General features: G+C 68.4%; 40 protein-coding genes. 19 read left to right on the forward strand and 21 right to left on the reverse strand.

The genetic code is table 11. The annotated features are described in order from the left end of the window. The 4 genes from ACFE64_RS06725 to ACFE64_RS06740 form a co-directional block, all read right to left on the reverse strand. Window positions 1-209: alpha-amylase family glycosyl hydrolase (locus ACFE64_RS06725; protein ID WP_375391690.1), on the reverse strand; the 209-nt coding region annotated here is incomplete at its 3' end. Beyond that, window positions 206-2,860, reverse strand: coding sequence for a PAS domain S-box protein (locus tag ACFE64_RS06730; protein WP_375391691.1), 2,655 nt, complete (start codon window positions 2,858-2,860; stop codon window positions 206-208). The genes ACFE64_RS06725 and ACFE64_RS06730, both read right to left, overlap by 4 nt. A gap of 84 nt (window positions 2,861-2,944) precedes the next feature. After that, window positions 2,945-3,682, reverse strand: coding sequence for a metallophosphoesterase family protein (locus ACFE64_RS06735; protein WP_375391692.1), 738 nt, complete (start codon window positions 3,680-3,682; stop codon window positions 2,945-2,947). 96 nt (window positions 3,683-3,778) lie between these two features. Beyond that, window positions 3,779-5,143 (reverse strand): O-antigen ligase family protein, encoded by a 1,365-nt coding sequence (locus ACFE64_RS06740; RefSeq protein WP_375391693.1) that lies wholly within the window; start codon window positions 5,141-5,143, stop codon window positions 3,779-3,781. A gap of 255 nt (window positions 5,144-5,398) precedes the next feature. Between ACFE64_RS06740 and ACFE64_RS06745 the strand changes: the two genes are divergently transcribed. After that, window positions 5,399-7,537: a WD40/YVTN/BNR-like repeat-containing protein gene (locus tag ACFE64_RS06745; protein WP_375391694.1), complete on the forward strand. Its 2,139-nt coding sequence runs from the start codon at window positions 5,399-5,401 to the stop codon at window positions 7,535-7,537. Between the two features lie 15 nt (window positions 7,538-7,552). On the opposite strand, the gene ACFE64_RS06750 is transcribed toward ACFE64_RS06745, so the two are convergent. Then, window positions 7,553-8,599, reverse strand: coding sequence for a glycosyltransferase (locus tag ACFE64_RS06750; protein ID WP_375391695.1), 1,047 nt, complete (start codon window positions 8,597-8,599; stop codon window positions 7,553-7,555). Between the two features lie 183 nt (window positions 8,600-8,782). Beyond that, the gene (locus tag ACFE64_RS06755; protein WP_375391696.1) at window positions 8,783-9,913 is read right to left on the reverse strand and encodes a glycosyltransferase; all 1,131 of its coding nucleotides are present in this window, start codon (window positions 9,911-9,913) and stop codon (window positions 8,783-8,785) included. 130 nt (window positions 9,914-10,043) lie between these two features. On the opposite strand from ACFE64_RS06755, the gene ACFE64_RS06760 reads away from it, so the two are divergent. Beyond that, on the forward strand, window positions 10,044-10,862 hold the full coding sequence (locus ACFE64_RS06760; RefSeq protein WP_375391697.1) for a glycosyltransferase family 32 protein: 819 nt from the start codon (window positions 10,044-10,046) through the stop codon (window positions 10,860-10,862). A gap of 25 nt (window positions 10,863-10,887) precedes the next feature. Here the strand turns inward: ACFE64_RS06760 and ACFE64_RS06765 are convergent, their stop codons facing one another. Then, on the reverse strand, window positions 10,888-11,895 hold the full coding sequence (locus ACFE64_RS06765; RefSeq protein WP_375391698.1) for a glycosyltransferase family 2 protein: 1,008 nt from the start codon (window positions 11,893-11,895) through the stop codon (window positions 10,888-10,890). Window positions 11,896-11,993: 98 nt separating this feature from the next. On the opposite strand from ACFE64_RS06765, the gene ACFE64_RS06770 reads away from it, so the two are divergent. After that, window positions 11,994-12,674, forward strand: a complete 681-nt coding sequence (locus ACFE64_RS06770) for a class I SAM-dependent methyltransferase (protein ID WP_375391699.1) — start codon at window positions 11,994-11,996, stop codon at window positions 12,672-12,674. A gap of 2 nt (window positions 12,675-12,676) precedes the next feature. Here the strand turns inward: ACFE64_RS06770 and ACFE64_RS06775 are convergent, their stop codons facing one another. Continuing rightward, entirely contained in the window at window positions 12,677-13,894 is a 1,218-nt protein-coding gene (locus ACFE64_RS06775) for a glycosyltransferase family 4 protein (RefSeq protein ID WP_375391700.1), read from the reverse strand. Between the two features lie 119 nt (window positions 13,895-14,013). On the opposite strand from ACFE64_RS06775, the gene ACFE64_RS06780 reads away from it, so the two are divergent. Then, on the forward strand, window positions 14,014-14,664 hold the full coding sequence (locus ACFE64_RS06780) for a hypothetical protein (RefSeq protein ID WP_375391701.1): 651 nt from the start codon (window positions 14,014-14,016) through the stop codon (window positions 14,662-14,664). Here the strand turns inward: ACFE64_RS06780 and ACFE64_RS06785 are convergent. The 4 genes from ACFE64_RS06785 to ACFE64_RS06800 are packed head-to-tail and all read right to left on the reverse strand — an operon-like array spanning window position 14,661 to window position 18,849. Beyond that, window positions 14,661-15,473: a CpsD/CapB family tyrosine-protein kinase gene (locus tag ACFE64_RS06785; protein ID WP_375391702.1), complete on the reverse strand. Its 813-nt coding sequence runs from the start codon at window positions 15,471-15,473 to the stop codon at window positions 14,661-14,663. The two genes, ACFE64_RS06780 and ACFE64_RS06785, sit on opposite strands and share 4 nt — an antisense overlap. 9 nt (window positions 15,474-15,482) lie before the next feature. After that, window positions 15,483-16,934, reverse strand: a complete 1,452-nt coding sequence (locus ACFE64_RS06790) for a GumC family protein (RefSeq protein WP_375391703.1) — start codon at window positions 16,932-16,934, stop codon at window positions 15,483-15,485. Then, window positions 16,931-18,241: a hypothetical protein gene (locus ACFE64_RS06795; protein WP_375391704.1), complete on the reverse strand. Its 1,311-nt coding sequence runs from the start codon at window positions 18,239-18,241 to the stop codon at window positions 16,931-16,933. Before ACFE64_RS06795 ends, ACFE64_RS06790 begins: the two co-directional genes overlap by 4 nt. After that, on the reverse strand, window positions 18,241-18,849 hold the full coding sequence (locus ACFE64_RS06800) for a polysaccharide biosynthesis/export family protein (protein ID WP_375391705.1): 609 nt from the start codon (window positions 18,847-18,849) through the stop codon (window positions 18,241-18,243). The genes ACFE64_RS06795 and ACFE64_RS06800 overlap by 1 nt, the downstream gene beginning before the upstream one ends. 180 nt (window positions 18,850-19,029) lie before the next feature. On the opposite strand from ACFE64_RS06800, the gene ACFE64_RS06805 reads away from it, so the two are divergent. Together ACFE64_RS06805 and ACFE64_RS06810 are read left to right on the forward strand one after the other, a co-directional pair. After that, the gene (locus ACFE64_RS06805) at window positions 19,030-20,595 is read left to right on the forward strand and encodes a tetratricopeptide repeat protein (RefSeq protein ID WP_375391706.1); all 1,566 of its coding nucleotides are present in this window, start codon (window positions 19,030-19,032) and stop codon (window positions 20,593-20,595) included. Next, window positions 20,592-21,341 (forward strand): WecB/TagA/CpsF family glycosyltransferase, encoded by a 750-nt coding sequence (locus tag ACFE64_RS06810; RefSeq protein ID WP_375391707.1) that lies wholly within the window; start codon window positions 20,592-20,594, stop codon window positions 21,339-21,341. Before ACFE64_RS06805 ends, ACFE64_RS06810 begins: the two co-directional genes overlap by 4 nt. Here ACFE64_RS06810 and ACFE64_RS06815 read toward each other — a convergent pair. From ACFE64_RS06815 to ACFE64_RS06825, 3 genes are read right to left on the reverse strand one after another with little or no spacing between them, the layout of a single operon-like run. Further along, complete coding sequence (locus tag ACFE64_RS06815) at window positions 21,338-22,534, reverse strand: glycosyltransferase family 2 protein (protein ID WP_375391708.1); 1,197 nt, start codon at window positions 22,532-22,534, stop codon at window positions 21,338-21,340. The genes ACFE64_RS06810 and ACFE64_RS06815 overlap by 4 nt on opposite strands. Next, a complete protein-coding gene (locus ACFE64_RS06820) occupies window positions 22,531-23,613 on the reverse strand; it encodes a glycosyltransferase family 4 protein (RefSeq protein ID WP_375391709.1) in 1,083 nt (360 codons plus the stop codon). Before ACFE64_RS06820 ends, ACFE64_RS06815 begins: the two co-directional genes overlap by 4 nt. 24 nt (window positions 23,614-23,637) lie before the next feature. Continuing rightward, entirely contained in the window at window positions 23,638-24,489 is an 852-nt protein-coding gene (locus ACFE64_RS06825) for an EpsD family peptidyl-prolyl cis-trans isomerase (RefSeq protein WP_375391710.1), read from the reverse strand. A 73-nt stretch (window positions 24,490-24,562) separates the two neighbouring features. On the opposite strand from ACFE64_RS06825, the gene ACFE64_RS06830 reads away from it, so the two are divergent. Continuing rightward, a complete protein-coding gene (locus ACFE64_RS06830) occupies window positions 24,563-24,811 on the forward strand; it encodes an XrtV sorting system accessory protein (RefSeq protein ID WP_375391711.1) in 249 nt (82 codons plus the stop codon). Between the two features lie 4 nt (window positions 24,812-24,815). On the opposite strand, the gene epsI is transcribed toward ACFE64_RS06830, so the two are convergent. Next, complete coding sequence (gene epsI / locus ACFE64_RS06835; protein ID WP_375391712.1) at window positions 24,816-25,511, reverse strand: exosortase-associated protein EpsI, V-type; 696 nt, start codon at window positions 25,509-25,511, stop codon at window positions 24,816-24,818. Next, the gene (xrtV, locus tag ACFE64_RS06840; RefSeq protein WP_375391713.1) at window positions 25,498-26,382 is read right to left on the reverse strand and encodes an exosortase V; all 885 of its coding nucleotides are present in this window, start codon (window positions 26,380-26,382) and stop codon (window positions 25,498-25,500) included. Before xrtV ends, epsI begins: the two co-directional genes overlap by 14 nt. 248 nt (window positions 26,383-26,630) lie before the next feature. Between xrtV and ACFE64_RS06845 the strand changes: the two genes are divergently transcribed. Next, window positions 26,631-27,584, forward strand: a complete 954-nt coding sequence (locus tag ACFE64_RS06845; protein ID WP_375391714.1) for a UDP-glucuronic acid decarboxylase family protein — start codon at window positions 26,631-26,633, stop codon at window positions 27,582-27,584. 12 nt (window positions 27,585-27,596) lie between these two features. Here ACFE64_RS06845 and ACFE64_RS06850 read toward each other — a convergent pair whose 3' ends face one another. Further along, on the reverse strand, window positions 27,597-27,863 hold the full coding sequence (locus ACFE64_RS06850) for a hypothetical protein (protein ID WP_375391715.1): 267 nt from the start codon (window positions 27,861-27,863) through the stop codon (window positions 27,597-27,599). 146 nt (window positions 27,864-28,009) lie between these two features. On the opposite strand from ACFE64_RS06850, the gene ACFE64_RS06855 reads away from it, so the two are divergent. The 6 genes from ACFE64_RS06855 to ACFE64_RS06880 all read left to right on the forward strand — a co-directional run bounded on the left by ACFE64_RS06855 (window position 28,010) and on the right by ACFE64_RS06880 (window position 32,797). Continuing rightward, entirely contained in the window at window positions 28,010-28,276 is a 267-nt protein-coding gene (locus ACFE64_RS06855) for a hypothetical protein (RefSeq protein ID WP_375391716.1), read from the forward strand. Then, window positions 28,276-29,484 (forward strand): GDSL-type esterase/lipase family protein, encoded by a 1,209-nt coding sequence (locus ACFE64_RS06860; protein WP_375391717.1) that lies wholly within the window; start codon window positions 28,276-28,278, stop codon window positions 29,482-29,484. Before ACFE64_RS06855 ends, ACFE64_RS06860 begins: the two co-directional genes overlap by 1 nt. Before the next feature lie 99 nt (window positions 29,485-29,583). Continuing rightward, complete coding sequence (locus tag ACFE64_RS06865; RefSeq protein ID WP_375391718.1) at window positions 29,584-29,796, forward strand: hypothetical protein; 213 nt, start codon at window positions 29,584-29,586, stop codon at window positions 29,794-29,796. Between the two features lie 274 nt (window positions 29,797-30,070). Further along, window positions 30,071-30,355 (forward strand): helix-turn-helix domain-containing protein, encoded by a 285-nt coding sequence (locus ACFE64_RS06870; protein ID WP_375391719.1) that lies wholly within the window; start codon window positions 30,071-30,073, stop codon window positions 30,353-30,355. A 110-nt stretch (window positions 30,356-30,465) separates the two neighbouring features. After that, entirely contained in the window at window positions 30,466-31,260 is a 795-nt protein-coding gene (locus tag ACFE64_RS06875) for an FkbM family methyltransferase (protein ID WP_375391720.1), read from the forward strand. 151 nt (window positions 31,261-31,411) lie between these two features. After that, window positions 31,412-32,797, forward strand: a complete 1,386-nt coding sequence (locus ACFE64_RS06880) for an exopolysaccharide biosynthesis polyprenyl glycosylphosphotransferase (protein WP_375391721.1) — start codon at window positions 31,412-31,414, stop codon at window positions 32,795-32,797. An 8-nt stretch (window positions 32,798-32,805) separates the two neighbouring features. On the opposite strand, the gene ACFE64_RS06885 is transcribed toward ACFE64_RS06880, so the two are convergent. Continuing rightward, entirely contained in the window at window positions 32,806-33,750 is a 945-nt protein-coding gene (locus ACFE64_RS06885; RefSeq protein ID WP_375391722.1) for a rhamnan synthesis F family protein, read from the reverse strand. 168 nt (window positions 33,751-33,918) lie between these two features. Here ACFE64_RS06885 and ACFE64_RS06890 point away from each other — a divergent pair, with 168 nt between their 5' ends. The 4 genes from ACFE64_RS06890 to ACFE64_RS06905 all read left to right on the forward strand — a co-directional run bounded on the left by ACFE64_RS06890 (window position 33,919) and on the right by ACFE64_RS06905 (window position 39,670). Beyond that, on the forward strand, window positions 33,919-35,391 hold the full coding sequence (locus ACFE64_RS06890; RefSeq protein ID WP_375391723.1) for an oligosaccharide flippase family protein: 1,473 nt from the start codon (window positions 33,919-33,921) through the stop codon (window positions 35,389-35,391). Window positions 35,392-35,456: 65 nt separating this feature from the next. Continuing rightward, window positions 35,457-36,302, forward strand: a complete 846-nt coding sequence (locus ACFE64_RS06895) for a rhamnan synthesis F family protein (RefSeq protein ID WP_375391724.1) — start codon at window positions 35,457-35,459, stop codon at window positions 36,300-36,302. A gap of 28 nt (window positions 36,303-36,330) precedes the next feature. Continuing rightward, window positions 36,331-38,655, forward strand: coding sequence for a GH92 family glycosyl hydrolase (locus ACFE64_RS06900; RefSeq protein ID WP_375391725.1), 2,325 nt, complete (start codon window positions 36,331-36,333; stop codon window positions 38,653-38,655). 70 nt (window positions 38,656-38,725) lie between these two features. Next, a complete protein-coding gene (locus ACFE64_RS06905) occupies window positions 38,726-39,670 on the forward strand; it encodes a hypothetical protein (RefSeq protein WP_375391726.1) in 945 nt (314 codons plus the stop codon). A 28-nt stretch (window positions 39,671-39,698) separates the two neighbouring features. Here ACFE64_RS06905 and glk read toward each other — a convergent pair whose 3' ends face one another. Together glk and ACFE64_RS06915 are read right to left on the reverse strand one after the other, a co-directional pair. Further along, on the reverse strand, window positions 39,699-40,670 hold the full coding sequence (gene glk, locus ACFE64_RS06910; RefSeq protein ID WP_375391727.1) for a glucokinase: 972 nt from the start codon (window positions 40,668-40,670) through the stop codon (window positions 39,699-39,701). Window positions 40,671-40,833: 163 nt separating this feature from the next. Beyond that, window positions 40,834-42,063: an MFS transporter gene (locus tag ACFE64_RS06915; protein ID WP_375391728.1), complete on the reverse strand. Its 1,230-nt coding sequence runs from the start codon at window positions 42,061-42,063 to the stop codon at window positions 40,834-40,836. Between the two features lie 252 nt (window positions 42,064-42,315). Here ACFE64_RS06915 and ACFE64_RS06920 point away from each other — a divergent pair. Further along, on the forward strand, window positions 42,316-42,845 hold a 530-nt coding region (locus ACFE64_RS06920; protein WP_375391729.1), incomplete at its 3' end, for a 3-keto-5-aminohexanoate cleavage protein.

The raw sequence follows: 42,845 nt of genomic DNA on the forward strand, positions 1-42,845 counted from the left end.
GCCACGTCATAGCCGAAATCGGCCATCGGCGACGGGAAGATCGGCGACAGCCACAGCGCATCCACCCCGAGCCGGACGAGATGATCCAGTCGGCGCTCGATGCCGGGCAGGTCCCCCACCCCGTCGCCGTCGGTATCCTGGAACGAGCGCGGATAGACCTGGTAGACGACGCCCCGCTCCCACCATGGCCGCGGCGCGCCGCCGGTCACAGCCGGGCCAGGCTCTGCGCGAGATCGGCCAGGCGGAACGGCTTCGACAGGCGCGGCAGGTCGGGCGGGATCTGATCGAGCCCCGCATAGCCGGAGATGACGAGGATCTTGAGGTCCGGCCGCCTGGCGCGCGCCGCGACCGCGAGATCGGCGCCGGTCATGCCGGGCATCAGATGATCGGTGACCAGCACGTCCGGGCGTGCCGCCAGTTTCCCCAGTGCCTCAGCCCCCGAGCCCGCGGTCGCCACCGTGAAGCCGAGGCTCTCCAGCATGTCCGCGGTCGCGGCGCGCACGTCGGGCTCGTCGTCGACCAGGAGCACGCGCCCCGCCTGGTCGGCAGGAGCGGCGATCTCGGGGACGCTTGGCGCCGCGGGCGCGTCGGCGACCGGCAGCAGCAGCGCGACGCGCGTGCCCTGGCCGGGCCGGCTGTCCAGCCGCATCGCGCCGCCCAGCTGCGACGCCAGGCCATGCACCATCGACAGCCCGAGCCCCGTGCCCTTCCCCACGCCCTTGGTCGAGAAGAAGGGCTCGGCCGCGCGCGCCATCGTCTCGGCGTCCATGCCGTGCCCGCTGTCCGCGACGCTCAGTGCGACATAGCCGCCCGGCGGCAGATCGGGCGGGTTGGCGACAGGGAACGCGGCGAGCGTCAGCGTGCCGCCCTCGGGCATGGCGTCGCGCGCATTCACCGCGAGATTGAGGAGCGCCAGCTCCAGCTGATTTGCGTCCGCCATGGCCGGCGACATATCGGCCGCGACGTTCACCACCACCCGCACCTGCGGCCCCACCGTGCTCGCGATCAACGGGTGTAAGCCATCGAACAGCGCCCCGATGGCCACCGCCCCGGGCTGGAGCGGCTGGCGGCGGGCGAAGGCGAGCAGGCGCTGCACCAGGAGGCGTGCGCGTTCCGCCGATTCGAGCGCGCCGCGCACGAGTCGCTGCTGCCGTTCGGATGAGCCATCCTGCCGCTGGAGCAGATCCAGATTACCAATGATCGGGGTCAACAGATTGTTGAAGTCGTGCGCGACTCCGCCCGTCAACTGGCCGAGCGACTCCATCTTCTGCGCCTGCCGGAGCGCCTCCTGCGCCTGCGCCAGCTCGTTGCGGCGCAGCGTCTCGGCGGTGACATCGCGCCCGATCACATAGGCTTCGCCTTCGCCCGGCGCCGCAGTCCAGGCGATACAGCGCCACTCGCCGTCCCTGGCGCGCAGCCGCGCGTGAAACTCGCCGATCGGATGGTAGGCGGCCGCGCGAACGGCGGCGCTGGTCGCCGCCCAATCGTCCGGGTGGATGAAGCCGGCAAGCGGCCGGCCGATCACCTCTTCGGGCGCGTAGCCGAGGCTGTGGATGGCGGGGTTCACTGACAGCACGCGGCGGTGGCGGCCGATCACGAGCAGCAGGTCGCGACTCATCCGCCACATGCGGTCGCGCTCGGCGGTGCGCTCGGCGACCTGCTGCTCCAGCGTGCGGTTGAGAGCGCCGAGCTGCTCCTGCGCCTCGCGGCGCTCCGTCACGTCACGCAGCGTGCCGATCGCACGCGTGGGCGCGCCGCCGGCGTCGCGCATGATCATGCCGTGCGAGGCGATCCAGCGCACTGCGCCGTCCGGCCGGACGATCCGGTATTCGCTGTGGAACTCCGTGCCGGACTCGGCGAGCCGCGCCGTCCCGTCCCGCACACGGGCACGATCGTCAGGATGGATCATCGCGTCGCGCTGCCGGGCAGATAGCGGTGTACCCGGCGGCACGCCCATGATGTCGGCCGTCCGGTCGGACCAGCTACCCTTGCCGTTGGTGAGGTCCAGCTCCCAGGTGCCGATTCGCGCGCCCTCGATCGCCAACCGGAGTTTCTGCTCGCTGTCGCGCAGCGCGGCCTCGCTCCGGCGCGCCGCCGCGTCGGCCGCATGCCGGTCGGTGATGTCGATCGCGACGACGAGCAGGCCGTAGGGCTGACCATCGGACCGACGCAGCACCGATACCGAATCGTGGACCCACATCGGCGCGCCGTCGGGTCCGAGATAGCGCTTGTCATGGGTGTAGCCGGTGTCGCTCGCCAGCGCCGCCTCGACCAACGTCCGATCGGCCGCGATGTCGTCGGGATGCGTGATATCCCACAGCGTGAGACGCATCAGCTCGTCGCGCGGGCGGCCCACGATCGCGCAGAACCGCTTGTTCACCCGCGTGATCCGCCCGGCCAGATCGACCTGCACCAGGCCTGCCGCCGTCTGGTCGAAGACGGCCGTGAGCTGCTGCTCGCGCTCACGCATCGCCAGCTCGGCCGACTTCGCCTCCGTCACGTCGTGCGCGACCGCGATGAAGCCGATGTGCCTCCCGGTGGCGTCGAAATGCGGCTGCGAGACCGAACGGAGCCAGCGCCATTCGCCGTCAGCTCGGCGATAGCGCCCTTCCATCTCGAACGCGGCCCGCGACGCCTCGCCCGCGAGCGAGTCCTGCAGCAGCCTCGCCGCATCATCGGGGTGGATCACGCTGTGCCAGTCGAACTCCAGCGCCGCCGCATATGGCACGCCCGCGAATGCGGCATAGGCGCGGTTCACATAGACGCGCCGACCATCAAGGCCCGCGACCCACATCGGCGCGGGCGCGGCGTCAGCGATGCTGGCGAACTCGTCGGGGAACGAAGCGGCCCGATCCGGCAAGCGTCTACTCCCTCACGCAACGACGCAAGCCCCAACCGCATTGGCAAAGGCCCGTGGCGCTGTCCAGCCTAGTGGGCGGGGCGCTCAGGCCGCCACGGCCGCGTCGAGCGCGAAGGCGGGTGCCTGGGCGGTGTCGCGGGTCGCCTGTACCAGCCACTGCCGGTCCTCTTCCAGACCCAGCGCGGTCAGCTGACCCAGCGCTGCGGCGCCGGTGTCGATGCCGATCCGCACGCCGCCGAGCGCCGGCACGCCAGGCTCAATGGTGTGGCCGTGGACGATGACCTTTTCCTGCCGGCGCCGGTTCGACAGGAAGGGTTCGCGGATCCAAAGCAGATCGGCCTCCACCTGCCGGTCCAGCGGCACGCCCGGGCGCACGCCCGCGTGCGTGAAGAAATAGTCTCCCGCCGTCCAGGCGGTCGGGAGCGCGTCCAGCCGATCGATGAGGGCCTCCGGCACAGCGTGACGGAGCTTCTGGCCGACAACGGCGAGGTCGTCGCCCTCCGCGATCGTCACACCGAAGCCCCCCAGGGTCTCACGGCCACCGAACTCGATCCAGAACGCCAGCGCCTCATCCTCACCACGCCAGGCATCGACCAGCGCCGCCTCGTGATTGCCCTTCAGGAGGATCACGCGATCGCCTGCCGCAGGCGCGAGCGCGACGATCAGCTCGGCGCCATGGGGGCCGCGATCAATGATGTCGCCGACGAACAGCAGAACCGTGTCCGCCGGCCCCCGCAGGCGCGCGTCGTCGGCCAGCCGCTGCAACAGGCTACTCAGCAGCGCCGCTTCGCCATGCACGTCGCCGATCGCATAGACGCGCATGCCGGGCGGCAGGCGGGCCGGCTCGGACCGGAGGCGCTTCAGGAAAGGCATGGCGGGGGAAACGACCGGACGATGGTTTCGACGCACTCGGAGCCGTCAGGCCGGAACCGGCTGCGCCAAGGCCGGCCGCACTTCCTCGCTCGCTTCCCGCGGCAATGCCTGGCGCCTGCGTCGCCGTTCCCGGTCCTCTCGCGCTCGCCGTTTCGACAAGGCGGAAATCAGCCCGAGCGTGATCGCGAAGAGGTATTGCGGCGTCCCGGTCACGAACACCCATTCGTAGAAGCAATGCAGCCCCACTACGACGAGCGCCACGCCCGCCCCGAGCGCCATCTCGCCATCGAAGTCCCGCGGCTTGGCCCAGGCGAGCCGAAAGGCGCTCCCGATCGCGGACAGGAGCAGGATCAGGAATGTGCCCAGACCGAGATAACCGGTTTCCGCCCCGATCAAGAGATAGGTGTTGTGCACATTGGCGCCGCGCGACGTGGACACCCACGATACACCCGCCCGGTCATAATAGCCGTCCGCATTCGCCCGGACCACGAATTGGTTTGCCCCGACCCCCATCGGATGATCGCTCCACATCGCGCGGGCGGCGCGCTCGAAGGCGGCGCGCTCGTCATCCGAGGTCAGGATAGGGCCGCCATTGAAGCGATGCTCGAGCGTCAGATATCCGACGGGCGCCGCGATGAGCATAGCCCCCAGTCCCACCGCCACGATGCGCATCTTGGCGGCGGTGGGCCGCCGCACCACAGAGAGCAAGAGGAGCATCAGCACGCCCGAGCCCGCCAGCGCCGTTGTTGCCCGCGACCCCGTGAGCGCGACCGCCACCAGCGCGCCGGCGATCCCGGCCTTGATTAAGGGTCGCCGGTCTCCCGCCAGGAGCGCCGCGAGCGACAGGAACAGCGCGAAGTGCATGCAGAGGCCCAGCAGGTTCTGGTGGACCATGGTGCCGGTCGCCTGACCGACTCCGTGCGCTCGCTGCACAAGGCTGTAGCAGCCTTCCACGCAGCTGGCCGCAGCCAGACCGCCAACCACGGCGCGCACGCCCTCCCGGCGCACGGCAAGCTTGGACACCGCCATGAATACCAGGATGCAACAGGCGAGCTGCCAGTCGAAGAAGACTGACGCCTCCGCCGGCCGCGCGAAGAGGAGGGAAGCGGCAGTTCCGCCCATGAACAGCAGATAGGCCCACAGGAGCGGCGTCTTGCCGGTCTTCTCCTGGTCCGTAAGAATGATCGCCAGCGCCAACGTGTCCAGCAACGTGACGATGACGCCCTTCACATAGCCCGGCCACATCGCCCAGGGGATGACGGCGACGCTGAGGTGGAACACCGACATGACGAACGGTAGCGCGCCGACGGCAAACCACCCGGCGCGCCGCTGGGCAGGCGTCCCGCGCATCCATTCATAGAAGAGCGGTATCGACACCAGCGCGACAACCAGCCCGATGTATCGCAGCACCCCGACACCTCCCGCCTCTCACCGGCGCTACATCATACGCGGCCGAGCGACCCGCTACGACCGAATTCTTGCGCTGCAATAAACGATCAACCCAGCGGCTTTACGATAATTTCATGCGGAGCGGGCAGAGACCCGCCCATGGACCCGACCCTCTCCCGCCGCGTCTTTGTACGCCGCAGTCTCGCCCTCGGCGGCAGCACGCTCGTTCTGAGCGGCTGCGGCTCCGCCGATGCCAAAGCCGGCGCAGCCGCCGTCATGAAAGCGCTGGTCGGGACCGAAAGCGTCACCGCGCTACCGGTCGCGACGCCGACGCCGACCCCGACGCCCACCTTCAAGTGGAAGCCGTTGCGGATCGGAGCCGGTGGCTGGCTGACCAGCATCGACATCGCGGCCGACGGTACCAAGGTCATCCGCACCGATACCTCGGGCGCCTATATCTGGTCGGACACGAACGCCGAATGGACGCAGCTGCTGACCACGGCGACGATGCCGGCCGGCGAATGGGGTCGTAACCTCGCGTTTCAGGGCGTGTACGAGATCTGCGTTGCGCATTCGAGCAGCAGCCGGATCTACGTCCTCGTCAACGCCGCCCTTTACCGCAGCGACAATCGCGGTGCCTCCTTTACCAAGACGAGCGTGACCGGACTGTATACGCCGCAGAACGACGATTTCCGTTATCTCGGCCGCAAGATGGCGGTCGATCCCAGGAACCCGAACATCGTCGTGTTTGGGTCGTGGGCCGACGGCGTCGTGATCACCACTGATGGCGGCGCGACCTCGCGCACCTGCGCCGACGTTCCCAAGCCTCAGACCGCCTCCGGCGCGCGGATCGCCTTCGATCCCTCGTCGGACCTGCGCGGCGGCGCGACGCAGCGGCTGTTCGTCTCGAGCCAGGGGAACGGAGTCTACGTCTCCAATGATGGCGGCGCCACGTTCATCCTGACGCCGGGCGGCCCGGTCAACGTGCAGCATATGGTGTGCGACCAGCAGGGCGTCCTTTGGGCGACCGACGGAGTCGGCCAGAACAACGTGCGCAAGTTCGCCAACGGCGTCTGGAGCGCGGTTTCGGCGCAGGGCACCTTCAAGACCATTGCGGTCGATCCCGCGAACGCCGCCCACATCGTGATCGGAAACTTCGGCGGCTCGATCGCGCAGAGCTTCGATCGCGGCGCGACCTGGACCAACGCGATCGCGGGCCAGCGCGTGGCGACGGACATTCCGTGGCTCGCCTGGACGAACGAGAACTTCATGTCGAGCGGGGAGATCGCGTTCGACCCCAGTGCCTCCAACAAGCTCTACTTCTCGGAGGGCATCGGCGTCTGGTGGACCAACCCGTCCCCGGGCGGGGCCAACTACTCGTGGACGTCGCAGTCGCGCGGTATCGAACAGCTGGTGACAACCGAGATCGTCGCGCCTTCCGGCGGAGCGCCGCTCTATCTCGCGTGGGATCGCCCGATCTTCAAGATCGACAACCCGGACGTCTATCCACAGACCCATGGTCCCGGCAACACGGACTCGATCGTGATGGGGTGGAGTGCGGATTACGCCCCGGACGATCCCAAGACGATCGTGGCGCTGATCAACTGGTGGAACGTCGACCGGTCCGGCATCTCGACGGACGGCGGGGCGACGTGGCGACAGTTCGGCTCAATTCCGGACGAAATCACGAACGGCAAGATCGGCGGCTCCATCGCCGCAGGCAGCCGTACCAATTTCATGATCCTGCCCAACAACAACGGCACGCCCTGGTTTACCAAGGACGCCGGTCAGACCTGGCGGCAGAGCCAGGTTCCCGGTGTCCCCCTCACCGGCGAGACCGGCTGGGGCTGGGCCTATTACTTCCGCCGCTTCGTCGTGGCAGCTGACCGCGTCGCCCCGAACACGTTTTACCTGTACAATTATGTCGGCACCGCCGCCGGCCTGTATCGGTCCACGGACGGGGGCGAGACGTTCACCCGGGTGTTCACCGGGACGCTCGGGACCTGGACGACCTTTCACGCCAAGCTCTACGCCGTTCCCGGCAAGCAGGGCCACCTGTTCTTCACGGCCGGGGAGCAGGGCGGCGCCACCCATCCCGGCTCGGTCGCATTCCAGCGTTCGGTCGATGGCGGTGCGACGTGGCAGGTGCTTCCCAACATCTGGGAGGTCAGCGCGTTCGGCTTCGGCAAAGCGGCGCCCGGCCAGACCTATCCGGCAATCTACATGGCCGGGTATATCAACAACACCTATTCGATCTGGCGCAGCGACGACAATGCGGCCACCTGGGTGGACCTAGGTGCAGTTCCCCTGAACAGCGGCGACAGTGTCGTCACCTTGGCCGGTGATATGAGCACCTACGGGAAGGTGTATATCGGGTTCAGCGGATCGGGAGCGGCTTACGGCCTGATCAGCTGAGGCTCGGCTGATCGCCTACCAGATGGCGGCGGCCCCCGACCGCTTCAGGACCTTGTTGGCGCGGTAGGAGGCGATGCCGTTGAACAACGTCGCCGCCGCTCCCAGCGGCGCCTTCCAGGCAATCCGCGCCAAGGACGCTCCACTGAGGTTCGGCAGCCGGGTCAGCAGGATCTCGCGGGAGATCACCCATGTCTTACCTCGCGTGCGCTCGCCGATCAGCTTGCTCACCCATTGCGGGTCGGTGCGGTTCCACTGATCGATCAGCGGGCCGACGGACGCGGTCGCGCCGAGCGACCAAAGATGCTCGAATATCCAGCAATTCACCGCCGTGCCGACGATGATGCGGCGCTCATGCTGAAACGTGCCGAGGAGGTCGGGAGCGTCGTAGTAATGCGTCGTCGCGTCCGCGACCGCGATGAGGTCCGGATCATCGGGACGCGAGAAGCCCCGGGTGCGGACCATGGCGTTGAGGAACCCGTCCTCCCCCGGCGTCTCGTTGGGCAGCCAGATTGTCCGCGCCACGTCGGCGTCGAGATAATAGAGCTGGCCGCAGATCGACCGGTCCGCCCGGCTCTCCTCCGAGACGAGCAGCGATACTCGATCCACGAGCGACTTGTGATCTTTCCGGACCAGCGACTTGGTCGGGCGGCTCGCGCAGGCCACCGCTGCCGGATCACGTTGCAGGACGGTCAGCATATCCGCGCACACGCGGTCGTGCGCCAGTTCGATGTCCGCATCCAGGAAGAGGAAGACGTCGGTCTCGGGCGGGGCGAGCTCGTGGACGAAACGGTTCCACGTCCGACTCTTCCCGCCTTCGGCCAGATCGATCGCCTCGGCCCGCGTCGCTACGCCGGCCAGGTGTGCGTCAATCGCCGCCCGTGCCACCGGCACCGTTCGGTCGGTGCAGCCATTCGCGACCACGAAGACCGTCACGGCATGCGGACCCGCGAACAGCGTCTGACGAGACAGGGACCCGATTGTCCGGGCGATCTCCGCTTCCTCGTTGCGCGCGATGATCGCGACCGTCACGTTGCGCAACTCGACGTGATCTGTTTCGGGCAACGTAATGCCTCCCTGACTGGTGACCGGCGGCGGAGCATGATAACCGGCCAGCCTCATGGCGCGCGGCCTACCGCAAAGCGCCGGTGCCTGCCCAGCGCCGCAAACGGGTTAACGGCACCTGCCCACGGGAGCCGGCAGAAACTCGGTCCCGACCGATCGATCACCGCAAGCGGTGGAACGTCATTAAGCAGACGTTCCTCGCCACGTGCTCGGTTTTTCTTCAGATGGCGCGCTTAGCCTGCCGGAAGGTGCTTGATCGCGTGCTTGTGCGTGGCGGCCAGGCACCCCGCTGATGATCTCGCGCACGATGGACGAGGGTCGAAAGCCCCACGGATAATCGCTATAATCGCCGTGACCGACAAGCCTGATAAGAGCAACCAACCGTCGCAGGAACCCTTGCTCAGTGTACACCAAACGACGACGTCGCAGGCGATCAGACAAACGCAGATACTTGATCATCAAGCTTTCGGCGTGCGCCTTTTTCAATCCGTCCAGTCTTGCCGCGAGCTCGTGAAGGATGTCAGCGCGGCGCTCCGCCGCATGAGCCCGTAGGCGATCGATCCGTGGATCATAGTCAATATTCTGTAGGAAACGTCGCCATAGATTGTGCGGCCGACGCGGTGACCCTCCGATCGTATTATTGCCGTGTTGTCTGTAGCGTATTAAGAGCTTGTCGACATAGGCCACCCGGCCTAACACTTGCGCCAGGAAGAAATACCATTGGTCGTGGTTAAGGCGTTCTTTCTCCATCCAGATATGATTAAGACTCGGTGGCCAAAGATCATCATAGACGCGCAAGCTTGCTCGGAAGGCTTGAGTCATGCCAGCAGAGGCATGCCAAGGATGAAGCGGCCACACCGCGTTCAATTTAGCCTCTTGTGCGTCGAAAAGATGGAATAGGGGGCGATCGTCCGCCGTGACTACCTGAGCATTGTGGTACGCCAGCAGAACGTCGGGATCCATAAACATCGGCCTCATGACGGCGATCTTTTCGTGCGCCCAGACATCGTCCTGATCGGAAGTAAAGATTAATTCTGACCGGCACAGCCGGATTGCGCGCGCGAAGTTTCGAACGAACCCTAGGCGCTCGGGATTGCTGTGGACGTAAATGGGAATCGGCGACCGTGCAGCATAGTCCGCCAGCAGGCCCGGCGTGGCGTCCGTTGACTGATCGTCGGTAATAACGATCTCGTCCGGCGGCTCCGACTGGCCTACGATGCTGTTGAGCTGCGCGGGCAGAAACGCCGCCCCGTTGTAAGTCGCGAGTGCGACCGAGATAGAAAGACGCGGCGGAATGGCTTTGGCGTCGCGCATTTACGGCGTATTGCGACAGAAGGGTCCTCAATGCAAGCGCCGGAACCACGACTACCGCCGGATGGCACGGTTTTCCGAAGTTAGGCAATCAGGATGATATCAACAAATATTCCTATTGTAGGACGATGCTATGATCGAGACACGGTTTCCCAGAACAGTTGTTCAGACCTATCCCAGTAACATTTTGCCACCAGCGTTAGCAGAAAACCGACAACGCATGGTTGAAGCGAATCCGGCCTGGACGTTCCTTTTGTATGATGACGCGGCAATCATCGGTTATATTCGTGATCGCTTCGACCAGGACGTTTTGAAGGCCTACCTGTCCATAGACCCTTCTTACGGTGCGGCGCGAGCTGATCTATTTCGATATCTGCGGATATTTGCGGAGGGTGGTGTTTATTTGGACGTGAAAAGCACACTTATGCGACCGCTTGATACGATCATTACTCCGCAAGAAGAATATTTGCTATGTCAATGGGCGAATGGTGATGACGAACCGCGTCGAGGCTTTGGCTTACATAAGGAACTGCGCAGCATACCAGGTGGCGAGTTTCAGCAATGGCATATAATGGCAAGGGCAGGTCATCCTTTTCTTGAGGCGGTCGTGAAGTGCGTTTTGCACAACATTCGCACTTATACGCCATGGCGCTTTGGTGTCGGCGGATTAGGCGTTTGGCGAACGACAGGGCCAATCGCCTACACGCGCGCTATTGCTCCCCTACTGAGCCAGCATCCTTACCGGCTGGTGAGAGATGAAACCAAAATCGGACTCCAATACAGCATAGAAACTGGATATGTACACGGCCTGCACTTTCGCCAGCGCTATACTGCACTAGGCTCTCCAATAATCCAAGGCGGTCGGGTTCGTTCAATTACGGATGTAGTTTACACGACGATGCGAAACATCAAACATCAATTAGCTGACGGTAATCGTCGTTACGGAGTTTGAGTCACAGCGTAGAACCGGTCATCAGCTATCGATATTCGATGAGGCCAGTCCGTCGTTTCAGGAGCTGCTGCAGCTGGAACTGCACCCAGCCCTGGCTCTGCGCCAGCTTGCCGGCAATTATGAGCCAGCCCCAGAGGAGCGCGTTGCGCCAGCCGCTGCCGACGGCGCGCTGCTGCCGCGCCAGTCGCACGACCTGCACGCCAAGAAGCGCCGCGAACGCGAGCGCGACGACGGCCAGCGCCGGTTGCCGCATCGCCAGCGCCGCGACGAGCAGCCCGACCGGTGCGACGGCGATGGCGCTCCACGCCAAGGCGCTCCGCATCAGGCGCCGCCAGTGCGCGTCCGCCGTCGATCCATACATCCGCACCAGCTGCGCGAAAGCGAAGCCCGTCCGCTGCGACCGCCGCCACCATTGCGCGAACCGCGTCATCGCGATGTCGTGCAGCGTCATCTCGGCGCCGTTCGACCAGATTCGCCACCCGCGCTGGCGCAGGCGCAGGCACATCTCCGGCTCTTCACCGGCGATCAGCGCGCCGTCGTAACCATCCACCTCGCGCAGCGCGGCGATGCGGAGCAAGGCGTCGCCGCCGCAGGCCGCCACCTCTCCCAGCGGAACGTTCCACTCGTGATCGGTCGCCGCGTGATAGAGATTGGCAGCGGGGAACCGCTCGCGCCGACGGCCGAACACCGCTGCGCGCCTGGCGTCACCGGCCATGTCGCTCAGCGCCCGATCCAGCCAGCCTTCGTGAAGCACGCAATCGCCATCGATCGTCTGCACGAAGGCGAGATCGGGACGTGCCGCCAGCAGGCGTTCGACACCCTCGTTGCGGGCCCGCGCCGCGGTGAAACCGGGCGGACTGGCAAGTTCCACCACGTCGAAGCCAAGCGAGCGCGCCAGCGCGCAGCTGCCGTCGATCGAACCGGAATCGACGTAGACGCGCGCATTCGCCGGCGGGATGGACCGGAGGCACGCACGCAGCCGTTCGCCTTCGTTGCGACCGATCACGACGACGCCGACGCTTGTTTCACCCATGGCGCCCGCATAGTCTTGGGCGTCTTTCCCGTCCATTTACGCCCACCGCGGAATCCACAACCGGCCGTTGCCCGCTTGACCTGAAGGGATGTCGCACGATGCTGCCGAAGGAAGCTGCCCTGATCGGCCGATGGATCTCCGGGCTCGGGCTTGGCGAAGGATCGGTGTGCCTGAACGTAGGGTCGTCCACGCGCACCTTCCGTGAGCAGGTCCAGCCGTTCATCGCAGCGGACATCCTGCAGCCGCTCGCCCGCGCCGGTTGCCGCATCGTCAACTGCGACATGAAGGAGGACGACGGCGTCGACGCGGTGGGCGATCTGCTCGATCCGGCCTTCCAGCAGCGCCTGATCGCCTACGCGCCAGACCTCATCATCTGCAGCAACCTGCTGGAGCACCTCACCGACCCAGCCTCCTTCGCGACCGCATGCGGCCTGCTCGCCAAGCCTGGCGGGTACTGCTTGTTCACCGTGCCGCGGAGCTATCCTTATCATCCCGATCCGCTGGACACGATGTATCGGCCGACGCCGGGCGCGATCGCCGCGCTCCTGCCCGGCTGGGACGTCGCCGCCGCCGAAGAGATCGCTGCCGGCAGCTACCTTGATGAAATCCGAACGAAACCGGCGCCGGCGGCGGCGTTGGGGCGCCATGTCCTGCGGACGTTGATCCCGTTCTATCGGCCGCGCCGTTGGTGGCCGGCCGCCCACCAGCTGCTATGGCTCTTCCGACCGTATCGTGTCTCGCTGGTATTGCTGCGGAAACCTGCAACCGGCGACGGTTGAGATCATTGGTCGGCCGCGTCGCGGTCGACCAGTCGCAACAGCTTGGCGGCCTCCGTGGCACCCGCGTGCCGTTCGCGGACGCGCGCCGCGGCGGCTTCGCCCATGCGCGCCAGCGCGGGCGCGTCCATTGCCAGCAGGCGCGTCATCGCATCGACCAGCGCGTCGCGATCGCCGGCCGGCACGATCAGGCCCTCCACGCCGTCGCGCACCAGCTCGGGCACGCCCGCGATCGCGGTGGTCAGCGTCGGGCGGCGGCGGGCCATCGCCTCCATGATGACCACCGGCAGCCCTTCCGCGAAGCTCGGCAGCACCAGCCCGCGCGATCCTTCCAGCAGCGCCCGCACCCGGTCCGCACCGATCCAGCCGGTGATCGTGATCCGCTCCTCCAGCCCCGCTGCGGCGATGGCGTCCTCGATGTCCGCGCGCATCTCGCCATCGCCGGCCAGCACCAGCCGGACCGGGACGCCGCGCCGGCCGAGCTCGGCCACCGCCTCGACCAGCAGCAGCTGCCCCTTCTGCTCGCACAATCGGCCGACGCACACGAGCTGCTCGGACACGGCGGGCGGCGGCGCTTCATCGGTGGCGAAGCGCGGATCGATCGCGCAATGCACGACCGCGATCTTCGGCCAGTCGGCCAAGTCCGCCCAGCGATAGAGCTGGCTGCGGCAGAAGCTGGTGATGGCCACCACGAAGGCCGCCGCGCGCATCTTCTCGCGGAGCTTGAGCTGCAGCGGCTTGTCGAACTCCTCGGGGCCGTGAACCGTGAAACTGTAGGGGGGCCCGCCCAGCGCACGCACCAGCAGCGCGACGGCGGCGGCATTGCTGCCGAAATGGGCATGGACGTGGTCGGCGCCGCTCTCGCCGATCCAGCGCAGCGCGACGCAGGCTTCGGCGAGATAGATCAGGTGGATCGCCAACCCACGCTCGCCGCCGCGCGACAGCCGCCACGCCGCGCGCAACGCCGCCAGGAAACGGCCCGGGCGGGTCGCGGCGGTGCGGATCAGCGCGACGGCGAGCGGCGCCGCGCCGCCTTGCAATACATAGCGCGTCCGCGCCTGCTCCGCCCGATCAAGCGGATCGACCGCTTCGGCATCCCAGCCGCGCATGGCGATACGGTCGACGACGGCGCCGAGCCCTTCCAGCGCCAGCATCTCGGTGCGGATGAAGCTGTGGCTGGGCTTGGGATATTGATTGATGAGATAGGCTATCCTGGCCGTCACGCGCCGCTCCGAACCGACCGCCACGGCCTCGCCCGGGCGGCTACCATCCGGCCCACAGGCTGTCCATCGCACCGCCCGCGCGTGGTTGCCATCGGCGGCGGGCGTGACATAGCGACGCCATGATCTTCGACGCGTTCGATCGCATCCGCATCATCAACCTAGCGCATCGGCGCGATCGGCGCGCGCAGATGGAGGCCGAGCTCGCGCGCGTCGGCCTGGCCGGCGATCCGCGCGTCGCGTTCTTCGCCGCCATCCGCCCCGACGGGCCGGGGGATTTCTATTCGACCGGCGCGCGCGGCGTCTACGCCAGCCAGCGCACGATCCTGGACGAGGCTGCGGCGGCGGGCCAGTCGGTGCTGATCCTGGAGGATGATTGCGACTTCGCGTCCCATGCGCGCGCGTATGACGCGCCGGCGGACTGGGACATCTTCTATGGCGGCTACACGGCCTATGATCCGAGCGATCTGGCCGGCAGCGGCATCTTCGGCGCGCACATGATGGGCTTCACCGCACGGGGCGCCCGCCTGGTGAGCGCCTATCTGCGCGACCTGACCTACACCGGCGAGCATCCGCCGATCGACGCCGTCTACGTCTGGTTCCGGCGCGCGCATCCCGAGGTGCGGACGCGCTTCGCGGTGCCGCCGCTGGGCAACCAACGCCCGTCGCGCACCGACATCGCCGATCTCGCCTTTTACGATCGCTGGCCGGGGCTGCGCGAGGCGGCGAATGCCGCGCGCCGGCTGAAACGCCGGATTACCCGGCGCCGCTAGGCGGCGTAGTATTTCGCGTATTTGTCGCCGTAGCCATAGCCGTAGGGATCGGACCAGCCGCCCTCGTAGCGGTTGAGCACGCTGCCCAGGCACGGAGTCGGCTGCAGCAGCTCGCGCGTGCCGGTGATCTGCTTCCTGGTGGTCACGCCCTGCTCGACCACCATCAGGAAGGCATCGAGCTGCTGCGCGATCACTGCGGTGTCGTCGTTGGCGAAGGCGGGCGGCAAATCCACCAGCACGATCGCGCTGCGCGGCAGGGCGCGCAGCGCGGTGACCAGGCGCGCGAACAGCCCGGTCGCGAACAGCTCCGCCGAGCGCTCGAACTTGGGCACGCAAGGGAACAGCGCGAACCCTTCCGGCCCGACCCGGCAGCCGATCTCGCGCAGGTCGTCGGTCTCGCCCTCCAGGAACGAGCCGAGGCCCGGGCGGCGCGGCAGGCCGAGTTCGCGCCCCACGGAGCCGCGGCGGAGGTCGAAATCGAACAAGTAGACCTGTCGGCCGGGCAGGCGCGACAACGCCGCGGCCAGGTTGATGCAGATAAACGACTTGCCGGCCTGCGGCGCGGCGGAGGTGAGACCGAGCAGGCGCCAGTCCTGCTGCGCCAGTCGCTTGGAGACCTGATGGCGCAGGAGGTTGAAGGCCCGCGAGCGGATGTCGCGGGACTGGAAGCCGACGATCCGACGCTCGGCGAGCCGCTGGGGATCGATGTCGAGCACCGGCAGCTCGTCAGGCGCGGGGATGCGGATCGGCGCCCGCGGGGCGTCGACATGACCGGCCGTCGCGGCGGCAGGGAGGGAGGTGTCGGTCATCGCGTGATCCTACTCGTCGTCCTTGGCGCGTCGACGCAACCAACCGAACAGGCGGCGGTGCGACGCGCCGGCGGTGGCGGGAACGGTCGGGATCACGCCCAGCGGCGCCTCGCCGAACAGTTCGGTCAGCGTTGCCGGGTCGCGGATCGGCCGGAGCAGGAACTCGATCGCCAGCGCCAGCACCAGACCCATCGCCAGCCCGGCCGCCGGGCCGCCCAGGATCAGCATCCACCGCTTGGGAAAGCTCGGCTCGTCGGGCACGACCGGCGGGTCGACCACCGACAGGCGCTGGCCGAGCTGCTCGTTCTCCGCCTTGACCCCGGCCTTGGCGGCGAGCAGCTGGTCCGAAATGCCCTTGCTTTGGGCGTTGAGGTTGTCGAGCCGCTGCTGGAGCGTCGCGATCTGCTGGAGCACTACCGGCGCACGCGATTGCGCACCGATCGCGGCGCTCGCCTGCGCGCGGTCGCTCGCCTCGGCCGCACGCAGCGCGGCGATCTGGCGGTTGTTGAAGGCGACCTCGTCGTCGAGCGCCTGGGTCGGGATCTTGGCGATGTTCTTCTTCGCCAGCTGCCTGGCCTCGGCGAGCCGCTGCCGGGCGATCTTCACGTCCGGATGGTCGTCCGAATAGATCGCCTGCGCGCCCGCCAGCGCGGCTTCGGCCTGGGCGACCATCGGATCGCGCGTGTCCTGCGAAGCTACCAAGTTGCGCTGACTCAATATCTGCGAATTCTCGCGCTGCAGGCCCGCGATCTGCATGTCGTAGCTGCCGCTGCTGCCCCCGCCCACGCTCAGGCCGGCATTGGTGAGGATCTGGCCATTGGCACCCTTGATGCCCGCGATCTGCTGTTCCAGCTGCGCGATCTGAGCCTGCAGACCGCGCTGCTGGTCGGTCAGGAACAGCACTGCCGCGTCACCCTGCTGCGAGGTGTGCGTGGCATCCAGCTGCAGCACCTGCTCCGTCAGATCCTGCGCGACGGCCTGCGCGCGGACGGGGTCGGCATAGGTGTAACTGAGGGTGAAGGCGATGGTCGAGCCGCCGCTCGCGACGCTCTGCATCTCCGCGCCGAGCGGCGCGATCGTCACGGCGGCGCGCATGGTCGCGACGAGATCGGACAGGGCTGCCCGCGCGCGCTGGCGAGGGTAGAGCTGGTAACGATTGACCAGCTCGATCAGCTCGGGCCGGCTCAGCACCTGCTCGCGGATACGCGCGATCCGCCGATCGACCACGTCGTCGGGGCTGCCCGCCGCGATCGCCTGGGGCAGCGAGGCGGATTGCACCAGCAGCGTCGCGGTGGACGTGTAGCGGGGCGGCAGCAGGAAGGCGGCCGCCACACCGGCGATCGACAGGAGCACGAGCGGCGCGACGATCCACCAGCGCCGCTGCCACAGCACCGTCGGCAGATGGCTCAGGAACGAGGCGCCGCCGGCCTGCTCCGCCTCGAACTCGTCCGTGTGCTTCATGGCCGGGGGGTGAACCTGTAGCTGACGCCGATCTGGCCGTTGATATCCGCACCGCGCCGGTTCTGGCCGCCGAAGGGCTGGGCATAGCCGGCCGAAACGAACCCGGAAAGTTTCGGGCCGAGCCGGCGCGAATAGCTGCCCGAGGCGCTGCCGTAATCGACCGAATTGCCGCCGAAGCCGGTCAAGCCAGGGTCCAGCGGACTGTCGGAATGGGAATAGCTTCCCGACGCCTGGACGCTGCTCTTCGGACTCAGGCGATAGCTGTACGTCCCGGTCACGATGCTGACGGTCGTCACACCCTGGAAGGCGGATGGTGAAACCTGCCGTGCGCCGTTCACGCACAAGCTGCTCCGGTCGCCCTGGCGGCACAGGTTGAACGTTCCGCTGAGACTCCTGGTCGTGCGGTTGCCGCCGATCTGGTCGTGCAGGTTGGCGAAGGTGATCCCGATGGTTCCCGACGCGATCAGCCTGTTGCCGAGATCGACGGTTCCGAGCAGCTGCGGTCCATAGGTCGTCGCGTCCCCGCGATTGGTATGCAGGTAGTTGATGAAGCCCGCCTGGAAGCCGGCCCCGACCGATGAATGGGGGCCGAGCGCGTGCTGCCAAGACGCCGACGGCGCGGCGTAGTTGTAATCCTGCAGCTGCCCGTAGCGATTGAGGGAAACGGCGGTGCCGGCCGATATCGAATCGCGCGTCGAGATGAGGGTGCTGATGTTGCCGCTGGCCTGATAGGTCTGGCGACGACGCCCGAGCTCACCCAGCGTCGGATCATTGAGATAGACCGGAAGCGTGGCCGGCAGGGTCGTCACGGGCGTGGTGGTCACGCCGGTTGCGTCGGTCGTCCCCTGGCCCGCCGCCGGCGCGACGGCGAGCACCGGGTCCACGAACGGAATGGCGCCGGCATAGACGGAGCCGACGATGTCATCCACGAACCCGATCTGCGCGGAGAACGTCGTCCGCTCGCTCAGCCGGTGCGTACCCGAGCCGTTCAGGCTGAGGGTTTCGCGCGGATCGAGACCCCGATCGTAGAAGACCGCCTGCGCGTCGCCGCTGAGCTGGAGCGTGGTGCGCGGCAGATCGAGGACGATCGATGGCTGGATGTCCAGCGTGCCGGTCAACGCCGCGCCGGAACCCGACGAGAAATACGGGTTGGACTCGACACCGGCGCTGGCCGAGGTCTGCACGGCCCAACGGGCTTGCGCCTGCGCCGCGGCCGGCACGCACAGCGCCGCGACCACGGTCGAGGTGACGATGAGGCCGGCGCTGGGGCGAGCGCGGCGGGTCGAGGGGGGGACTAGGTGCGTCATCACGGGACGATGATGGTATCGCCGCTTTGAATACGCGGGATCGCCTCTTCACCCTGGCGGCCGTTGGGCACGCCGTTCTTCAGCACGCCCGAGAGCCTCGCGTGCAGCGTGGTCACGCTGCCGCCCGTCTTCCGCACGATCGACACGTTGTCCATATTGGCGAACTCGGCCGGGCCACCCGCGATCGTCAACGCTTCCAACAGGTTGACATAGCGTCCCGGCGCGAAGGAGCCCGGCGAGCGCACCTTGCCGATGATCGAGAATTGCAGCCCCGCGGGGTTGCGCACCGACACGGTCACCTGCGGCGGCGTGCCGCGATACTGGCCCGCCAGCCGCTTCGACACCGCATCCTGCAGCTGTTCGGGAAGCAGCCCCTGCGCGGTGAGCTGCCCCACCAGCGGCATCGCGATGGTGCCGTCGGGCAGCACGCGGATCTCGCGCTGCAGCCGCTCCTCGCCCCACACGTAGATCTCGATGTCGTCACCGGCATTGATGCGATAGGGGATCACGTCGGCGCTGCGGACCACCGCCGGCGGCGTGGTCGGCGTCACCTCGGGCGAGACCGACGCGGTCTTTTGGGCAGCGACCGGCGCGGCCAGGCTGCACATAATCGCGGCAAGCGAAAGGGCTCGCCCGCGCGACACTTGAACAAACATAGGTTACCGGCCCCTTTGCCTTATGGCCCGCGCTCATATCGGCTTTCACCGGCACTGGCGAGGATGAAAACGCCGCCATTAGCACGCCAACCTGTTGCACTTGCGTTACCGCAGGCTAGAAACCGCCCCGTCATGTCGATTTCGCGCCTCCGTGCCGCGCCCGCCATCGTCGCGCTGGCGCTCGCGCTTGCCGTGCCGGCCTGCACGCCCAGCGAGGAGAAGGTCACCGGCATGGCGCAGCAGGCGCAGCAGCTGCTCGACGCCGGGCAACCGGCGCAGGCGCAGGCGCTGATCCTGAAGGCGGTGCGCGCCCGCGACGACTTGCCGGCGGTGTATCTGGTGCAGGCGCACATCGCGCTGGCGCTCGGCCGGCGCGGCGAGGCCTATCAGGCCTATGCCAACGCCCTGTCGCTGGAGGCGACCAATCCCGAGGCCTTGTTGGGCGCCGCCCAGACGGGCCTGGGATCGGGTCATGTCGAAGAGGCGGGCGAAGATGCCGCGAAGGTGCTCGTGCTCAATCCCGGCCAGCCCGATGCGTTGCTGATCCAGGGGATCATCCGGCTGGTCCGCAACGACCTGAACGCGGCCATCGGCTTCGCCGACCGCGTGCTCGCGGCGCGGCCCAACGATTCCGGCGGGCTGATCCTGAAGTCGCGCGCGCTGGCGCTGAGCGGAGACCGGGCCGGCGCATTGGCGCTGGTCCAGCAGGGCATCAAGGCCAACGGTCCGACGCTGGAGATGTCCATGTCGCTCGCCGAGCTGCAGCGCGGCGGCGGCGACGGCCCGGCGTTCCTGGCGGCGCTGCAACGGGTGAGCGCGCTGCAGCCCGCCGACCGCGACGTGCGGTTCGACATCGCGGAAACCCTGTACAAGCTGGGCCGGACGGACGACGCCCGGCGCGAGGTGGCGGGGCTGCTCGACGAGCAGATCGCGGATCCCGCCGAGCTCGGGCGCTTCGCGCGGCTCTGGAACGGCTATGACCGCGACGCGCTGACACCCGAGCAGATCGCGCATGTCGCGGACAAGGCGGCCGTCGACGTGCGGCTGGCGGTCGCGCGCTATTTCATCGCGACCGGGCGTGCGCAGGCCGCTGCCGCCATCCTGAAGCCGCTCGACACCGGCTGGTCGATCGAGGTCCGGGCGCTCGCCGCGCGCGCGCAGGCCGCGCTGGGGCAGGGCGCGGCCGCGATCGCCGCTGCCGACCAGGTGATCGCCAAGGACCCGGACAATGGCGATGCCCTGCTCATCAAGGCGCAGGCGGCGCTCGCCGGCGGCGATCCGGCCGGCGCGGTGATCGCGTATCAACGGGTGATCCGCGACTACCCGCAGTGGGACGAGGGCTATCTCGGGCTGGCGCGCGCCTATGCGGCGGACCGCAAGCCGGCGGGCGTGCGCCGCGCGTTCGAGGACGGACGCGCGGCGGCGCCGCAGAGCCTGCCGATCGCCGCGGCCTATGTGGCGGCGCTGCCCGGTCTCGGCGATCCGGCGCATGCCGCCGAGGTCGCGCGCCAATTCGCGCTCGCCTCCCCCGCGCTGCCGAAGGGGTGGCAGCTCTATGCGGGCACCTGCGGCGGCTCCGGCGATCCCGGCTGTCGCGCGGAGGCGGCCGACGGGCTGGCCGCCGCGCGACGGCGGTTCGGGCTGGACCTGCCGCCCGGCACGCCGCCGCCGGTCGCGCTCATCGGCCGGCTGAGTTGAGCCCACCGCCCCGCGCGCGTTTCCTCGATGTCGCCTTCGACGGGCTCAGCCTCGGGCAGGTCGTGGACGCCGTGCTCGAACGGACGAAGCGATCCGACTTCTCCTATGTCGTCACCCCCAATGTCGATCATATCGTGCGGTTGGAGCGCGGCGGCGCGACCGGCGCGGCATTCGCGGCCGCCTATGGCGATGCGGCGCTGGTGCTGTGCGACAGCCGCGTGCTCGCGCGCCTGGCGCGGCTGTCGGGGGTGCGGCTGTCCCTCGTGCCCGGCAGCGACCTGACCCCGGCGGTGCTCGCGGACGCGCGGATGAAGGGCCGGAGCGTGGCCGTGGTCGGCGGCTCGGCAACGCTGCTGCCGGCCTTGGCGCATCGCTATCCCGCGATCGCCTTCACCCAGCACCAACCGCCGATGGGCGTGCTCGGAAACGATGCGGCGATGGATGCCATCGAGGCATATGTAGCCGCCGCGGGCGCGGACGTGGTGTTCTTCGCGATCGGCGCACCGCAGAGCGAAGTCGCGGCGCAGCGCTGCCGCGAGCGTGGGCGCGCGCGCGGCGTCGGCCTGTGCGTCGGCGCCTCGCTGGAGTTCATCGTCGGCGAGAAGCGACGCGCACCGCGCTGGATGCAGCGGCTGGGCGTGGAATGGGCGTTCCGGCTGGGCAGCGAGCCCCGGCGGCTGTGGCGGCGCTATCTGGTGGAGGGGCCGCGCGTCTTCGCCATCTGGATGCGCCACGGCCGGCGCTAGGCGCCGCGTTCGTCTTCGCCCGCACGCCGGGTGCGCACCCAGCTCGCTTCGCCGCGGCCGAGCATCGTCCGATAGACGGGCAGCTTCATCAGCACATAGGCCGGTGCCCGCAGCAGCGCACGGCCGCTGACCTGCGCGCGCCCCTCGCGGAACCAGGCCAGCACCGTCGCGCCGCCCGCCGCGGCCAGCGCGGCCACCAGCAGCAGCGCCGGGGTGATTCCTGCCCCGAGCAGCGCGAGCACGGCCAACACGACCAGCATCCCCCCCGCGAGCGCGAACAGCAGCGCCAGCGGCGGCACGAGCAGGTGCAGGCCAAGCCAGAGCCGGCTCGGCGACAGCCGCGCGATCCCGGTGCCGACGAGCGGCAGCGCCTGCAGCCGCGCCGTCCGCAGGAACCCCCGCTCCCACCGCCCGCGTTGCGTCAGCAGCGTGCGCCCGCTGGCCGAGTCGCTCCAGGTGTTCACCGTTTCCAGGTACGCCGGAGGCACTCCCTGCCGCACCAGCCACACGCCGAGCGCGAGGTCCTCCGCCAGTTCGGCACTCGCCAGCGGCGCGTCCCGGAACAACGGCCAGGGAATCGCCATGCCCGTGCCGGTCAGCGCCGCCACACCGCCGAGCCGCGCCATGCCGCGCTGGCGCACCAGGTTCTTCACCAGAAAGGCGAAGTTGGAGATTTGCGCGGTGGGCGCGGCCGTCGGGTCGGGGCGGAGCAGATTGCAGGACTGCACCGCCCGTCCACGCCCGACGGCTTCGCCCGCCAGCCGGCCGAGGCCGCCCGGCGCGATCGTGCAATCGGCGTCGACGATCACCACGCAGGCGGGCGGCGCGGCGATCAAGGCCTCGCGCCCGAACGCCAGCGCATAGCCCTTGCCGCGCCGGGCGGGATCGCGCCGCTCGAGGACATCCGCGCCGGCGGCGCGCGCGCGCGCGGCGGTCTCGTCGGCGCAATTGTCCGCGACCACCAGGACCCGCGTCATCGGGCCGGCTTGCGCGACAAGCGCCTGCACCGTCGCGGCGATGCCTGCCGCCTCGTCGTGCGCGGGAACCAAGACGACGGTTTCCGGAGCGGGTCCGTCGTCGACCGGGGTTCGACGCTGCCTGGGCAACCCCGCGGTCACCTCCAGTGCATAGATGGCGAGCAGCAGCACCGGCGCGGCCGCCAGCACCCCGCCGAGCACGGCGAGCCCGTTCATCCGATCAGCTCGGCGATGAAGGTGCGGTATTCCGCGGCGACGCGCTGCCAGCCGAAGCGGTCGGCGCGGGCGATGCGGGCTGCCTGGGCCGCCGGATCGGGTCGGAGCGCATGGGCGAGCGCGGCCGCGACGGCGTCGAGATCGGTGGTATCCGTGAGCGCCTCGGCATCGCCGACGATCCAGCGCAGCCGCGGCGTGTCGTGGCCGACGATCGGCCGCCCGCACGCCATCGCCTCGATGAAGACGTTGCCGAACGGCTCCAGCAGCGACATGTGCAGCAGCGCGTCGGCGGAGCGATACAGCGCCGGCATGTCGGCGGGCGCGGCGGTGAGGCGCTGGAAACGCTCCGGCAACAGCTCGGCCGCGAGCGCGGCCGCCGCCTCCCGCAATGCGCCGTCGCCGGCGACGACGAGATGCGCGCCCGGCACGCGCGCCACCGCGCGAATGCCGTCGAGCACCCGCTTGCTCTCGATCAGCGCGCTGACCATCAGCACGACCGGCGCGTCCGCCGGCAGGCCGAAGCGCGCGCGCTCGCCCACCCCAGGCGTGAAGCGCGCGAGATCGACGCCGTTGGGGATAAGGGCGGCGTGCCAGCGGTCCCTGGTGTGCGCGTAGAAATCGGGGTTGGTGCACACCAGACCGTCGCAGCCGAACCAGCGATACTCGGACGCTCCCGACGTCGCCGGCCAGTCGCCATTCTGCGTGACGAACACATGCGCCGGCCGCCGCCGCCCCCAGCGCGGCCGCCGCAGCGCCCAGTTCGTGAACGGGTAGGCGCAGGTGACGGTCGCATCGTAATCCGCGGGGCGGAAGCGCGCGAGCAGGCCGGGCGCGAAACTCAGCTCCTCATAGGCGGTGTCGTCGCGCAGCGCCGGCATGGTCGGCAGCCGCTCGAACCGAACGCGCCCGATCGCGGGCACGTGACGGAACGTATAGGCCGTCCCGGGCCGCGGCTGGCCCATGCCCATCACCGTCACCGCGTCACCGGCGCGCGCGCAGGCGTCCGCCACCGCGAGCAGCGCCACCTCCGCCCCGCGATCATAGCGATGGAAGCCCGGCAGGGCGAAGAGCAGGCGCATGCCGCGCTCAGGGTCGGTCGCGACTCAGCTCTTGGGCGCAGGCGTCGGCTTGGGCGCAGGACCGAAGCCCGGCTGGTAGCTGATCTTGGCCTTGGCGGTCGCGTCCTGCAGGCGTTGCTGCAGGATCTTGTCCAGCGCCTGGGCGCGGATCATCTGCACCGCCAGCGGCTGCGCCTGCTCCGGCGGCAGCGGCGCGGCCTCCTTGCCGGTGATCGCGTTCGCGACCGCGCCCTGCGGACCCGGCACCACGAACGGCTCACCCGCGGGCAGCGCCATCACCTGCTTCAGCATGGCCGGCGGCACCTTGGACGAATCGATCTTCGCGGCGGTGCGCTGGATCGCGATGTTCTTGCCCTTCAGATAGGCCGCAACGCCGTCCAGCGTGTGAATGTCGCGCAACCCGGCCAGCTGGCTCTGATCCGCAGGCGGGACGAACGCGACCTGGTCGACCGACAGGATCATGCGGTTGGCAAAGGATTCGGGATGGGCGGCAATGAACTCGCTGACCGTCGCCTGATCGGGGACGCGCAGCGTGTCCGCGGCGCGCTTGGCATAAAGCTGGATCAGCAGCTGCTGCGTGCCCTGGCGTTCGCGCAGCAGGAAGTCGGGATCGCGATCGAGTCCGTCGGACTTGGCCTGCTGCTCGATCAGGCGCTGATCGACCAGCCGTTGCAGCACCGCGTTGCGGACCTTCTGCTTGTCCGCGCCTTCGGGCAGCTTCGCCGAGCCAACCGCAGCGTTCACCTCCTGCAGCGTGATCTCGTCGCCGTTCACGACCGCGGCGACCTGCCCCGTCGCCTTCTTGCCGCAGGCCGCCGTCCCGAGCATCAGGGCCAGCGCCGCGGCGGTCGCGGTGAGGTGAAGCGTGTTGCGCATCGACATTCCTTTGTAAATGATAAGGTTTCGGGCGTATGACCGCCGTCCTACGGGCAGAGGATTACGATTTTCCATGGAAACGGTGTTCGACTGGATCTCGCTGGGCATCTTCGGCGGGCTAATCGTGCTGTTTCTGGAGCGCTCGTCCAAACCCGAGCCGGTCGACCATCTCTGGCAATACCTCGTCCCCTCGGTGGGCTGCGCCATCGCCAACTATGCGGGCAATCACGGGGCGCCGATCGTCGCCGTCGCCATCATCGTCGGCATCCTGGCCTACATCCATATCGTACTCAAGCCGTTCGGCGCCTGGCCGCAGCGCTGAGCGCTCACGCGACGTTCGCCAGCAGCCGCCGCCCGACGGGTGGCGCGGCGCGGACCAGCGCGGCGGCGAAGGCGGTCAGATCGGGCAGCGCGCTTGCCATATCCGGCGCCAGCGTCGAGATCCGGACCAGCACGCCGTCGGGGATCACCCCGTCGATGTTGGCCTGCATCACCGCCAGCCGCTGGCGCGTCCAGCTGACCGGGAAATAGCTTCCCACCCGCGTCCAATACAGCACCTGCTCGGTGCGGCTGATGCCGTCGGCCGAAAAGCTGTTCGCGGGAATAGTGCCGCCCAACCCGTTGGGGATTTCCACAGGCCGGGTGGACGTCAGCTTGTAGCCGCCGGCCGGGTAGCAGACTTCGGGCCGGTGCACCTGCATCATCCCGTCCTGCTTGTTGCTGTAGGCGACCAGCAGCATTACCGGGTCGCGGTTCGGCGCCGCATAGGTGCGCGTGACCAGCCCGCTGTAGAGCGCATCGCTCAACGCATCTGACGGCGGCAGCACCAGGCCCGATTCGTCGCGATAGCGCCAGTCGCCGATCTGCCGGGGCACCAGCTTTTCCAGCTCCGCCTTGCGCACCGGCCGCGCGACGACATGCGGCACGCGCGCCGCCGCGACGCCGCCCGCGGCGAGCAGCGCGCCGCCGATCACGACCATGCGCCGGTCCAGCCCCGGCGATTGCGGTTCAAGCTCGTCCATGCGCATCCTTCAGAACGAAACGCCGCCATAGCGGCTCCAGGGCGCTGTCGAGCGCGAAGATCGTCACCAGCGCGACAGCGAACACCGTCAGGCCGGCGAAGCTGTGGACGAAGCCCTGCGCCACCGCCTCCCCGGCATGATAGGTCAGCAGGATCAGGATCAGCACGCGGATCAGGTTCGCGAACACCGCGATCGGCAGGATCAGCAGCATCAGCAACAGGCCGTAGCGCAGGTCCGCCTGGTGGCGCAGATAGACGTAGAAGAGCGAGATCGCGCTCAGCGCGACGATCGAGTTGAGGCCGGAGCAGGCGGCCGCGACCAGCAGCTCGAACTGCCCGACCTGGATGGTCACGCCCGCGCCGCCGATCGGATAACCGAACTGGTAGAGGATCGCGACCGCCGTGTGCGAGATCGCCATCTTGAGCGAGCCCGTGAGCGCCGCCACCAGCGTGTCGGGCAGCGGAAACATGAAGGCGAAATAGAAGAGCGGGAACCACAGCACCCGCATCGCGCGGCCGCCGATCAGGCCATAGACGGCGGTCAGCACCACCGCGTACATGAGGAATCCCTGGATCTCGATGATCTGGACGATGCGCGAGAAGATGTAGAGCGGCAGGGTGACCGCGAGCGCGAGCGCGACGCGCCAGGCGGGAGCGGGCCGCACCACGTCGCGCGCGGCCGGCCACAGCCTCCACACCAGCCATGCGCCCGTGAACAGCACGATCGGCCCGTGCGCGCCCGACTCAGTCGACCAGACCGCCTGCGCGATATAGTTCATCGGGGCGGCGACGATCAGCACCAGCCCGGCGAGCAGGACCAACGGTCCGACAGGCCCCAGCCGCGCCCGCTGCGCCGGTGCGAGGGTCGCCATCGTCACCATACCCTTTGATCAAGCCCTACCCCGACGCGCCGAAGCCTCGTCGCCTGGCCGTGCCTCTATCACGACCGCCGCAACCGGCCAAGCCTTGGCCGGGTCGGCGCAGAACGCGACGTTGACCATAATCGCGCAGACACTCGCGTCCGCTGCCCCGGATCGGGCGGTACCGCCATGCCCGGCCTCTTGGCTTCAGCGCGCAACCGGCTAGTAGCGCCGGGTCGATCAGGGAGACGGCGACAACCATGGCCCGCCAGTACAATTTCCGCAAACGCGTGATGGTCACCGGCGGCGCCGGCTTTCTCGGCTCGCACCTGATCGACCGGCTGCTCGACCAGGGTCACGAGGTGCTGTGCGTGGACAACCTGTTCACCGGCGCCAAGCTGAACATCGATCACCTGCGCACCCACGAGCGCTTCGAGTTCCTGCGCCACGACGTCACCATGCCGCTGTATGTCGAGGTGGACGAGATCTACAATCTCGCCTGCCCGGCCTCGCCCATCCACTACCAGCACGATCCCGTGCAGACGACCAAGACCAGCGTTCACGGCGCGATCAACATGCTGGGCCTCGCCAAGCGCACCGGCGCGAAGATCTTCCAGGCATCGACCAGCGAGGTCTATGGTGACCCCGCCGTCCACCCGCAGCCCGAAGACTATTGGGGTTACGTCAACCCGGTCGGCCCGCGCTCCTGCTACGACGAAGGCAAGCGTTGCGCGGAGACGCTGTTCTTCGATTACCGTCGCCAGCACGGGCTGGGGATCAAGGTGGCGCGCATCTTCAACACCTATGGCCCGCGCATGCACCCCGCCGACGGGCGCGTCGTCTCCAACTTCATCATCGCCGCGCTGAAGGGCGAACCGATCCCGATCTACGGCGACGGCAGCCAGACGCGCTCCTTCTGCTATGTCGACGATCTGGTGGAGGGCTTCCTGCGCCTGATGGCGACCGACGACGCGGTCACCGGCCCTATAAATCTGGGCAACCCCGGCGAGTTCTCGATGCGCGAGCTGGCCGAGAAGGTGATCGCGATCACCGGCTCGAAATCCGAGATCAGCCACCTGCCCCTGCCGCAAGACGATCCCCGACAGCGCCAGCCCGACATCAGCCGCGCGAAGGCGACGCTCGACTGGCAGCCCACCGTCGCGCTGGACGAAGGGCTGGTGCGCACCGTCGAATATTTCCGCCGCTTCGCCTGACCGGGGCGCTGCTCAGCGCGTGAGTAGCACCAGCGCGGTGGCGCCGCACGCGGCGACCGATGCCCAGCCTGCGATCCGGGATGCGAGGCGGGCGAACGCCTCGGCCGGCCGTGGCCGCAGCGACAGCACCGCGACCATCTCCGCCCCGCCGAGCATCCGCTCCTCGATCGCCCGGTGCATCGCGCCGACCGGGCCGAGCGCATCGTCAGCCCAGACGGGCGCCGCCGGCGCGATCGCCGGCGTCGATTCGGGTTCGTGGTGACGCGCGGCGTTGGGCATGATCGCTCCGGCTCTGGCCTGCGGCTTATCTACCCCGCGACTTAACGAACCGTAACTTGTCCTTCACCGGCCAAACACAAAGATTCTGCTGTCCTACAAGGAAAACACGAACATAGAGGGAACGTCTCTCAACCAGGAGACGACTCATGCTCGATCCGTTCCAGTCCGCTGGCGATGCCCTGCTCGCGCCGGCCCGCGCCCCTTTCCCGATCGTCCCGAGCGACGCGACGGCACTGCCGGCCCTCCCCAAAGCCCTTTACGTCGGCACGGGCGGCACGCTGGTGCTGCGCGGCGTGGACGCTGCCGCGGACGTGACGCTCAAGAACGTGGCCGCCGGGCAAGTTGTGGATATTCGCGCCAGTCACGTTCGCGCGACGGGCACCACCGCCGCCGACCTGGTCGGGCTGGCCTGATGCGCGCGTTCGGCTTCGGCGCGGAGAACGCCGCGCGGCGCCGCCGTGGGGGACCGACGCTCCCCGCCCTGCCGCTGCCTATCGGCTCCGCGCTGAACGGGTCCGCGAACACGGCGCTGAAGGCGGCGCTGGCGCGGGTGACGAACGGCGCGGGGCGGGCGAAGTTCTACATCGCTGGCGACAGCGTGAGTTTCGGCCAAGGCGCCGGCACGACCGCCGATGCGTTCCGCCTGACCGGCGCCCGGGCGAACCGCTGGCCGGCCGCATTGGCGGCGGAGCTGACCGGCATCGGCTATCCGGCGCTCGACAATGCGTTCGTCGGCGACGGTGCGATCGGGACCGTCACCGGTGGGGCGGTCGATTTCTCTGCGTATGACCCTCGCGTAAGCCACGGGACGTGGTCGGCCACCGCTGACCAGCGGTTCGCCGGCGGTTCCTGTTGGGTCAACCAGGCCGGCTCGATCATGCGGCTGACGGCAGCCGGAGTGGACACGTTCGAGATCGTCTACCTGAACTTCGCGACGGCCACCTTCGGCACCGACGTGGACGGCGCGAACCCGGTGAGTGGCCCAGCCTCCGGCGCAATCAGCACCAACGGCGGCGCGTTCGGGTTCACCCGGATCACGCTCACCGGCGCCTCCGCCAGTGGCAGCCATTATGGGGAGTTCGGGGCCACCGGTGGAACGGGTGCGAGTGCTATCGCACTGGCCAGCATGACCGCCTATGCGAGCGCAGCCAAGGCGATCGACATCAAGGTGGGCGCAGCCTGCGGCGCGACCTCGGCCCAGCTCGCCACGACCAACCACGACGGCGGGCACTGGTCGGACCTCGATTACCTGGCGTTCGAGGCGCCCGATCTGACGATCATCCTGTGCGGGATCAACGACATGAACGCGGCCGTCGGCGCGTCCGCCTTCGCCGCGAACCTGCACACGATCATCGCCAGGGCCAAGCTGTCGGGCGATGTGCTGCTCTGCTTCCCGTACGCCGTGCAGTCGATTCCTGACGCCACGTACCAGGCCTATAACGCGGCCGCGAAGGCGCAGGCGGTGAGCGACGGCGTCGCGTTCATGTCGTTCTACGAATATTTCGGCGCCTACACCTCGGCGCTCGGCGCGCGGACGGCGGACGGCACCCACCCGCTGGCGGCGATGGCGGCCGAAATCGGCCGGGTGGCGCGGCGCTGCATTCAGGCGATGGCCGCGTGAGGGTCGCGCATCGGGTCGACGATCGGCGGCGGGCGTGGAACACGTCCGCAAGCGGAGTAGGCCTTGCGTTGTCGGATCGGGTTCGCTTAGCTGATCCGAATGGACGACCGCGATCCCGACGATCAGCCGCCAGCCCGCCCCGGGCGATTAGGTCGGATCACCGCCTGGCTGCAGGCGCGGCCGCTGATGATCATCATCGTTCTGATTGCGGCTTATGGCGTCGAACGGATTGTCCAGAACCTGTATTGGGACAGTTTCGTCGGGTTCTTGGCCGAACACGGCATATCGGTGACGCCGCCCAAAGACGGCTGACCGGTCGACCTGCTTGGCTGCGGACAGTCCGGCCCAGAATTTCAAGCACAAGCGACTGTCACCGCCGCGCATGGGTCCGCCCTGACGACGGTCGCCAAGCGGCGTCTCTTCCGCTTCGATCTCCCGAGATTTGCGGACGTAGGCTTCGGCGAGGCCAGGCGGCGCGTGAGACCGCGCTATGAACGTCATCAACTTGGCGCCGAACCATCACCGCTCCACGCACGATGGACCCGCGTCGTCCGACTGCCCCTGCTGCGGCGATCCTCGGCCGCCGGTGCGCTGGCACGCGCTTGCCGTCTCGCTCGAGGACGGCGCGAGCTGGGCGGGGCGGCGCTTCCATCTCTCGCCGCAGCGGCTGTCACTTCTCCACCATCTCGCCCGCCGGGCGCCGGGCGTGGTCTGTCGCGACGCACTGTTCCTGTCGTCGCTGAACGAAGACACCTATGGCGAGATGCTTACCGCACAGATCTGCCTGCTGAACAGGGCATTGCGGCAGCATGGCATACCGCTGGCGGTGGTGAACCAGCGCGCCGTCGGCTATCGCCTGCGTCTCGTCTAGGAGAAGGATCGGACCGGCGCGCGCCCGCGCCCGGTTGATAAGGGGGTGGCGTGCATCGGCGGGTCGTGCCGCTCCTTTATCGCCGCCGATCGCTCTGATAGGCGAAGGCCATGAGCCTCATCTCCACCGCCCGTCGCCGCTACCTTCCGCTGCACGGCCTGATGGCGGCGCGCGATTACCGTCGCGTCCTCGCTGCGCCGCCCATGCAGGTGGGCGAGACGCGCCTGCTCGGAGAACCGGTCCGCTATTCGGACAATCACGGGCTGCTGCACTCGGTCCGGGAGATTTTCCAGGAAGAGGTCTATCGCTTCCACGCGAAGACGGAGGCCCCGCACATCGTCGACGCGGGCGCGAACATCGGCCTCAGCGTCCGCTACTTCAAACGGCTCTATCCGCGCGCCACCGTTGTCGCGTACGAGCCGGACCCGGCGATTTTCACGCTGTTGCGCGAGAATGTCGGCGGCGTCGCGGGCGTCGAATTGCATCAGGCGGCGGCCTGGATCGAGGACACGACCCTCACCTTCTACTCCGAAGGCTCGCTTGCCGGATCGACGGAAACTGACTTCCTGGGCAAGGCGCAGAAGACGGAGGTGCGCGCCGAGCGGCTGCGCGACCGCCTCCGCGAGTGCACGTGCGACTTCCTGAAGATCGACATCGAAGGCGCGGAGAACGAGGTGCTGTTCGATATCGCGCCCGAGCTCGACCAGGTCGACCATCTGTTCTTTGAATATCACAGCACGCCGGGCAAGCCGCAGCGGCTGGCCGCGCTGCTGGAGCTCGTCGCCGCCAAGGGCTTCCGCTACATCATCAACGGAGCACACGCGCCACGGCTGCCGTTCGTGGAGCGGATCGAGCGCGGTTTCGATCTCCAGCTCAACGTCTCGTGCTTCCGCCCGCGGCCGTGACGCCTACGCTGCGGGCCGCGCCATCGGTGGCAGTCCAATCCCGATTTAGGACAGGTGCGCGCCTTGTCAGCGATATGGCAAAGGGTGATGGTGCAGTGCGGCAACGAGTTACGCGGGACCGATTCGCGTGACGCTGCGACGGAGCTCGGGCATGACGGCGCACATGCTGATCAAGAGCGACGCTGAAGCGCCCCTGATCGCCAGGGGCGTGGACACGCAGGTCATCCGGGCGCTGATCTATGGCGGGTTGGCGGCAGCGGATCTGCTGATCGTGCTGGGCGCCTTCGTCGGCGCGGATCTGCTCCGCCACTCGCGGCTGAACGATACGCTTTCCCATTCCTACCTGCTGATCGTTCCCGTGTTCATGGCGGTGAGCCTGTACTCGGGCTGCTACACCTACGGGGCGGTGGTCTCACGCAGCCGCAGCATTCCCAAGGTGGTCGGCGCGTTCCTGGCTGCGTCGGGGTTTACGCTGGTGCTGATCTTCGCGTTGAAGAACAGCGGCTACCTTTCGCGTCTGGCATTTTTCGTGGGCGCGCTGTTCAGCTTGGCCGGCTTGGTGGCGGTACGGATGCTGGTGCCGCAGATCATCCGCCGGCTCGGGCCGCGTTTCTTCCGCCGGGTGCTGATCACCGACGGCGGCTGGAGCGAGGCGATACCGGTCGGGTTCGAGCGAGTCGATGCCGACGGACTGGGCCTGCGCCCGGAACTCGCCGATCCGCTGATGCTGCACCGCTTCTCGCAGATCGTCGCCGGCGCCGATCGGGTGGTGGTGGCCTGCCCGGTGGAGCATCGCGAGCGCTGGTCGCTTTATCTCAAGAGCGTCGATTGCGCCGGCGAGCTGCTGGTGCCCGAGCTCCACAATGTCGAGCCGCTGGGCCAGGACGGTGTCACCGGGCTGGCCGGCGTGCGCGTCTCGGTGGGTCGGCTCGACCTGCGCAACCGCATCCTGAAGCGCTGCTTCGATCTGGCGATCACCGCGCCGGTGCTGGTGCTGCTGTCGCCGGTGATGCTGCTGGCGGCGATCGCGATCAAGCTGGAGAGCCCGGGGCCGGTGCTGTTCCGCCAGCAACGCATGGGCCGCGCCAACCAGCTGTTCGACGTGTTCAAGTTCCGCAGCATGTATGTCGACCAGGGCGATCAGGACGGCGCGCAATCCACCGCGCGCGGGGACCAGCGGATCACCCGGGTCGGGCGCTGGATCCGCGCCACCAGCATCGACGAGCTGCCGCAGCTGTTCAATGTCATTAACGGCGACATGAGCCTGGTCGGCCCCCGCCCGCACGCGCTCGGCTCGCGCGCGGGCGACGAGCTGTTCTGGCATGTCGATCGCCGCTATTGGCTGCGGCATACGATCAAGCCAGGGCTGACCGGGCTGGCGCAGGTCCGCGGCCATCGCGGCGCGACCGAGGTGCGGGCGGACCTGACCAAGCGGCTGGAAAGCGACATCGAATATCTGTCGCACTGGTCGGTGCTCAGCGACATCGCCATCCTGGTGCGGACCGCCTTCGTGCTGGTTCACCGCAACGCCTATTGAGACCGCGCTCAGCCGGGCAGGAGCGGCGCGTAGGCAGCCTCCACCGCGCCCGGCAGCAGCGCAGCATCGGGCACGACGATGCGGTTGCGCCGGTTCCGATACAGGTCGGGCGCGACCACCTTCAGCCAGCGATACCCCGCCTTTTCCGCGACGAACAGCATCACCCGTTCCAGTTCGTGCGCCAGCGTCCGGTCGACCTGACCCGCCTCGTCGGGGAAGTCGGCGGCGGTGAGGTGGAGATCGAACAGCGGCTTCAGCGCGGCGGGCCGGCACCAGAACATCGAGCCGGCCGGAAAATCGAGCGCACGCGCCTGCCCCAGATCGATGCCGAGGCGCTCCGCCAGCGCGCCCGTCCCGCGCCGATTGCCTCCCCAATTGACCCATTTGCGGACAAGATCGAAATACTCGGGGATGACGACGCCGAGCCGGTCGTCCGCCTCGAACATCCGGAGAACCGACTGCACGATCGCCGACGACCCGGCGAGCGTCCGGTAGAGCGTGTCGCCCCAGTCGCTCTGCCCATCGTAGAAATGCATGCTGCGCTTGGAATGAAGGAAGAGCACCAGGTCGTGCGCCTGCAGCGCGTCGGGGAAGGCGACGAACTTGGACAGCATGTCGCGCCCGCGATTGGGACAGACGCGGACCTCGACCGAGCCGCGGTCCCAACCGGCGAACGTCGTCCGGATCGCCGCGGCCTTGGCCTCGCTGTCGGTCGAGACATAGACGTCGGCCGGCGCGGGAATGTTCTCGGCCGTCGCCCGCATGGCGGGGGCGAGATCGGGGTAGAAGATATGCATCGCCACGGCGACGCGCAACGTCCGCGCCGTCGGGCCGACGCGCGCGAAGGGCACAGCCACCACCTTGTCCCTGCGGCGGATCTGTGGCCGGGAATGCGGACCCTTCTTCAGCACGCGCCACGCGACGTTGACTGCAAAGAGGTGCAACCTGTTCATGCCGTTCCCCGACGCGCCACCTGGCTGCGTGTAAGCGCGCCTTACGATGCCCTTCGTTAACAGGGCAATCGCGCGCGCGGCGTAGCCACCGTCGCTTACCTTGCCTAAAGGGCTTGGCCCTTAGGGCAACCGCGACCCGAACCCCTATCGATCGGCATCGGACGCCTAGTGAGCACACGCAAAGCCTTCTTCTGGTCGGTCGCGGGACAGATCTTCTCGTTCCTCGTCAACTTCGTCGGCTCGGTCGTGGTGGCGCGGCTGCTGTCGCCCGCGGAGATGGGCATCTATGTGATCGGCATCGCCACGATCGGCCTGATCGCCGGCGTGACGACGCTGGGAGTCGGCGCGTATGTCGTGCGCGAGCAGGCACTGACCAAGGACGTGCTCGACACCGCCCACACGCTGAACGCCCTGCTCGCGGTGGGGCTCGCGCTGGTCGTCTTCCTCGTCGGGCAGGCATCGCAATGGGTATTGGGGTCGCGCGAGGCCGGACGGGTGATGACGCTGCTCGCCATAACCCCGGTCGCCGGCGTGCTCACCTTCCGCCCGGCGACGCTGCTGCAGCGGGACATGCAGTTCAAGGCGCTGTCGCTGATCGGCACCGCGACCGCGGCGACCGGCACGGCGGTGACGATCGGTGCGGCCTTCGGGGGCGCCAGCTACATGGCTCCCGCCTGGGGCAATGTGGCGGGAGCGGCGGCCGGAATGGTCGGTTACCTTATCCTCGGCCGAGAGCATATCGGCTTTACCATGAGCCTGTCGCACTGGCGCGCCATCCTGACGTTCGGGCTCCGGATGGTGACGATCTCGGGTGCGGCGAGCATGTCGGCCCGGATCGCCGACATCAGCCTCGGCCGCCTGCTCGGCCTGGGCGCGCTTGGCCTTTATTCGCGAGCCTCGTCCCTCTCCGCGCAGATCTTCGACAATGTGTATGGCGCGGCGACCCGCGTGGTGTTCGTCCACCTGTCGCAGGAGCACCGGACCAGGGGCGAGCTGGCCGATGCGTTCCTCCGCAGCTTCCGGATGATCACCGCCGCGTTGTGGCCGGCGCTGATGGGGCTGGCGGCACTCTCCCCGGTCGTCATCATGCATCTCTATGGCCCGAAGTGGCTCGCGGCCGCGCCGGTCCTGTCGATCCTGATGCTCGCGCAGGTGGTGGCGCTGTTCTTCGGCATGAATTGGGAGCTGTTCGTCATCAAGAACGAGACGGCGCTGCAGACGAAGATCGAGCTCGGCCGCAACGTGCTGGGGCTGGCGATCTTCACCATCGGCTGCACGTTCAGCCTGGCCGGCGCCGCGCTGGGCCGGCTCTGCGACAACCTGCTGGGGCTGGCGCTGTATCGTCGCCACGTCACGCGGCTGTCGGGCATCAGCCCCGGGGCGCTCAACCGGGCCTATGCCGAGGGCATGGGGCTCGCGGTGGCAACGGTAGCGCCGGTGACGGTGCTGATGGTCGTCGAACGCTGGTCGCCGGACACGCCGCTCCCCCTCGCCATCGGCGCGACGGCGCTGGGCATGGCGATCTGGGCGGCGGGGCTGGTCTGGCTGCGTCATCCGCTGGTGGAGGAAGCCGCCGCGGTCGCGCGCGCGGCGCGGCGCCGGCTGCCTGCCCGCGACCTGCGTGGTCAGCCCGAGGCATGAACGAAGCGTCGGAATCGATTCGCGTCGCCCAAAAGGCGGCAGCGCTGTGGCGTCGTCTGCGGCCGTTGAGCAGGGCCAGGCGCCTCTATGCGCGGCATCGGCCCGGCGCGCGGACGCGCTGGCTGAAGCGGCCGGCGCTGGCGCCTCGCCCGACCTGCGTCTTCGTCACCTTCGCGCGCGGGCAGGAGGTATCCGCGCACGCGGTGCATCACCTGCGCGCCTGGACGGACGCGGGCTGGCAGACCGTCGTCGTGGTCGTCTCCGACGATCCGGCGCGCGTGCGATGCCGCGACCAGCTCGCCTCGGCTGACGCGGTGCTGCTGCGTCTCAACAGCGGCTATGATTTCGGGGCCTGGAGCGACGCGCTCCGGCGGCTCGGCCCGAAGCTGCGCGACCTGCCGCTGCTGGCGACGGTGAACGACAGCGTGTTCGGGCCGCTGCGCTCCTTCCCGGCGATGCTGCGAACCGTGCAGGAAACGTCCGCGGACGTGATCGGCCTGACCGAGAGCCGGGAGCTCGGCCGGCATTTGCAGAGCTACTTGCTGTTCTTCAAGGCACGCGCGCTGCGCGAGCCCGTGTTCGACCTGTTCTGGCGCTCGGTCCGCCCCGGCGATCGTCAGTTCGTCATCGATCATTACGAAACGCAGCTGCTGCCGATCATGGAACAGGCCGGCCTCACCTGCGCCAGCCTGTTCCCGCTCACCGAAGGCGTGGCGACCAACCCGACGCTGCAAGGCTGGCGCGCGCTGATCGAGGCCGGGTTTCCCTACGTGAAGGTCGAGCTGCTCCGCCGCAATCCGTTCGGCGCCGACCTGACCGGCTGGCGCGCGCTGCTGGCGACGGAGGGCTACGATCCCGCGATCGCGGAGGCGTATCTGCGCACCCTCCCGGATGCCATCCGGCTCGATTGAGCCTGCCGCCCGCGCTAGGCTCGTCGCCATGCGCCACCTCGCCCTCGCCCTCGCCCTCGCCACCGCCGCCGTCCTCGCCACGCCGCTCGCCGCGCAGGACGGCCGCGCGCCGTCCGCCAGCGTCGATCCGTTCATCGGCACCGGTGGCCAGGGCCACACCTTTCCCGGGGCGGTCGCGCCGTTCGGAATGGTGCAGCTGTCGCCCGACACCGATACCTCCTGCGTGATCCGCGCCTGCTACGACCACGCCGCCGGCTACCGCTACGAAGACCCCACGATTGAGGGCTTCAGCCACACCCATTTTTCCGGCGCCGGACACTCCGATCTCGGCGACGTGCTCGTAATGCCGGTAGCGGGCGAGACGGTGCCGATGGATCCGGGCGATCCCAAGCGGCCCGGCTCCGGCTATCGCTCCCGCTTCGACCACCGGGCGGAAAAGGCGAGCCCGGGCTATTACGCCGTGTCGCTGCTCGACCGGAAGGTGTTCGCCGAGCTGACGGCGGGCACGCGCGTCGGCGTCCACCGCTACAGCTTCAGCGACGGCGCCGAGGCGCACCTGGTGGTCGATCTCCGGCCGTCGCTCTACAATTATCCCGGCAAGGTCTTGTGGTCGGGTCTGCACCTGCACCCGGACGGCACGCTCACCGGCTTCCGCGAGACGCGCGGCTGGGCGCCGGGGCGCAAGCTGTTCTTCGCGATGCGCTTCTCCGCACCGCTGACCGGCCACGCCTTCGTGAACCGCGAGACCGATGTGCCGTATCGCGGCTTCCAAGGTCCCGGCCGCGGCAGCGATGCGCTGGACGAGAAGCTCGGGCGCGCGCTGGAGGCACGGCTCGATTTCGGCCAGCTGGCGCACCCGCTGGAGGTGAAGGTCGCGCTGTCGGGCGTCGACGAGGCGGCAGCGGTCGCCAATCTGGCGGCCGAGCCCGGCGGCTTCGACGCGGTGCTCGCCCGCACCCGCGCCGCCTGGGCGGAGGCGCTGGGCGCGCTGGAGATCGACGCGCCGGCGCCGCTGCGCACCAGCCTCTACACCGCCCTCTATCACGCGCTGCTCGCGCCGAGCGTTTGGAGCGACGCGGACGGCCGCTATCGCGGGCCGGACGATCAGGTGCATCGCGCGGACGGCTTCACCTTCCGCTCCACCTTCTCGCTATGGGATACGTTCCGCGCCGAGCACCCGCTGCTGACGCTGATCCAGCCCGAACGCACCACCGACGACGCGATCGCCTCGCTCGTCGCCAGCCGCGAGGAGAGCCCGGACGGCATCCTGCCGGTCTGGCAGTTCGCGGGCCGCGAGACCTGGACGATGATCGGCTATCACGCCGCCCCGGTCATCGCCGACGCCTATCTGAAGGGCCTGCGCGGCTTCGACGCCGATCGGGCGCTCGCGGCGATGGTCGCGAGTGCCGATCACGCCGCCTATGGCGGGTTGGGCGAGTACATGCAGCGCGGCTACGTGCCGATCGACAAGGAGCCGGAGGCGGCGTCCAAGACGGTCGAATACGCCTATGATGACTGGACGATTGCCCGGATGGCGCGCGCGATGGGGCGGTCGGACATCGCCGCCCGCTTCGGGCGCCGCGCGGCCTATTGGCGCAACAGCTTCGACGCGAAGAGCGGCTGGCTGCGCGCGCGGCTCTCCACCGGCGCGTTCCGCACGCCGTTCGATCCCGCCGCGATCGACTATGGCTCCGACTACACGGAAGGCAATGCCTGGCAGTATAGCTGGTTCGTGCCGCAGGACGAGGCCGGGCTGATCCGCCTGCTCGGCGGCGATGCCAAGGCGGTCGCCAGGCTCGACGCGATGTTCGACTATGATACCTCGAAGCTCGATTACTCCAAGTCCGAGGACATCGCCGGCCTGATCGGCCAGTACATCCATGGCAACGAGCCGAGCCACCACGTCGCCTATCTATATAGCTATGCCGGCGCACCCTGGCGAACGCAGGCGCGGCTGCAGCAGATCGTCGATACGCAGTACAAGCCGACACCGGACGGGCTCGCCGGCAATGACGATCTGGGCCAGATGTCCGCCTGGCTGCTGTTCACCGCGATGGGCTTCTACCCCGTTGCGCCGGGCTCGAACGAGTATGTCATCGGCAGGCCGTTCGTGCGGCGCGCGGTGCTGCACCTGCCCGACGGCAAACGCTTCACGATCGTCGCGGCCGGATTGTCGGACGCGAACCGCTATGTCGGCGCGGTGAAGCTCAACGGCCGGCCGCTCGCGCGCACCTACATCCGCGACGCGGAGATCCGGGTCGGCGGCAAGCTGCGCTTCACCATGGCGGCCGCCCCGAACACCCGCTGGGGCAAGACGAAAGGCGCACGGCCATACTCGATGAGCACGCGTTGAGGCGCCGTCCGGACCGGCCAGAGCATGTTTATTGCTGTTCAAATATCGTGGCCAGATATAGGATGAAGCGGTGAAGATTGTAACTGCCGCGGAGGAATTGCAGGAAGGCCTGTTCGGGCAGGTCCTGCTCTATATCTTCGAGATCCTACCCTATCTGGAGCGTATCGGCGCGCGTCCGGCATGGGACATCCACGCCCGCTTTTATGGTGGGGATGCGCGTCCGGTCATTCCCGGCGTGTTGGACCTGGCCTACTCGCCCCGTCAGAACGGCACAGTAGTCCCCCTCGCCCTATTGCGCCGACGGCATTGCGCGCGATTAGGCAATGACTGGCAGGCGCTGCACGATTTGTGGTTCTCCTTCTTCACGATATCGCCGGACATCGTCGAGCGGGCTGATGAGGTGGGGGCGCTCGGCGACGCGTTGGGTGTGCATTATCGCGGCACGGACAAGCTGACCGCGACGTGGGATACAAATCCCGTAAGCTCAGCCGAGATGATCAGCTTCGTGCAAGACCGGCTCGGAACTCGCCCGGACCTGCGACGCATCTTTCTCGCCACCGACGATAAAGCGTTCGCGGGCAAGCTGCGGGAGGCGGTGGATTGCGAGGTGATCAATCTGGGCGAAGTCGAGTTTCACAAGACAGACAATAAATCAGTCGACGACCTGGGTAGCGCGCGCCGCGCGATGCTCGACTGTCTGCTGCTGTCCCGTTGCGCAGCGGTGCTCATCACCTCTTCCGCCCTGTCCGGTTTTACGAAGGTGTTCAATCCCGGGCTCGAAATCCACCGTTGCGCGGCGAGCAAGCGCTTCACCGACATTCCGTATTTTCCGGTCGCCTATATCGATCCCTATACGCCGAGCGAACCCGTCGTCGCGGCGACGCTCGAGCGGCTGATGGTGGGCGACTGGCGGGGCGCGCGGCGCGTGCGCCCGTTCCGCTCGCGTGCGCGCTACTGGCGGGCTGCGCTGAAATGGGGCGTGCTGGAGCGGATCATCGGCTCGCCTTTCCGGTGAGCGACGCGCAACGCAGCTGCGATCGCGGCTATTCGGGATAGGCCTGGGCGAAAGCGGCGGCGGCGCCGAACAGGCCGGGCTGGGGATGGGTGATGAGCTTGACCGGGATCGCCGCCATCATCCCCTGGAATCGCCCCTTGGCCACGAACCGCTCGCCGAAGCCCGACCGCGCCAGCCGATCGCGCAGGCGGAAGCCCAGCCCGCCGGCGATCGCCACGCCCGTCGCACCCTGCGCCAGCGCCAGGTCGCCCGCCACTGCGCCCAGCGCGAGGCAGAAACGGTCGAGCGCGGCCAGCGCGATCGGGTCGGTCCCGTCCAGCGCCTCCGTCCAGATCGCCCGGTCGTCGCGGCTGGCGACCGCCCGACCTTCCAGCGCCGCCAGCGTTTCGTAGATCGCGACGATGCCCGGCCCGGCGCACACCCGCTCCACCGACACGCGCGTGTAGAGCCCGCGCAGCCGCTGCAGGAGTGCATCCTCGATCGCGTCGAGCGGAGCGTAGTCCATGTGGCCACCCTCCGTCTCGACGACCTGATAGCCGCCCTCGCGGCGCACCACCTGCGCGACGCCCAGCCCCGTGCCCGGCCCGCACACGGTGATCACGCCCGTTTCGGGTAGCGGCCCGTCCGGCCCGCACAGATGCAGCAGCTCGTCCGCGGGTACCTGCGCCACCGCGTGACCGACCGCGCCGAAGTCGTTGATCAGCACGTAGCGGTCGACGCCGAGCCGCTCGCCGATCAGCGCCGGGCGGATCGTCCAGGGATTGTTGGTCAGCCGGATCACCTCGCCGCGCACTGGCGAAGCGACCGCGATCGCGGCGGCGTGCGGCAACGTCCGCCCGATCCGCGCGCCGAACGCGGCCCACGCGGTCTGCAGGCTGGCGTAATCGGCGGTGGCGAGCGTCACCGGCGCGCCGAGCTCCACCACCCGTCCGGCGTCGACCACGGCGAGCGCGAAGCGCGCGTGCGTGCCGCCGATGTCCGCCGTCACCAGTTCCGTCACGCCGCCCTCTCCTGCCGCTCGCCCCCGCGTTGACGGGCGGTCCGGGCCGCGTCAACCGGCCCGCGTCAGAACCGGAAGCTGACGTCGAGCCCGTGGCCTCAAGCAGGCGGGGAGCCTTCGCCCGATCGCTGCAACATGTCGAAGATGATATGCAGTCGGGATACTAGGCCGACGCCGCCGGTCGCGGCAGCCGAAGCGCCGCCACCGCGCCGGCCAGCGGCAGGCCGGCGCTCGCCGCCAGCACCCATTCGGCGGCGACCCCACGCTGCAGCGCAAGGCCCATCAGCAGCGGCAACCCGACCTGACCGAGCCGCCCCGCGCCCATCGCCCAGCCGAGGCCGCTCGACTGCATGGCCGCGGGCAATAGCTGGCCCGTCGCGGCGATGCCGCCTGACGCGGCGACGCCGAGCCCGACGCCGAGCAACGCCATGCACGCCGCGACCGCGGCCAGCGACCCGAGCGCCGTGCCGAGGCCGATCATCAGCAGCGTGGCCGCCGCGAAACCGATGATCAACACCCGGGCGCCGAAGCGTTCCAGCAGAAATCCCGCCGAGGTCATGCTGATCAGCGCGCCCACCGCGTTCCACGACAGGATCGCTCCGCCTTGCGCGGGGCGGAAGCCCGTCGCGACAAGGATCGTCGGCATCCACACCACGATCCCGGCCAGGGTTCCGAATGCGCCGAAGCAGATGCAGCCCAGCAACGTCATGTGGCGGCGCAAGACCGGGTCGCGCCACAGCGCGAACGGATCGCCCCGGGCTGCCGCCGCGCCAGCCGGCACGACAGGCTGGCGCGTTTCGTTCGCCAGCACCGCCAGGAGCATGGCGACGATCAGCGGGGCGACGCCGCCGATCGTGAAGACCGCCTGCCATAGGCGATGCTCGACGATCCAGCCGTTGACGAAGCCGCCGACGAAGCCGCCGATCGGGAAGCAGCCCCATAGCAACCCGAGGCAACGTGCGCGATGCCGCGGCGCGACCTGGGCCGCCGCCAGCCCCAGGAAGCACGGCGTCGCGCCGCCTAGGCCGAGCCCGGCGAGGAAGCGGAACACCAGCAACGCGCCATAGCCGTCGACGTGCGCCGTCGCGAGCTGAAAGCCACCGAACCAGACCGTGCAAAGCAGCAGCATCCGCTTGGGCCCATAGCGATCGGCCAGCGATCCGCAGCCGATCGCACCGAGCGCCGCGCCGAACAGGCTGCACGAGAAGATCACGCCCAGCGGCCCCGGACCGATCGCCAGATCGCGCGCGATCAGCGGTGCGGCGATCGCCACCGCCTGCGTGTCGGCGCCGTCGAGGAAGGCGATCGCGCAGCACAGCATGACCGTGACGAGCGCAGCGCCCGACACGGTGGTGGCAGGTTGGCTCTCTGCCGCGCGCGGTTGGTGGTGCATCCCGGCTCCTTCTCCGCTGCCCCATCGTCGCGTGGGGTCGGCTCGTTCTTGCGGGTTCGGCAGAGGGACGCAAATCACCGAACGGCGCGGCTCATATCATCAAGAACAATGCGGCGCGCCCCGCTTATGCGCCAGCGTTATTTTGGAGATCAATGCGCGCGAGCCGCAGCGTTGATTTGTCTCGACCGCCGTCGCCCGGCACGAACGTCCGCGACACGCGCCAGCCAGCGGCGCGGCGGGAGAGGACGAGCAATGGCCAAGATCATCATCAGCTGCGCGGTGACCGGATCGGCGCACACGCCGAGCATGTCGGACGCGCTGCCCGTCACGCCCGAGCAGATCGCCGCGCAATCGATCGACGCGGCCGAGGCCGGCGCGGCGATCATCCACCTGCACGCCCGCGATCCCGACGACGGCTCGCCGACCGGCGATCCCGAGATCTACGCGCGCTTCCTGCCGGTCATCAAGCAGCGCACCGACGCGGTCGTCAACATCACCACCGGCGGCGCGGTCACGATGACGGTGCACCAGCGGCTCGCCGCCGCGCTCCGCTTCCGGCCCGAGATGTGCTCGCTCAACATGGGCTCGCTCAACTTCGCCTTCTTCCAGGCCGCCGACCGCATCACTGCGTGGAAACATCCGTGGGAGCAGGCCTATGTCGTCAACTCCGACGACTATATCTTCCGCAACACCTTCCGCGACATCCGCACCATCCTCGAGCGGATGGCCGAGTCCGGCACCAAGTTCGAGCATGAATGCTACGATGTCGGGCATCTCTACAA

Source organism: uncultured Sphingomonas sp. (assembly GCF_964250165.1).
Classification (GTDB): domain Bacteria; phylum Pseudomonadota; class Alphaproteobacteria; order Sphingomonadales; family Sphingomonadaceae; genus Sphingomonas.

What these genes read in the sequence shown, in the direction of transcription:
- ACFE64_RS06735 (WP_375391692.1), bottom strand. Translation starts at nt 3,682, where the DNA reads ATGCGCGTCTATGCGATCGGCGACGTGCATGGCGAAGCGGCGCTGCTG.
- ACFE64_RS06745 (WP_375391694.1), top strand. Translation starts at nt 5,399, where the DNA reads ATGAAAGCGCTGGTCGGGACCGAAAGCGTCACCGCGCTACCGGTCGCG.
- ACFE64_RS06755 (WP_375391696.1), bottom strand. Translation starts at nt 9,913, where the DNA reads ATGCGCGACGCCAAAGCCATTCCGCCGCGTCTTTCTATCTCGGTCGCA.
- ACFE64_RS06760 (WP_375391697.1), top strand. Translation starts at nt 10,044, where the DNA reads ATGATCGAGACACGGTTTCCCAGAACAGTTGTTCAGACCTATCCCAGT.
- ACFE64_RS06765 (WP_375391698.1), bottom strand. Translation starts at nt 11,895, where the DNA reads ATGGGTGAAACAAGCGTCGGCGTCGTCGTGATCGGTCGCAACGAAGGC.
- ACFE64_RS06770 (WP_375391699.1), top strand. Translation starts at nt 11,994, where the DNA reads ATGCTGCCGAAGGAAGCTGCCCTGATCGGCCGATGGATCTCCGGGCTC.
- ACFE64_RS06780 (WP_375391701.1), top strand. Translation starts at nt 14,014, where the DNA reads ATGATCTTCGACGCGTTCGATCGCATCCGCATCATCAACCTAGCGCAT.
- ACFE64_RS06785 (WP_375391702.1), bottom strand. Translation starts at nt 15,473, where the DNA reads ATGACCGACACCTCCCTCCCTGCCGCCGCGACGGCCGGTCATGTCGAC.
- ACFE64_RS06790 (WP_375391703.1), bottom strand. Translation starts at nt 16,934, where the DNA reads ATGAAGCACACGGACGAGTTCGAGGCGGAGCAGGCCGGCGGCGCCTCG.
- ACFE64_RS06795 (WP_375391704.1), bottom strand. Translation starts at nt 18,241, where the DNA reads ATGACGCACCTAGTCCCCCCCTCGACCCGCCGCGCTCGCCCCAGCGCC.
- ACFE64_RS06800 (WP_375391705.1), bottom strand. Translation starts at nt 18,849, where the DNA reads ATGTGCAGCCTGGCCGCGCCGGTCGCTGCCCAAAAGACCGCGTCGGTC.
- ACFE64_RS06805 (WP_375391706.1), top strand. Translation starts at nt 19,030, where the DNA reads ATGTCGATTTCGCGCCTCCGTGCCGCGCCCGCCATCGTCGCGCTGGCG.
- ACFE64_RS06815 (WP_375391708.1), bottom strand. Translation starts at nt 22,534, where the DNA reads ATGAACGGGCTCGCCGTGCTCGGCGGGGTGCTGGCGGCCGCGCCGGTG.
- ACFE64_RS06820 (WP_375391709.1), bottom strand. Translation starts at nt 23,613, where the DNA reads ATGCGCCTGCTCTTCGCCCTGCCGGGCTTCCATCGCTATGATCGCGGG.
- ACFE64_RS06825 (WP_375391710.1), bottom strand. Translation starts at nt 24,489, where the DNA reads ATGCGCAACACGCTTCACCTCACCGCGACCGCCGCGGCGCTGGCCCTG.
- ACFE64_RS06830 (WP_375391711.1), top strand. Translation starts at nt 24,563, where the DNA reads ATGGAAACGGTGTTCGACTGGATCTCGCTGGGCATCTTCGGCGGGCTA.
- epsI (WP_375391712.1), bottom strand. Translation starts at nt 25,511, where the DNA reads ATGGACGAGCTTGAACCGCAATCGCCGGGGCTGGACCGGCGCATGGTC.
- xrtV (WP_375391713.1), bottom strand. Translation starts at nt 26,382, where the DNA reads ATGGCGACCCTCGCACCGGCGCAGCGGGCGCGGCTGGGGCCTGTCGGA.
- ACFE64_RS06845 (WP_375391714.1), top strand. Translation starts at nt 26,631, where the DNA reads ATGGCCCGCCAGTACAATTTCCGCAAACGCGTGATGGTCACCGGCGGC.
- ACFE64_RS06850 (WP_375391715.1), bottom strand. Translation starts at nt 27,863, where the DNA reads ATGCCCAACGCCGCGCGTCACCACGAACCCGAATCGACGCCGGCGATC.
- ACFE64_RS06855 (WP_375391716.1), top strand. Translation starts at nt 28,010, where the DNA reads ATGCTCGATCCGTTCCAGTCCGCTGGCGATGCCCTGCTCGCGCCGGCC.
- ACFE64_RS06860 (WP_375391717.1), top strand. Translation starts at nt 28,276, where the DNA reads ATGCGCGCGTTCGGCTTCGGCGCGGAGAACGCCGCGCGGCGCCGCCGT.
- ACFE64_RS06865 (WP_375391718.1), top strand. Translation starts at nt 29,584, where the DNA reads ATGGACGACCGCGATCCCGACGATCAGCCGCCAGCCCGCCCCGGGCGA.
- ACFE64_RS06875 (WP_375391720.1), top strand. Translation starts at nt 30,466, where the DNA reads ATGAGCCTCATCTCCACCGCCCGTCGCCGCTACCTTCCGCTGCACGGC.
- ACFE64_RS06880 (WP_375391721.1), top strand. Translation starts at nt 31,412, where the DNA reads ATGACGGCGCACATGCTGATCAAGAGCGACGCTGAAGCGCCCCTGATC.
- ACFE64_RS06885 (WP_375391722.1), bottom strand. Translation starts at nt 33,750, where the DNA reads ATGAACAGGTTGCACCTCTTTGCAGTCAACGTCGCGTGGCGCGTGCTG.
- ACFE64_RS06900 (WP_375391725.1), top strand. Translation starts at nt 36,331, where the DNA reads ATGCGCCACCTCGCCCTCGCCCTCGCCCTCGCCACCGCCGCCGTCCTC.
- ACFE64_RS06915 (WP_375391728.1), bottom strand. Translation starts at nt 42,063, where the DNA reads ATGCACCACCAACCGCGCGCGGCAGAGAGCCAACCTGCCACCACCGTG.